This window comes from Actinoplanes sp. NPDC049598 (genome assembly GCF_040675435.1).
Lineage (GTDB): Bacteria > Actinomycetota > Actinomycetes > Mycobacteriales > Micromonosporaceae > Actinoplanes.
Map to the genome: position 1 here is coordinate 1 of NZ_JBFAOX010000038.1, position 55,255 is coordinate 55,255.

General features: G+C 71.8%; 53 protein-coding genes. 22 read left to right on the forward strand and 31 right to left on the reverse strand.

Features of this window, described 5'->3' with window-relative positions; translation table 11 throughout:
- The first annotated feature begins 265 nt into the window (after window positions 1-265).
- Window positions 266-673, forward strand: coding sequence for a helix-turn-helix domain-containing protein (locus tag AB0J66_RS45560; RefSeq protein WP_364674517.1), 408 nt, complete (start codon window positions 266-268; stop codon window positions 671-673).
- Between the two features lie 201 nt (window positions 674-874).
- Here AB0J66_RS45560 and AB0J66_RS45565 read toward each other — a convergent pair whose 3' ends face one another.
- Window positions 875-1,030: a hypothetical protein gene (locus tag AB0J66_RS45565; RefSeq protein ID WP_364674520.1), complete on the reverse strand. Its 156-nt coding sequence runs from the start codon at window positions 1,028-1,030 to the stop codon at window positions 875-877.
- 207 nt (window positions 1,031-1,237) lie between these two features.
- Here AB0J66_RS45565 and AB0J66_RS45570 point away from each other — a divergent pair, with 207 nt between their 5' ends.
- Window positions 1,238-2,506: a histidine kinase gene (locus AB0J66_RS45570; protein ID WP_364674523.1), complete on the forward strand. Its 1,269-nt coding sequence runs from the start codon at window positions 1,238-1,240 to the stop codon at window positions 2,504-2,506.
- Window positions 2,503-3,165: a response regulator transcription factor gene (locus tag AB0J66_RS45575; RefSeq protein ID WP_364674526.1), complete on the forward strand. Its 663-nt coding sequence runs from the start codon at window positions 2,503-2,505 to the stop codon at window positions 3,163-3,165. Before AB0J66_RS45570 ends, AB0J66_RS45575 begins: the two co-directional genes overlap by 4 nt.
- Window position 3,166: 1 nt before the next feature.
- Here AB0J66_RS45575 and AB0J66_RS45580 read toward each other — a convergent pair whose 3' ends face one another.
- Entirely contained in the window at window positions 3,167-3,784 is a 618-nt protein-coding gene (locus AB0J66_RS45580; protein ID WP_364674529.1) for a hypothetical protein, read from the reverse strand.
- Window positions 3,785-3,899: 115 nt separating this feature from the next.
- On the opposite strand from AB0J66_RS45580, the gene AB0J66_RS45585 reads away from it, so the two are divergent.
- On the forward strand, window positions 3,900-4,307 hold the full coding sequence (locus AB0J66_RS45585; RefSeq protein ID WP_364674531.1) for an alpha/beta hydrolase: 408 nt from the start codon (window positions 3,900-3,902) through the stop codon (window positions 4,305-4,307).
- Window positions 4,308-4,471: 164 nt separating this feature from the next.
- Here the strand turns inward: AB0J66_RS45585 and AB0J66_RS45590 are convergent, their stop codons facing one another.
- From AB0J66_RS45590 to AB0J66_RS45615, 6 genes are all read right to left on the reverse strand, one after another.
- A complete protein-coding gene (locus tag AB0J66_RS45590) occupies window positions 4,472-5,368 on the reverse strand; it encodes a hypothetical protein (RefSeq protein WP_364674534.1) in 897 nt (298 codons plus the stop codon).
- A gap of 93 nt (window positions 5,369-5,461) precedes the next feature.
- Window positions 5,462-5,863, reverse strand: coding sequence for a hypothetical protein (locus AB0J66_RS45595; protein WP_364674536.1), 402 nt, complete (start codon window positions 5,861-5,863; stop codon window positions 5,462-5,464).
- Window positions 5,864-5,868: 5 nt separating this feature from the next.
- Window positions 5,869-6,999 carry a hypothetical protein gene (locus AB0J66_RS45600; protein ID WP_364674539.1) on the reverse strand — a complete coding sequence of 377 codons (1,131 nt, stop codon included), beginning with the start codon at window positions 6,997-6,999 and terminating at the stop codon, window positions 5,869-5,871.
- Window positions 6,996-9,440, reverse strand: coding sequence for a hypothetical protein (locus AB0J66_RS45605; protein WP_364674542.1), 2,445 nt, complete (start codon window positions 9,438-9,440; stop codon window positions 6,996-6,998). The genes AB0J66_RS45600 and AB0J66_RS45605 overlap by 4 nt, the downstream gene beginning before the upstream one ends.
- Complete coding sequence (locus tag AB0J66_RS45610) at window positions 9,437-10,423, reverse strand: hypothetical protein (RefSeq protein WP_364674545.1); 987 nt, start codon at window positions 10,421-10,423, stop codon at window positions 9,437-9,439. The genes AB0J66_RS45605 and AB0J66_RS45610 overlap by 4 nt, the downstream gene beginning before the upstream one ends.
- A 19-nt stretch (window positions 10,424-10,442) precedes the next feature.
- Window positions 10,443-12,161: a hypothetical protein gene (locus AB0J66_RS45615; protein ID WP_364674548.1), complete on the reverse strand. Its 1,719-nt coding sequence runs from the start codon at window positions 12,159-12,161 to the stop codon at window positions 10,443-10,445.
- A 257-nt stretch (window positions 12,162-12,418) separates the two neighbouring features.
- Between AB0J66_RS45615 and AB0J66_RS45620 the strand changes: the two genes are divergently transcribed.
- Window positions 12,419-14,155, forward strand: coding sequence for a hypothetical protein (locus tag AB0J66_RS45620; protein ID WP_364674551.1), 1,737 nt, complete (start codon window positions 12,419-12,421; stop codon window positions 14,153-14,155).
- 142 nt (window positions 14,156-14,297) lie between these two features.
- Here the strand turns inward: AB0J66_RS45620 and AB0J66_RS45625 are convergent, their stop codons facing one another.
- The 3 genes from AB0J66_RS45625 to AB0J66_RS45635 are packed head-to-tail and all read right to left on the reverse strand — an operon-like array spanning window position 14,298 to window position 16,119.
- Window positions 14,298-15,101 carry a nitroreductase family protein gene (locus AB0J66_RS45625; protein ID WP_364674554.1) on the reverse strand — a complete coding sequence of 268 codons (804 nt, stop codon included), beginning with the start codon at window positions 15,099-15,101 and terminating at the stop codon, window positions 14,298-14,300.
- Window positions 15,101-15,430: a hypothetical protein gene (locus tag AB0J66_RS45630; protein WP_364674557.1), complete on the reverse strand. Its 330-nt coding sequence runs from the start codon at window positions 15,428-15,430 to the stop codon at window positions 15,101-15,103. The genes AB0J66_RS45625 and AB0J66_RS45630 overlap by 1 nt, the downstream gene beginning before the upstream one ends.
- Window positions 15,427-16,119: a class I SAM-dependent methyltransferase gene (locus AB0J66_RS45635; protein WP_364674560.1), complete on the reverse strand. Its 693-nt coding sequence runs from the start codon at window positions 16,117-16,119 to the stop codon at window positions 15,427-15,429. The genes AB0J66_RS45630 and AB0J66_RS45635 overlap by 4 nt, the downstream gene beginning before the upstream one ends.
- Before the next feature lie 110 nt (window positions 16,120-16,229).
- Here AB0J66_RS45635 and AB0J66_RS45640 point away from each other — a divergent pair, with 110 nt between their 5' ends.
- The 3 genes from AB0J66_RS45640 to AB0J66_RS45650 all read left to right on the forward strand — a co-directional run bounded on the left by AB0J66_RS45640 (window position 16,230) and on the right by AB0J66_RS45650 (window position 19,093).
- Window positions 16,230-17,354, forward strand: coding sequence for a hypothetical protein (locus AB0J66_RS45640; RefSeq protein WP_364674563.1), 1,125 nt, complete (start codon window positions 16,230-16,232; stop codon window positions 17,352-17,354).
- On the forward strand, window positions 17,351-18,262 hold the full coding sequence (locus AB0J66_RS45645) for an ABC transporter ATP-binding protein (protein WP_364674566.1): 912 nt from the start codon (window positions 17,351-17,353) through the stop codon (window positions 18,260-18,262). Before AB0J66_RS45640 ends, AB0J66_RS45645 begins: the two co-directional genes overlap by 4 nt.
- A 150-nt stretch (window positions 18,263-18,412) precedes the next feature.
- Window positions 18,413-19,093, forward strand: coding sequence for an ABC transporter permease subunit (locus AB0J66_RS45650; RefSeq protein WP_364674569.1), 681 nt, complete (start codon window positions 18,413-18,415; stop codon window positions 19,091-19,093).
- 4 nt (window positions 19,094-19,097) lie between these two features.
- Here the strand turns inward: AB0J66_RS45650 and AB0J66_RS45655 are convergent, their stop codons facing one another.
- From AB0J66_RS45655 to AB0J66_RS45665, 3 genes are all read right to left on the reverse strand, one after another.
- Complete coding sequence (locus tag AB0J66_RS45655; RefSeq protein WP_364674571.1) at window positions 19,098-19,868, reverse strand: alpha/beta fold hydrolase; 771 nt, start codon at window positions 19,866-19,868, stop codon at window positions 19,098-19,100.
- Between the two features lie 70 nt (window positions 19,869-19,938).
- Window positions 19,939-21,063, reverse strand: coding sequence for an SMI1/KNR4 family protein (locus AB0J66_RS45660; RefSeq protein WP_364674573.1), 1,125 nt, complete (start codon window positions 21,061-21,063; stop codon window positions 19,939-19,941).
- A 138-nt stretch (window positions 21,064-21,201) separates the two neighbouring features.
- Window positions 21,202-21,414: a hypothetical protein gene (locus tag AB0J66_RS45665; RefSeq protein ID WP_364674576.1), complete on the reverse strand. Its 213-nt coding sequence runs from the start codon at window positions 21,412-21,414 to the stop codon at window positions 21,202-21,204.
- Between the two features lie 48 nt (window positions 21,415-21,462).
- Between AB0J66_RS45665 and AB0J66_RS45670 the strand changes: the two genes are divergently transcribed.
- On the forward strand, window positions 21,463-22,161 hold the full coding sequence (locus AB0J66_RS45670; RefSeq protein ID WP_364674578.1) for a restriction endonuclease: 699 nt from the start codon (window positions 21,463-21,465) through the stop codon (window positions 22,159-22,161).
- A gap of 15 nt (window positions 22,162-22,176) precedes the next feature.
- On the opposite strand, the gene AB0J66_RS45675 is transcribed toward AB0J66_RS45670, so the two are convergent.
- The 6 genes from AB0J66_RS45675 to AB0J66_RS45700 all read right to left on the reverse strand — a co-directional run bounded on the left by AB0J66_RS45675 (window position 22,177) and on the right by AB0J66_RS45700 (window position 30,106).
- A complete protein-coding gene (locus AB0J66_RS45675; RefSeq protein WP_364674581.1) occupies window positions 22,177-24,216 on the reverse strand; it encodes a transglutaminase-like domain-containing protein in 2,040 nt (679 codons plus the stop codon).
- Window positions 24,213-25,208, reverse strand: a complete 996-nt coding sequence (locus AB0J66_RS45680) for a DUF58 domain-containing protein (protein WP_364674584.1) — start codon at window positions 25,206-25,208, stop codon at window positions 24,213-24,215. Before AB0J66_RS45680 ends, AB0J66_RS45675 begins: the two co-directional genes overlap by 4 nt.
- Before the next feature lies 1 nt (window position 25,209).
- Window positions 25,210-26,157, reverse strand: coding sequence for a MoxR family ATPase (locus AB0J66_RS45685; protein WP_364674587.1), 948 nt, complete (start codon window positions 26,155-26,157; stop codon window positions 25,210-25,212).
- A complete protein-coding gene (locus AB0J66_RS45690) occupies window positions 26,154-28,112 on the reverse strand; it encodes a fibronectin type III domain-containing protein (protein WP_364674590.1) in 1,959 nt (652 codons plus the stop codon). Before AB0J66_RS45690 ends, AB0J66_RS45685 begins: the two co-directional genes overlap by 4 nt.
- Window positions 28,113-28,181: 69 nt before the next feature.
- On the reverse strand, window positions 28,182-29,438 hold the full coding sequence (locus tag AB0J66_RS45695; protein WP_364674591.1) for a HAMP domain-containing sensor histidine kinase: 1,257 nt from the start codon (window positions 29,436-29,438) through the stop codon (window positions 28,182-28,184).
- Entirely contained in the window at window positions 29,435-30,106 is a 672-nt protein-coding gene (locus AB0J66_RS45700; RefSeq protein ID WP_364674593.1) for a response regulator transcription factor, read from the reverse strand. Before AB0J66_RS45700 ends, AB0J66_RS45695 begins: the two co-directional genes overlap by 4 nt.
- A 99-nt stretch (window positions 30,107-30,205) precedes the next feature.
- Between AB0J66_RS45700 and AB0J66_RS45705 the strand changes: the two genes are divergently transcribed.
- The 3 genes from AB0J66_RS45705 to AB0J66_RS45715 are packed head-to-tail and all read left to right on the forward strand — an operon-like array spanning window position 30,206 to window position 31,801.
- Window positions 30,206-30,925, forward strand: a complete 720-nt coding sequence (locus AB0J66_RS45705) for a BTAD domain-containing putative transcriptional regulator (RefSeq protein WP_364674596.1) — start codon at window positions 30,206-30,208, stop codon at window positions 30,923-30,925.
- 2 nt (window positions 30,926-30,927) lie between these two features.
- On the forward strand, window positions 30,928-31,224 hold the full coding sequence (locus tag AB0J66_RS45710) for a LuxR C-terminal-related transcriptional regulator (RefSeq protein ID WP_364674599.1): 297 nt from the start codon (window positions 30,928-30,930) through the stop codon (window positions 31,222-31,224).
- A complete protein-coding gene (locus tag AB0J66_RS45715) occupies window positions 31,157-31,801 on the forward strand; it encodes a response regulator transcription factor (RefSeq protein ID WP_364674602.1) in 645 nt (214 codons plus the stop codon). Before AB0J66_RS45710 ends, AB0J66_RS45715 begins: the two co-directional genes overlap by 68 nt.
- A gap of 11 nt (window positions 31,802-31,812) precedes the next feature.
- On the opposite strand, the gene AB0J66_RS45720 is transcribed toward AB0J66_RS45715, so the two are convergent.
- From AB0J66_RS45720 to AB0J66_RS45730, 3 genes are read right to left on the reverse strand one after another with little or no spacing between them, the layout of a single operon-like run.
- Entirely contained in the window at window positions 31,813-32,058 is a 246-nt protein-coding gene (locus tag AB0J66_RS45720; protein ID WP_364674603.1) for a hypothetical protein, read from the reverse strand.
- Window positions 32,059-32,060: 2 nt separating this feature from the next.
- Window positions 32,061-35,741 (reverse strand): hypothetical protein, encoded by a 3,681-nt coding sequence (locus AB0J66_RS45725; protein ID WP_364674606.1) that lies wholly within the window; start codon window positions 35,739-35,741, stop codon window positions 32,061-32,063.
- Window positions 35,738-36,733, reverse strand: a complete 996-nt coding sequence (locus AB0J66_RS45730; RefSeq protein ID WP_364674607.1) for a hypothetical protein — start codon at window positions 36,731-36,733, stop codon at window positions 35,738-35,740. Before AB0J66_RS45730 ends, AB0J66_RS45725 begins: the two co-directional genes overlap by 4 nt.
- 204 nt (window positions 36,734-36,937) lie before the next feature.
- On the opposite strand from AB0J66_RS45730, the gene AB0J66_RS45735 reads away from it, so the two are divergent.
- Window positions 36,938-39,463 (forward strand): glycoside hydrolase family 16 protein, encoded by a 2,526-nt coding sequence (locus AB0J66_RS45735; RefSeq protein WP_364674610.1) that lies wholly within the window; start codon window positions 36,938-36,940, stop codon window positions 39,461-39,463.
- Between the two features lie 34 nt (window positions 39,464-39,497).
- Here AB0J66_RS45735 and AB0J66_RS45740 read toward each other — a convergent pair whose 3' ends face one another.
- The 3 genes from AB0J66_RS45740 to AB0J66_RS45750 all read right to left on the reverse strand — a co-directional run bounded on the left by AB0J66_RS45740 (window position 39,498) and on the right by AB0J66_RS45750 (window position 41,703).
- Window positions 39,498-40,319, reverse strand: a complete 822-nt coding sequence (locus tag AB0J66_RS45740; protein WP_364674612.1) for an alpha/beta fold hydrolase — start codon at window positions 40,317-40,319, stop codon at window positions 39,498-39,500.
- Complete coding sequence (locus AB0J66_RS45745) at window positions 40,316-40,882, reverse strand: DJ-1/PfpI family protein (RefSeq protein ID WP_364674615.1); 567 nt, start codon at window positions 40,880-40,882, stop codon at window positions 40,316-40,318. Before AB0J66_RS45745 ends, AB0J66_RS45740 begins: the two co-directional genes overlap by 4 nt.
- 89 nt (window positions 40,883-40,971) lie before the next feature.
- Entirely contained in the window at window positions 40,972-41,703 is a 732-nt protein-coding gene (locus tag AB0J66_RS45750; RefSeq protein WP_364674618.1) for a GntR family transcriptional regulator, read from the reverse strand.
- Window positions 41,704-41,994: 291 nt separating this feature from the next.
- Here AB0J66_RS45750 and AB0J66_RS45755 point away from each other — a divergent pair, with 291 nt between their 5' ends.
- From AB0J66_RS45755 to AB0J66_RS45785, 7 genes are read left to right on the forward strand one after another with little or no spacing between them, the layout of a single operon-like run.
- Window positions 41,995-43,419, forward strand: a complete 1,425-nt coding sequence (locus AB0J66_RS45755) for an extracellular solute-binding protein (protein ID WP_364674620.1) — start codon at window positions 41,995-41,997, stop codon at window positions 43,417-43,419.
- Window positions 43,416-44,366, forward strand: coding sequence for a sugar ABC transporter permease (locus AB0J66_RS45760; protein WP_364674623.1), 951 nt, complete (start codon window positions 43,416-43,418; stop codon window positions 44,364-44,366). The genes AB0J66_RS45755 and AB0J66_RS45760 overlap by 4 nt, the downstream gene beginning before the upstream one ends.
- Window positions 44,366-45,277 carry a carbohydrate ABC transporter permease gene (locus tag AB0J66_RS45765; RefSeq protein ID WP_364674626.1) on the forward strand — a complete coding sequence of 304 codons (912 nt, stop codon included), beginning with the start codon at window positions 44,366-44,368 and terminating at the stop codon, window positions 45,275-45,277. The genes AB0J66_RS45760 and AB0J66_RS45765 overlap by 1 nt, the downstream gene beginning before the upstream one ends.
- Complete coding sequence (locus AB0J66_RS45770; RefSeq protein WP_364674628.1) at window positions 45,277-46,344, forward strand: ATP-binding cassette domain-containing protein; 1,068 nt, start codon at window positions 45,277-45,279, stop codon at window positions 46,342-46,344. Before AB0J66_RS45765 ends, AB0J66_RS45770 begins: the two co-directional genes overlap by 1 nt.
- Window positions 46,344-47,420, forward strand: a complete 1,077-nt coding sequence (locus tag AB0J66_RS45775) for an ABC transporter ATP-binding protein (protein WP_364674631.1) — start codon at window positions 46,344-46,346, stop codon at window positions 47,418-47,420. Before AB0J66_RS45770 ends, AB0J66_RS45775 begins: the two co-directional genes overlap by 1 nt.
- Window positions 47,421-47,425: 5 nt before the next feature.
- Window positions 47,426-48,886: an NAD-dependent succinate-semialdehyde dehydrogenase gene (locus tag AB0J66_RS45780; RefSeq protein ID WP_364674634.1), complete on the forward strand. Its 1,461-nt coding sequence runs from the start codon at window positions 47,426-47,428 to the stop codon at window positions 48,884-48,886.
- A gap of 35 nt (window positions 48,887-48,921) precedes the next feature.
- Complete coding sequence (locus AB0J66_RS45785) at window positions 48,922-50,211, forward strand: iron-containing alcohol dehydrogenase (RefSeq protein WP_364674636.1); 1,290 nt, start codon at window positions 48,922-48,924, stop codon at window positions 50,209-50,211.
- 58 nt (window positions 50,212-50,269) lie between these two features.
- Here the strand turns inward: AB0J66_RS45785 and AB0J66_RS45790 are convergent, their stop codons facing one another.
- From AB0J66_RS45790 to AB0J66_RS45800, 3 genes are all read right to left on the reverse strand, one after another.
- Window positions 50,270-50,842: a hypothetical protein gene (locus AB0J66_RS45790; protein ID WP_364674637.1), complete on the reverse strand. Its 573-nt coding sequence runs from the start codon at window positions 50,840-50,842 to the stop codon at window positions 50,270-50,272.
- Between the two features lie 11 nt (window positions 50,843-50,853).
- Complete coding sequence (locus AB0J66_RS45795) at window positions 50,854-52,002, reverse strand: zinc-dependent alcohol dehydrogenase (protein ID WP_364674640.1); 1,149 nt, start codon at window positions 52,000-52,002, stop codon at window positions 50,854-50,856.
- 74 nt (window positions 52,003-52,076) lie between these two features.
- Window positions 52,077-52,640 carry a TetR/AcrR family transcriptional regulator gene (locus AB0J66_RS45800; protein WP_364674642.1) on the reverse strand — a complete coding sequence of 188 codons (564 nt, stop codon included), beginning with the start codon at window positions 52,638-52,640 and terminating at the stop codon, window positions 52,077-52,079.
- Between the two features lie 74 nt (window positions 52,641-52,714).
- Between AB0J66_RS45800 and AB0J66_RS45805 the strand changes: the two genes are divergently transcribed.
- Entirely contained in the window at window positions 52,715-53,191 is a 477-nt protein-coding gene (locus AB0J66_RS45805) for an FBP domain-containing protein (protein ID WP_364674644.1), read from the forward strand.
- 90 nt (window positions 53,192-53,281) lie between these two features.
- On the opposite strand, the gene AB0J66_RS45810 is transcribed toward AB0J66_RS45805, so the two are convergent.
- Window positions 53,282-53,821, reverse strand: coding sequence for a hypothetical protein (locus AB0J66_RS45810; RefSeq protein ID WP_364674647.1), 540 nt, complete (start codon window positions 53,819-53,821; stop codon window positions 53,282-53,284).
- A gap of 182 nt (window positions 53,822-54,003) precedes the next feature.
- Between AB0J66_RS45810 and AB0J66_RS45815 the strand changes: the two genes are divergently transcribed.
- On the forward strand, window positions 54,004-54,834 hold the full coding sequence (locus AB0J66_RS45815) for a helix-turn-helix transcriptional regulator (protein ID WP_364674650.1): 831 nt from the start codon (window positions 54,004-54,006) through the stop codon (window positions 54,832-54,834).
- Here AB0J66_RS45815 and AB0J66_RS45820 read toward each other — a convergent pair whose 3' ends face one another.
- Complete coding sequence (locus tag AB0J66_RS45820) at window positions 54,835-55,041, reverse strand: DUF397 domain-containing protein (RefSeq protein WP_364674652.1); 207 nt, start codon at window positions 55,039-55,041, stop codon at window positions 54,835-54,837.
- Window positions 55,042-55,255: the final 214 nt, after the last annotated feature.

Below are 55,255 nucleotides of genomic sequence, written 5' to 3' on the forward strand. Positions count from 1 at the left end.
ACTCATAACGTTCGATGTCATCACTCACGGTGCCCATCCCGCCAGGTCTTCAGCCTGGCGTGTCGGGCCGGAAACACCTCTCGTGGCACAGTCCCGCACGATCCGGGCCACGCCGTTGTCTGAGCTGACGTGCAACGTCGAGTAGTCGGGGGACATGGTGAAACTCCGATCAGGTATCCGCAAGGCGGGTAGGTTTGCCTCGCATACCTAGATTCGCCGAGCGCCCATGAGGCGACAAGAACGCACTTTGGGAGAACCAGGGATCATGAGTGATACCTTCCGGTTCGAGACCGACGTCGACGGGCAGACCATTTTCCGCGTCGACTGTCCCAGCCGGCCGATCCTCGATCAGATCGCCGACAAGTGGTCGATGATGGTGCTCGCCGTCCTGGAGCGGCCGACCCGGTTCAACGAGATCAAGCGCCGCCTCGATGGCGTCACTCAGCGCGTCCTCACGCAGACGCTGCGCCGCTTGGAGCGCAACGGGATGATCGTGCGAAAGGTGTTGCCGACCTCGCCGGTCGGGGTGCAGTACTCCCTGACGTCGATGGGGGAGTCGTTGCGCGAGCCCTTCATGCGCTTGTACTCGTGGACGGTTCAGCACAGCGGGCAGATCCAGCGAAGCCAGGCAGGCGTTCGACGAACGGTCGCAGACGGCTTGACCATGTGGTGAGGACAGGGCGTCCACTGACTCCGAAGGGGGAGTCAGATGCTAAGAGCCTTGTCAGTCATGCCTGTTCCCAGCCCGGGCGGGCCCGGCGCCGGGGGACTGAGTTACCCGGGCCTGCTGGCCGGTAGTTTGTCGCCGAAGCCGCTGCCGCACAGCATCCAGGACCGGTACGACGTGATCGGCTGCGACCCGCGCGCCACGACGTCACCGGCGCGGCCGAGCAGAGCTGACCGTACGCGCGCGGTTCAGCGCCGCGGGAGTGGCGCCGACCTGGGCCATACCGACCATCAGGGCCGCGGTGATGACGGCCATCCCGCCGGCGGTGTTCGAAGGTCGGGGTTCGGGCGCCTGCTCGGCCATGGTGGGCTCCTCACAACGGAACGTCGGACGGCATAAGAACCGTGCCGTTCACCGCCCGGTCGGGGCATCTGGCGCGGGCATGAACTTGGGCTTGCGACCTGCGACGGAGGCGATGGCGTCGCGGGGATGAATCTCGTCGCCGGAGCCGCTGCGGGCGGGTCGCTGAGGCATCGGCGTCGGTAGCATCGGCGCGGGAGGGGTGAGGCAATGGATGAACCCCGCTCAGCCGAGCGGAGACGTTTCGTCGACGACTGGGTCCGGCGGCTGGACGCGGTCGGTCTGAGCACACCGTTCCGGCGCGACTGTGCGTTCGCGGCTCTCGTGGCGGCCCTGTCCGCGGCCCTGCTCCTGCTTCCCGGCGACGCCGACCTGACCTTCTCCCGTACGGAACATTCGGACATCCCCGTTCTGATCCTGTTGGTGGCGCAGGCCGCCGTCCTGTGCCTGCGCCGGATACGGCCGATCTGGTGCATCTCCGCGGTCCTCGTCCTACAGGTCGCCCTGGCCTCGGTGGCGCTGCCGGGGGAGGGGCTGCGGGGAGTGGCGTTGATGATCGCCGTCTACAGCTGCGGCACGGTGCTCTCCGCGAGCCGCGCGTACCTCGTGGCCGGGCTCGCGGCGGTCACGGAGATCGGCAGCTTCGTGGTCCTGAGCGCTGTCCCGGCCGCCGACGGCGACGTCCCGGGCTTCTCCGGCGAGTTCTTCGTGGCGCTGCTGCTTTACGGCACAGCGGCTCTGCTGGGCCGCAGCGCCATGCTGCGCCGGCGCTACGCCGAGGTCGTCGAGCTGCGCGCGGCCGAGACCGCGGAAAACTTGCGCGTACGCGCCGACGCCGCCCTGGCCGACGAACGCACCCGGATGGCGCGCGAGTTGCACGATGTCGCCGCCCATCACCTGACGGCCCTCATCGTTCAGGCCACCGTCGTGGAACGGATGCTCGACCGGGACCCCGACGCCGCCCGCCGGGCCGCTGCCGCCATCCGGACGGAGGGCAGGAGCGCGCTGGGCAATCTGCGGTCGGTGGTGGGCACCCTGCGAGAGACCGGGGCGGCCGAACTCGAGGGCGCGGCCGTACCGGGGCTGCAAGGGATCAGCGAACTGGTGGCCAACCACGCGGACCCCCGGAACCGCCCGACCTTGACCGTGTCGGGAGAAGCCGGTGACCTGCCGGCGGCGGCGCAGCTGACTCTTTACCGCGTGGCGCAGGAGGCACTCTCCAACGCCCGCGACCACGCCCCGGGGGCCAAGGTCACAGTCAAAATCGACTACCGTACGGAGGCCGGCGTGCTCGAGGTTCGCAACGGCCCGGCGACCGCGGCGCCGGCCGGCTCCGAGCGTGACCATCGCGGATTCGGCCTGATCGGCATGCGGGAGCGGGCCGGCCTGATCGGCGCCACCCTGGCCGCGGGCCCGACTCCGGACGGCGGCTGGTCGGTCAAACTCACCGTTCCCCGCAGAGGCGGCCAACTCTCATGATCACGGTGCTCCTGGTCGACGACCAGCCGTTGCTGCGGGCCGGATTCCGCTCGCTGATCGAGCTCGCCGAGGACATCCAGATCGTCGGCGAGGCCTCCAACGGCCCCGACGCGGTGAAGCTCGCGCGGCAGCTCCACCCGGACGTCGTGTGCATGGACGTCCGCATGCCCGGCGGCAATGGCCTGGACGCGACCCGGGTCATCGTCAGCGAGATCGACCCACCGCCCGCGGTCCTGGTCCTGACGACTTTCGAGCTCGACGAGTACGTGTTCGGCGCGCTCGAGGCCGGCGCGAGCGGATTCCTGCTCAAGGACACCGACATGGACGAGCTCATCAACGGGATCCGCCGTCTGGCCGCCGGCGACGGCCTGGTCGACCAGACGGTCACCCGCCGCGTGATCGCCGAGTTCGCCCGCCGGCGCCCGCTGACGCCCACCCCTCAGCCGGGTCACCCGTTGACCGCCCGCGAGGCCGAGATCGTACGGCTGCTCGCCGAGGGCCTGTCCAACGCGGAGATCGCGGCCGAACTCGTCGTCGAGGTCAGCACCGTGAAAAGCCACCTCAGCCGGGCCATGGCCAAAATCGGCGCCCGCGACCGCGTCCAGACCGTCATCTGGGCCTACCGCCACGGCGTCGCCCCGCTGGACAACTCGGCCTGAGTCAGGTGCCCAGGCCGTCCAGCAGCCAGTGGTACCGCAGCCGCAAGCTGCGTTCGACAGCTCCCAGGACGGCGGCGGCGCCGAGCGCGACGTTGAGCCCCAGCGGCAGGTCGATCGGCGATTCGAAGCGGCCGAAGCGCTCGACGATCGGCGGGACCCCCAGGATCGGCTCCAGCATCTGCAGCAGGTTGAGTCCGCCGCCGACGATCAGCGCCGCCACCGACCCGGCGGCGATCCAGCGGCTCAGGGACCGGTGCTCGCGGTCGAAGCGCAGCCGGCGGCCGATCGCCGACTGCGGATCGGGGGTCAACTGGTATTCCTCGCCGCCGGTGGTCACGAAGTGGGCGCGTTTGAGGCCGATGCCGGACATCGCGACCTGGATCGTGCCGCCGTCGACGGGGATGGCGGCGGGCATCCGCGAACGGGCCTGGTGCCGCCCGTCGACGTACAGGTGCACCATCCCGAAGTCGCCCGCCTCCTTGCCGTTGACGCGTACGTCCACGGCATAGACGGTCCCGCCCAGCCGGAGCCAGAAGAGCTTGCGCCCGGTGAACAGCTGCCACCAGCGGAATCTCTGCAGCGGCCGGCCGTCGCCGGGCCGGACACGGGAGCGGAACATGGCCATCCTCCGGGCTCGAACGGCGACTGGGATGCCCATCAGAAACCGTGTGGCGGCCACACAGTCAAGGCCGGTTCTTGACTGTGTGGCGGCAACACAGTGTTGAGTGAGTTCCATGCCTCAACACCTCTCGATCCCACGCGGGACGATCGAGCTGGCCGCCGACCTGTACCGGCCCGACGGGCTCGACGGCACCGAGCCGCAGCGCGCGGTGGTCCTCTCGACGCCGGGCAGCAGCGTGAAGGAGCAGATCGGCGCGAACTACGCGGCCCGCCTGGCCGGCCGCGGCATCACGGCGCTGGTCTTCGATCCCGCCCACCAGGGCGAGAGCGGCGGCGAGCCGCGGGACCTCGAGGACCCGTACCGGCGCAGCGAAGACATCTCCTATGCGATCGACGCGCTCAGCGTGCTCCCCGGCATCGACCCGCACCGCATCGGCGTCCTGGGCATCTGCGCGGGAGGCCGGGACAACCGGCACCGGCTTCGACACCTCCGCCGAACGGCTGTGGGCGCTGGCGCCTGATCCGGTCGATCGGACGGTGATCCCGGGCGCCCGCCACTACGAGATGTACGACGTGCCGGAATATGTCGACGCCGCCGTCGACCGGCTCGCCGCCTTCTACACGAAATATCTCTGACCTGGTGAACGCCGTGGGGCCTGTGCGGCCCCACGGCTCGGGCCGGACGTCAGGACTGGGCGCGCCAGCTGGTCGGGATGCCCGGTACGCCGATTGCGTGCCGCTGCTTGCCGGCCGCGTCGACGACGTAGATCTGCGGGTCGGTCTCCACCGGGTAGCTCTCGCCGGTGTCCGGGTCGGTCCGTTGCTGGATCTGGCTTTCGCTGTAGGCCAGCCACTTGCCGTCCGGCGACCAGACGACGCTGCCCTCGGCCACCTCCGGTGTGTCGGTGATGCGCTTCTTCGCGCCCGTCGCGGCGTCGACCAGCCACAGGTCGTCGCCGGACGAGACCGCCAGCTTGCCGTTCCTCGGGTTCCAGTCCACGTCGTGGGCGGTCGGCAGGTCGCTCACCGGGCGGCTGGCCGAACCGTCCGCCTTCCACACCTGCACGCCGGGCCCGGCCGGGTTCGCGGTGGCGATCCGCTTGCCCTGCGGCGCCCACGAGAACGCCAGATTGCTGCCGTAGTCGGCGCCGGTGATCGGCGTGAGGTGCCCGCCGAGGTCGGTCTGATAGATCTCACCGCAGGTCTCGAACCCGATGCCGGCCCCATCCGGTGACCATCGGGGGTGTCCGGGACCGCACGGGGCCTGGGCGACCCGCCGGGCTCCGGTGCCGTCCGCGGCGGCCGCGTAGACGGACGCGAAGAAATCGTCCGGGCCCTGGGTGACGAACGCGATCCGCTGGCCGTCCGGCGAGTAGTCGGGCGACGACCCCCAACTGACGGTCAGGTTGAGGCTGGTGAGGGCGGTGCCGTCGGGCCGAACGCTTTGCACCTCACCGTTGCCGTGCGGCGAGTCCTCCGTCCGGATGAAGAGGATACGACCTTGGGGCTGGGACGCGGGTGCGGCGCTGACAACGGCCGGCGTGGCGGCGAGGAATGCCGTGACCGCCCCCGCGACGATCATGCTTCGATTCCTTTGCATACGCGAGATGCTGACATTCCACAGCGGACGCGCGCTACCCCGCCCGGTCGGCGCCGTCGAGCGGATCGCCGTTTTCTACACGAGATACCTCCGATCCGAGTTGTCGTGCTGGAACCGCACCGAGTTGATCGCGACCGATCCGCCGCGGCTCAGGACCGCCGACTGGGGGGCGGCCTGCCGGGCCCAGCTGACCTCCATCTTCGCGTCCGTGCCGTCCCGGTGCCCGCGGACCGTGACGGTGCCGTCGCCGACCTTGGCCTTGACGGAGCGTTTGTTGTGCAGCCGCACCGAGTGGGTCTCCCCGCTGCGTAGCCGCACTTCGAGAACTCCCGTCATGATGGGGCGGTTCCAGTAGTACGTGACGCCCACCACCACGACCACGCACACCACCGCGACCAGCACCACCACCCAGATCAGGGTTGAGGTGGGGGTGGTGGACTGCGCGGCCCCGGCGGCCGTCGCGTAGGCGGAAGTCAACCGAATCACCGTGACCCTTGTTGTGCGGGGATGGGGAACGACGTGGTGGTGCCGGCCTGGCTGAAGGACAGGGCCGGGCCGTCGGCGCCGACGATGACGCTGACCTGGTAGACCCCGGCCGGTGGTACGGGTGACAAGGGAACCGTGACGTCGCGGGTGATGCCGTCATCCGCGGTCAGCCGAACCACCGCCTCGCTCTGGCCCGTGGTCAGTTCGACTTCGACCGCCTCACCGTGACCGGCGCCGAAGGCGAGCGTGTGCGGTGCGGCCAGCGGCGGCCAGCGGTCGCTGACCGTGTCGAACTCGGTGCGGTGGGCCGACAGGCTGATCCCGGTACGCAGCCGGTCCTCGACGGTGACGGCGCCGGCGGCGACGGCGGCCGCGCCGAGGGCCGCCGCCGCGCCCGGATCCGCCAGCCTGACCAGGTGGACCGGCTTGCTGCTGTGATAGCCGACCGCACCGAGCACTTGCGGTGGCAGGTCCGTGTCGCCGGCGATGAGCAACCTGATCGGTTCGTTCTGCACGCCGTGCTCGCGCATGATGCGTTTCATCGCGGCGCCGATGACGCCGGCCCGGTCGGGGGCGCCGGCGGCGGTGGTGATGGGCGTGGACGCGCCGGGGCGGACCTGGTTGGCCGAGCAGTGCAGCAACGTGACTGTCGCGCCCTCGTCGTCGATGTCGCAGACGAACGTCGGCGCCGCCTTCGGTGCCTGGTCGAGGGCCCCGGTGAGGTAGGCGTAGGCGACGGCCGCGACCGGTGTGCTCACGACCCGGGTGACCGCCAGCCCGGCGCGCGTGCTGCTGTCGTGCACGTACCGGACGGTGGCGGCGTCGTCGGCGAAGCGGGGCGGCAGCGCGACCACGACGGCGCCGGCCGAGCCGAGTTGGGGGCTGTGGCGGCGCAGCAGGCCGAGGTAGACCGCCAGCGCGTCGGGGACGGCCGGTTGGGCCCGGGTGAGCAGGTCACCGGTGGTGAGGACCGAGTCGGCCGGATCGGGCACGTCGGTGAGGCCGAGCCGCGCCGACGAGCCCCGGTAGGTCATCGCCGCGGAACCGGCCACTTCGGCCGGCTCGGCGGCCGGCCATTGGCTGACCAGCGCGGTTCCGGGCCGTAGATGCAGACCGGCCGTGCTCATCCGCGCTCCCGGCTGCGGTCCCGGTACTCCGGGGCGGTCCCGAAACCGAAGAAGCGCAGAAGTGCCGCCCACAGCCCTTTCGGTGGGCTGGACGGGCCGGTGGGCAGGCCGAGCAGCTCCTCGATACCGGCGAGGGCCTGACGGCGGCGGATCAGCCTGGTGATCTCGGCGTCGAGCGCTTCGGCGTCGGTGGCCACATCCTCGCGCAGAGCGGCGTTGAGCCGGGGCCGCAGATCTTCTCCGAGCAGCGGATGGATGATCTGAAGCCCCTGATAGGTGGCGACCCAATCGTCGGTGTCGCGGTCACGGTGGCCGGCCGCCTCGGCGAGTTCGCGGAGCTGCTGGGTGCTGGCGGTCGCCGACCAGCGGTTGACCGCGATACGCAGGGGTCGTGGGTCGGTGTTCAACCGGTTCGCCTGCGCCAGCACACCGGCGAAGTCGGCGGGTGCGGCTGAGGTCCGTGACATCCGCTCGGCCGCGCGCAGCAGAACGGTGCTGTGCAGATGCGGATCGGCGGCCAGCAGTTGCTCGCGGAGCTCCTCGGCGCCTGGCCGCTCCAGCAGCAGCGGACGTTCAGCAGCGATGTGCGCGGCGTCGTCGAGGGCGGCCCGGGCGTCGATGCCGCCGGTGCGGCTGATCCGGTCGAGCAGCACCACGGCGTCCTCCGTGGCTTCAGCTGAGATCAGCATGAGCCGCAGATGCTTACGGAACGTGGCGCGAACGCCGGCCGACGAGCCGGACAACAGCGCGGCGAGTTGTTCGGCGTAACCGGCGTCGCCGGCCCAGCTGGACTCGGACCGTAGGCCGGGCGGCAGCGACTGTCCCGACACCGTGAGGACGAAATCGCAGGTGGCACGGTCGGTTCCGTTGTCGGCGGCGGCGGATTCCACCGCTGCGGTGAAGGGCTTGTTCAGCCCCTCCGACTCGGCCGCGTGGACGAGCTCGGGAAGCAGGACGTTCAGCGCCTGGCCCAGCGCGAAACGGGCGGTGGCCAGCTTGAACGCCAGCATCAGCCACCGCTGGTCGACCAGCCCGGGCAGCGGGTGCCGTTTGCCGTCGAGGGCGCTGCGGATCAGCGAGATCCAGGGCAGCGCCCGGCCCGCGGTGGAGAACCAGGCGACGGCGGCGTCCGGGGCCCGGTGCACCAAGCGCAGCGCGCCGGGTTCGTGCTCCGGCTGCAACAGCCAGTCCCGGGTCGCGGTAGCGGGCAGACCGTCGGTCACCACGCCGGCGAGGACGGTGGTGACCGGTGCGGTCACCCCCACCCGGTTCAGCACCGGAACGAGCAAGGTGTCGGCCCCGGCCACGGCTGCTGGGCCCCGGACCATCGCGGCCAGCCATGCCGGGTCCGGCTCGCCTTGGGCGAGGGCGGCGGCCAGGACGTCGACGGCGTCGCCGGCGGCGTCCGGCAGCCAGTTCGCTGCGGCCAGCTCGAGCCCGGGAGCCCCGCAGTCGCGGATCAGGTAACGCAGGTAGGCCAGCTGCATCGGCTCGGACGTCCGCCCGGCGAGCGGGTGGGCGGCCACCAGGCTCCGCACGAGCTCAGGTTGGGGGTGCCGCCCGTGCAGCAGTGCCGTGCCGATCTCGGTGAGCTGATCCATGGCGGCCAGCCGGGCGGTCGCCTCCCGCGCGGTCTGAGCTCCGGGTTCGGCCGGCATCTCCGCCACCCGGTCGAGGTGATCGAGCACGTCCGTCAGGCGGAACCGGTGCACCATCCGTTCGAGCGTGTCGCGGTATTCCGCGGCCGGTGAACCGTCGGCGAGCTCCGGCGGCCGGGAGAACGACACCTGAGCGCTGCGCCCGACCGGCTTACCGACGGTGATGTTGAACGGCCCGTTCTTGGCCTGCACGGTCCCGGTGGCCAGGCTGAGGGTGGCCCGGGTGGCGGCCGGCAGCAGCGCCGCGACCGCATCGAGCAGGGCGCACACCTCCTCGGGGGTGGCCGGCCCGGACGCGTCGGTGGCGCTGATGCGTACCTGGTTCTGCAGCACGAGCCCGGCGACGGCCCCGGCCCACCGCCGGGTCGCCTCGTCCTGAAGTTGCTCGGCGGCCGAATGGCGCTGCGGTGACGGTCCGCTCGGGATGCCGGCCCGGTCCTGCGCGTGGCGGCGCCACTGTGCACGCGCGTAGGCCGCCAGCTCGGCGTAGCTCAGCGGGCTCGGGGAGGAGACCTGCAGGTACAGCACGGCGTAGATGGGGCGCGTACGCGCGTCGCTGGTGTCCGTCCAATCCCACCAGCTCACGTGGTACGTGTCACCGGTTGTCCCGATCACCGCCCACGGCAGTTGGCCGCTCTGCGCGTTGGTCTGCGGCGTGCCCGGGTTTCGCCGTTGCACGCCGACGGCGGCGGCGTCCGGATCGTTGGACTCGAGGACGCGGTACTCGTCGACGTTGCCGGCGTCCTTGCTCCACCATCCCCAGACCTGCAGCCGGGCCGTCATCGCTCACCGGCCTGCAGCACCAGGTACAGGTCCAGCAGCGTCTCCCAGACCTCCATCGGCTGATACCGGACGATCGTCTCCCGGCCGTCCTGCGCCTTCACGTTGACGACGTTGTCCCAGTCGAAGCCCCGGTCGGGGTCGTAGTACAGGCCGATCGAGGAGACGGTGTGATAGGTGATCCGGCTGAAGCGGGCCTCGAGTTCGCGGGGGATCCCGGCGTCACTGGAGTTGACGCTCATCTTGCACAGGTGGTGGAAGAAGTCGCGGGACTTCTCGCCGGCGGGGACCACCGGGGTCTCCCGGTCCGCCGCGGACAGCAGGTCCAGGTTGTTCGCGAGGTTGAAGACCTCGGCGTGGTCGAGCTTGCTGATGCACACCGACAGCGCCTGCGGGAGCTTCTGTCCCCGGCCGGGGCCGACCTCCCGGTCGAGGGCCTTGAGCAGCCGGAACACATGCCGGTAGGTGGAGATCGGCTCCTTGCCGTCCTGCCGGACCTCCCTCTGGGTCTCCTTCATCATGCGGGTCGGGTCGATCAGCAGGATGATGCCCGCGGCCTGCTTGACCGCCTCCAGCGTCTCGGCGTTGGCCTGGTCGTCGACCTTGACGGTCGAGCCGCCCGGGATGTCGCAGATGACGAGATCGAAGGACTCCTCCGCGCCGTCGCGGATTTTCGGGGCGCCGAGACCCCAGAGGCTGCGTTCCTGTGTCGCGGGCCGGGTGCCGATGATCGTCCAGGTCTCCTCGGCCACGCTGCCGGTGGCGTCCGGGAACGCGTCGATCTCGGCGTTGTCCAGCAGCGCGTCGGCGTACACCGCGTCGCGGCCGGGAATGACCCGCCAGTCGCCGTAGGTGGCGGGGTTGGGGTGACCGCGCAGCAGGCCCTGCAGGAACGTGGTCTTACCGCCGCCGGCGGGTCCGACCAGCACGATGGCGGGCGCATCGTCCGGGTAACCGTCGTCCGTGGGGATGTAAGGATCGGTCACGCTGTGTATCTCCTCGAGTTCACGACGGCAGGGGTTCCGACAAGGCCAGACGCAGCCGTTGCCGGTTTCCCCGGGGGTTGAGCAGCTCGGCGATCAGTTCGGGGTAGCTCTCGACGGACATGACCGGCAGCCGGCCGGTGAGCATCGGCCACGCCTCGTCGGACCATTCCCGCCCGGCCCGGCCGAAGCTGCTGTCCGGTCCCACCGCGGGACCGGACAGCACGGGGACCACCGTGAGACCGTCGGGCAGGGTGGAGACCACGGCCGGGAGACGAAGCCGGGCCGGGCACGCGGCCAGGTACATCCGCTGCACCGGGGGGTGCGGGGGCCGGCCGGCCAGTACGAGCAGAACCTTGCGGGCCGCCCGCCGCCACGACATGTCCGCGACGACGTCGAGGGCGTCCTCCAGCGGGGCGGCCAGATCGTTGTGGGCCGGCTCGGCCGCCATGTCGATCAGCGCGTCCAGGGCCAGATCCGGATCGCCCAGCGGTGCCGTGCGCATCTCGACGATCCCGTCGCGGGGGTCGTGGTCGCCGTAACCGACGACACCGACGCGAAGCGCACCGTGCGCGAGGCCGGTCATCTCGGTGATCAGCCGTTGCGCGGTCGCCAGGCGGGCGCTGACCGTGCCGGCCGCGATGCGCGACTCACCGAGCTCGATGGTGATGACGACGTCGACGGGTGTTCCGGGACCCACCTGACACAGCGTCTCGAGGTCGCCGACCAGGTCGGCCCAGGCCGGTGGGTGGGGCGCCGCCCCGGAGTGCAGCAGTTCGACCCGGCCCGGCTCCTCCTGGCGCACCGTGAGTACGCCGCGCTCGCCGGCCGCCAGTTTCAGGACGGCCGTGGAGACGGCGGCGGCCGGATCCGTCAGGTCGGCGCCGGCCCGGATCAGCGGAACGACCACGGCGTCACCCTGGCCGGAGCCGTACACGGCGATCTGCGCTTCGCGGGGCCGGGACGCGTCGACGACCTCGGGCGGGAGCACCGTCTGCCGCTGAGGGGCCGCGACACCGGTTCGCGCGTCGACCCGGCACACCACGACGTCGTAGCCTTCCGGCCGGGGCACTGTCGCCATCACCGCATGGGCGAAGCGGGTCAAGCGGGTGCGGTCCCCGGCCGCCGGGACGGTCGCCGCGGGGTGAAGCTTGCTGACCGCCAGGTGCTGCGCGTCGGTGAGCAGCTGCCATTGCGGTGGGGCACCCACCACGACCAGTGGCGCGTCAGCCAGCGGGGCGATGGTGTCGATGGCCGCGGTGACGGTGCGCACCCACTCGGCCCGCCGGACCGGGGCGTCACCGACTCCGCCGGCGAGCTGGAACAGCTGCTTCTGCCGGTAGCCGGGCAGCTGGCGGCACACTTCGCTCCACGGGGCCTGCCAGCGCGGATCGAGCTCGCCGGAGCTACGGTCGGCCGCCCACAGGGTCAGACCGTCGACGCGGAACTCCAGGAGCATCATGCGCGTGTGGGCCTCGGTGTCGCGCAGCAGCGCCGCCACATCGCTGATCGCGACCGTCGGGGGTTCCCGGGTGTCGACGGTCGCCGCGACATCGGTGGTCCCGGTCCCCCGGGCGAGTTCCGCCAACCGGAGGTACGCGTTCCCGTCGTCAGCTCCGAGCGCGGTGGCCGCCACCGCGGCCGCCCGCAGATCGTGCCGGCGCTGCGCGGTGCTCAACTCGGCCGCGAACCGGGCTGCCGCATCGGCGCCGGCCGGGCCGAGCCGCAGACGGGATTGCAACTGCCACCCGCACACCGGGCAGAGTTGCGGCCCCGCGAGCGGGCCCGGGGGCGGCACGGCGCACACCGGACAGACACGCTGTCGAACCATGTATGACCTTCTCCATGCCTGCCGGGCCGCCGGCTGTTCGCAACGTCGAAGCAATCTTGAAGAACGGCTGAGCAAAAACACCCTCAACCGTTGGGTCAAGAGTTAAAGAGGAATACCCGATGGGCGCGAGAGACCACCATGACCGAAATTGACCGCGTGAGGGTGCGATGAGTTCGAAAGTGAATCTGCTCTGCGGTGAAAGGCCGAACGATCCGGCGACGCTGTACCGGCTCGATCTGGCTTTCGACGGCAGCGGCCAGGCGTACGTCTATCGGGGAATTGAACCCGGCGCCTCCGGGCGCAGAGTGACCGTGCGGGTCTGGCGGCCGAACCGCAGCCGTCCTTTTGACGAGCAGAAACAGTCGTGGAAGCGGGGCGCGGCGCTGTTGCGCCGGCTCAAGGGCGTACCGGGGATCTGCCTGCCGGTCGCCGACTTCGACGGCTTCGCACCCTGGTCGCCGGGCACGCGGCCGAGCGGGAACAAGGTCCCGATCCAGGTGCTCGAGTGGGTCGAGGGCGAGAACCTGAAAGACCGCCTCGAGCCGGGCTCACATCTGGCCGCTGAGCAGGGCGAGCTCGACGCTCCGCGGGTGCTGCACGAGCTGGCCCGGATCCTCGGCGAGTTGCACCGGCGCGGCCCCATCGTTCACCAGGACGTGTCCCTGTCGAACGTCATCATCACCCCGGCGGGTGACCCCGTACTGATTGATTTCACCAGCGCCCGCGACGACGGCGACCTGACGCACTACGCCGGCACGTTCGGCGGCTCCGCCCCGGAACTCTTCGAACGGATCAACGGTGGCGATCCGGCCTCATGGCAGCATCCCGAGCCGAGCACGGCAGCGGACATCTTCGGTTTCGGCGCTATCGCCTATTACCTGCTGACCGGGGTGACCTGGCGGACCGGCGTGGTCGAGTCGCTACCGACCTCCGGCCTGCCGGACGCGCTGCGCGACCACCTCATGCTCGTGCTGGCCGGGGACGCCAGCCGGCGGGCGCCGGTCGACGGCCTGGACGAGTGGATCGACCGGCTCGCCGACCTGGTGGTCACCACCGGGCACCGTACGCCCAGGGTTCGCTGGACACCTCCGGTGATTCCCGGTCCGCGGGCGGCGGCGGACAACACCGAGGCGGTCCGCGAGTACGACACGCCCAAGGACCCGTGGGCTGCTGCTGCCCCCTACACCGATCCGCTGTCAACGCTGCCGCCCGAGTTCTTCCAGGACGGGCACGCGCCAGTCGTGGCGCTGCCGGAGGTCGGCGCGGCCGCGGAGTTCGTCGCGGTGGCCGACCTGCTGAGCGCGCCGGCTGTGGTTTCCGCCGGGGTGGGCGTGCGCATCGCGCCGCCGGGCACGGGCCCGGTCGTGCTCGTGCCCGGTTTCGTCCCCGGTCTCGAGGAGCGCACCGACCGTTGGGTGAACAACGAAGGACGGGCGCCGGTTGTCACCCCGCCGCTCGATCCGACCCGGCAGATGCCCCGGCCCCCGACACCGGACACAACCGACGACGCCCTCAGCGGACCGGCCGACGACGATCCCGGACCCGAGCTGCCCCCCACCGTCGTGCGGCCGGCCGTCCGCCACCGGCTCACCCTCTGGCAGCGTGTCCGGATCGGCGGCGACTACATCATCGTCCTCGCCGTGGCAGCTGTCGGTGCGTGGCTCATCTGGCTGATCGGCAGCGGCAACCTGACCAACGTCAACGCTGCCGGCAGCATCCTGTTCTTCGCCATCGGTGCTGCCGTGGCCGACCTGCTGGGACAGGCCGTGGGGGCAGTGGGGTTCTCGGCGGCCACCCGATCGGATCGGCGAATGCTGTTCTGGCGGGCCCTTCACGCACCGGCCGCAGCCGTTCTGGTCGGGGCGGTGTTCACCTACACCTGGCTACTCGCGACTGGAGCGTAACCGCCGAGCTCCGCATTCCGTCCGGGCCGGACGGCGCGATATCGCTGCGGCGTCCAAAATGGTGCCTCGAGCGTTCCATTCTGGATTTCCGGTCGATTCTTCATCGCGTCGGCGGCCCGTTTCCGCACCGTTGCCGGAGCGCTTATCCGGCGTTGCCTTCGTCCCAGCCTTCCTGTGGCGTGGCGCAGGTGCCGCGGAAGACGTACTGCGACGGCAGGCGGCGTTGGTCGCTGGTCCAGTCGATGGGTGGGCGGCGCTGCTCCGGCGGCAGGTAGCCGAGCCGGTAGACGGCCATCAGCTCCAGGTCGTCCGGGACCTTGAGCAGGTGGACGATCTCGTCCCAGCGGCCGGGGACCTCCATCGGGAAGGAGATGAACTGGATGCCCATGCCCAGCTCGACCGTGGCCAGCCACAGGTTCTCCATGGCCGCGCCCATGCTGAACACCGAGTAGAACGAGGACAGCTCGCCGGGGCGGTACTCGGAGCGGTCGAGCATCACGCCGAGCAGCAGCGGGGAGCCGGCGACGAGTTTGCGGTTCTCCTCGCCCAGGCTCTGGGGCACCCGCATGGCGTTCATGAGTTTCTGCCCGCGGCTGGTGAAGACCTGGCTGGTGAACGGGCGCAGCGGGGCGGGCAGCCGGTCGAACAGCATCCCGTCGCGGCGGCGTTCCATCTCGGCCTTGCTGAAGCGGAAGTACGGCTTGTAGCGCTCGAAGAACGTGCCGTTGGACATCGCCTCGGTCATGCTCTCGCCGCTGATCCGGGCGATGGTCTCGATCGTCTCGCGTTCCTCCACGATCACGAATCGCCACGGCTGGCTGTTCAACTGCGACGGGGCCCGGCCCGCGAGCTCCATCAGGAGCCGCTGGTGCTCCTCGGAGACCGGGTCGGGCAGGAACGCGCCGTTGGTGGTCCGGCGACGGCGCACCACATCGAGAAACTCCATCAGTGACTCCTCCAGGCGGAAACGAGAGCGGCCGCGTACGCCGGCGCCGCCGACCCGGCCAGCGCGGCGTGCCGGCGGATGCCTCCACCGGCGTACGGCAGGGCGGTCAAGGGGCCGAGCGCCGGCAGCAGGGCGAGACCGGCGGGCCGGCGTTCGTACGCGCTCGCGGCGACCGCGAGCACGGTGAGCGACGCCGTGGCGGTGAACAAGGCGTGATGGACCCAGCGGATACGTCCGTTGTCGACCAGACCCGTGGCCACGGCCGCGCCGAAGGCGGCGTTGATTGCATAGCTCGTCGCGGCGGCGGTGACCAGGCCCCGGGTTTTCAAAGGTCACTTCCGCGGGTGAGCAGCAGGCGCTGCGGGAACATCGGCGTGACCTGCCACCCCGGCGGTACGGCGGCCAGCAGCTCGGCGCGCCGGTAGCTGCGGCGGATGGAGAGCAGCCCGTCCTGGTGGACGAAGGAGCGGCGGGCGAACGGCAGGGTGGCGGCCGCGTACAGGCCGTAGCCGGCCCGTCCCCGGGCGAGATCGTTGTGGATCACCAGCCGACGGGACAGCGCCAGGCTGTCGGTCAGCAGCGCGGAGAGCTCCTCGGCGTCCAGGTGGTGCAGGAGATGGTTGGAGATCACCAGGTCGTACCGGTCGCCGCGGGCGACCAGGTCCGCGCTCGACGCCTGTTCGAAGTGGACCCCGGCGTCCGGGAGCCGGCGCACATGACGGAGGGCGCGTTCGTCCGGGTCGATGGCGGTCGCTTGGAGCAGCAGCCGGTCGCGGGCCGCCCAGCCCGCCAGGGCGCGGGCGATGTCGCCACCGCCGAAGCCGATGTCCAGCAGCGTCGTCGGCCGGCGGGCATCGAGACGCGGCCGGATCCGTTGCCGGTAGAGGCGCCGCCAGCCCGAGACGAGCCGGTTGACGGCGGTGAACTGCCGGTAGGTGCGTTCGAGCCGGTCGAGGTCGCAGCCCGGGTCGTCCATCAGCTCCCGTGACTCGGTGTCCCGCAGGGCGAACCCGCTCATAGTGGTGTTCTCCGATCTCACATCCCGAAGAGATTCTTACCCGTTCAAGGGCCGGTGACGCTTACTACTGATCGCAGCGTCGCGGCTACCCGGGGTACCGTTGCTGGCCTATGTTCACCGGCCGGACCGTCGTCAGCGCGCAGGGGAGGCGCCGGTGGTCCGTCGTGCTCGCCGTCGCGCTGGTGCTGGCGGCGATTCCGCTGGTCATCAATGTCTGGCCCGTGCGGGCCACCGGCGAGGACCCCGCGTCGCTCCGCGCCCGCATCGTTGCCTCCGGGGCGCAGCACTTCCAGGGATACGTGCAGAGCGCCGGCCTGCTCGGCCTGCCCGCCCTGCCGAACCTGAGCCAGGTGACTGCCCTGCTCAGCGGCACCACCGAGATGCGTGCCTGGTACGCCGGGCCGGATCGCTGGCGGCTGGACGTGCTGGGCCCGGGCACCGAACAGGATCTCTACCAGACCGCGGACGGGCAGGTCCGCTGGGATTACGGCGACAGCCAGCTCACCCGGATCGTCGGCGACCAGCCGCTGCGTCTTCCCCGGGCGGCCGACCTGACCCCGCCCGAGCTGGTCCGCCGGGTGCTGCGGCTCGCGGCCGGGGACCGGGTCGAACCGCTGGCCGCCAAGCGGGTGGCCGGGGTCGACGCGGCCGGGTTGCGGCTGGTGCCGGTGCAACCCGACACGACGGTCGCGCACGTCGACATCTGGGCCGACCCCCGTACGGGCGTACCGCTGCAGGCCGAGGTGACCGCGAAGCTGGGCACTCGCCCGGTGTTCGTCACCCGCTTCCTGGAGGTCGAGTTCCGGACGCCCGACGCGAGCGTCCTGACGCCCCCGGCCGAGCGGCCCGGCATCGGGTTCACCGTCACCGAGGCCCCCGACATCCTCAGCAGGATCCAGGACCGGCAGCCGGCGGCGATGCCCGAACAGCTGGCCGGGATGCCGCGCCGTGACACCGTGCCGGGGCTCACCGCGGTCGGTGCGTACGGGGCTGGGCTGAGCGCCTTCGTCGTGGTGGCGCTGCCGAGCCGGTTTGGGTCCCAGGCATTCGGGCAGATGGCGGCGTACGGCCGTACCGTGACCGTCCCGGACGGGACCGCGGCCCTGATCGCCACCGGGTTGCTCAACGCTCTCGTGGTACGCACCGCGAGTGGGCACTGCCTGGTGGCCGGCATGGTCGGCGCCGTGCTGTTGCAGCGGGCGGCCACCGATCTGGCACGAGAGGCGAGCTGTTGATCCGGACGCGGGACCTGACCAAGCGGTACGGGCGTACGGTCGCCGTCAATGGTGTTGATCTTGACGTTCGCGAGGGTGACCGGTACGGGCTGCTCGGCCCGAACGGGTCCGGCAAGACGACTCTGGTCCGGATGCTGCTCGGGCTGGTCTTCGCCACCCGCGGCGAGATCGAGGTGCTGGGCCGGCCGGTGCCGCGGCGCGTCCAGGAGGTGCTGCCGTCGATCGGCGCGCTCGTCGAGGGGCCCGGCGCCTACCCGCACCTGCCCGGGCGCACCAATCTGGAGTTGTTCGACGCGGCCGGGAAAGGCCCCGGCCGGCGTGGGCGCCGGCGCCGCGTCGACGAGGCCCTGGAACGCGTCGGGCTGGCCGGCATCGACCGCCGGCCGGTCCGCGCGTACTCCCTCGGCATGAAGCAGCGGCTCGGGCTGGCCGGCGCGCTGCTGCGCCGGCCGCGCCTGCTGATCCTGGACGAGCCGACCAACGGGCTCGACCCCCGCGGCATCCGCGAGGTCCGCGACCTGCTCACCGAGCTGAACGCGGAGGGGACGACGGTGTTGCTCTCCAGCCATCTGCTGGCCGAGATCGACGCCTTCTGCACCCGGGTCGGCGTGATGGACCGGGGTCGGCTGGCGGTGCAGGACGAGCTCGTACGGATGCACGAGCCCACCGGCCGGATCCGGATCAGCACGCCCACCCCGGACCGGGCCGTGGCGCTGCTCGACGGCCGGGTCGAGCGCCGCGACGGCGAGACCCTGATCGTCCGCGGAACCGACCCCGGCGCGCTCAACGCCGAACTGGTCACGGCCGGCGTCACGGTCGCCGCCGTCGCCGCGGAACGGCGCACCCTGGAGCAGGTGGTGCTCGAGGCGACCACCGGCAGCGCCGACCGGGTCGAGGGGGACCGATGATCCGCGTCGAGCTGGCCAAGCTGTTCCGGCGACCCCGGACGTACGTGATCGCCGCCCTGCTCTGCGCCCTGCCCCTGATCGTCGCGGTGTTCCTGGCCACCACCGAGATCCCCCCCGCCGCCCGGGCAGGGCGGCGCGTTCCTGTCCGCCGTGCTGAGCAACGGCGCCCTCTACCCGGCCGCCGCGATGGCGCTCGTGCTGCCGGTGTTCCTGCCGGTGTCGGTGGCCGTCCTGGCCGGTGACGCGGTGGCCGGCGAGGCGGCCGCGGGCACCCTGCGCTACCTGCTGATCCGGCCGGTGAGCCGCACCCGCCTGCTCGTCGCCAAGCTGGTCTCGCTGGTCGTCTTCGTGCTGTTCGCCATCGGCGCGGTGCTGGTCACCTCGTTCATCACCGGGCTGACGCTGTTCGGCGGGCAGACCAGCTCGGCCGGGATCGCGCTGCCGCCCGACGTGACGTCGCTGTCCGGGGTCACCATCAGCCCGGCCGGGCTGGCCCTGCGGCTGCTCGCCACCGTGGCGTACATCGTCGTGTCGATGCTGGGTGTCGCGGCCATCGCGCTGTTCCTGTCGACGGTGACCGACTCGGCCCTCGGCGCGGCCATGGGCGCGCTGGCCGTGCTGGTCACCAGCCAGGTCCTGGTCACCCTGGACGCGGCCGCGGCGGTCCGGCCCTACCTGCCGACCCGCTACTGGCTGGCCTGGGTCGACTTCTTCCGCGATCCCGTGCTGTGGCGCGACATCGAACGCGGCGCCGGCATCCAGCTCGTCTACCTGGTCATCCTGCTCGGCGCGGCGTGGGCCAACTTCGTCACCAAGGACGTGGCGGCCTGACCTGTCAACCCGGGCAGCTGGTGGGTGGGGCCGGCGGCTGCGCGCCCAGCGCGTCGATCACCAGGGCGGAAACCCGCGGGTCGGTGGGCAGATCGCCGTGCGCCACGCGCGCTGCGGGGCAGATGCTCTGCAGCGGTACGTTCGTAGCGCCGTCCAGTAGCGCCGAGTCGGGCGGCTGCACGGTCTCGTCGTTCTCGGTCCAGATCGACAGCCACGGCAGGCCGTCCGGCAGCGGCTTGTCGATCTCCCGCAACAGTTTGCTGCCCGGGGCCAGCTGACGACAGGCCGCCGGGCAGGCGTCCGGAGCGAGCGCGGCCCCCTCCCCGGCGATCTGCGCGCCGTGCAAGGGCGAGCCCAGCGTCACGATGCGGCGGGCGACCTCGGCGCCGTCGTACCGGTCCACCCAGAGTCGGGTCACCACCCCGCCCGCCGAATAGCCGACGACGTCGACCGAGCCGCCGGCCTCCCGAAGGGCCTGCCGCACCGCGTCGTCGAGGGTGGCGGCCTGGTCGTTGAGGTCTCCGGTGCCTTCTCCGGGCAGGGTCACGACCTGGGCCGTACGGCCGGCATCCCCGAGACGGCCCGCGAGGACGCTCAGCGCGGCCCGGCTGCCCCCGTAGCCGGGCACGAGCAACACAGTGCCCGGCCGGCTCTGATCCGGACGAGCGCCGTCGTCGCCGTCGCCGCGGAACAGGCGCGCACCGATCACCACCAGCGCCACGACGACCAGGACGCCGGCGAGACCGGCGAGCAGCAACCGACGTCGCGGGGACATCATTGAACTATGCGCGCTCCGCCGGTCGAGCGCGTCCGTTCGGGCCGGTTCGTCACCGCGTCGGCGGGCCTCATCGCCTACCCAGCAGCGCCGCTCTGTCGCCAAGCCGGCGGATGAGCCAATCCGGCCGGTCGCTTTCCGGCGGCAGGGCTCGCGCCAGCAGCTCCACCACCGCCGGGTCCGGATTGTCGACCGCGGAAGCCACCGCCGAAGCGTCGACCGTCGCGCCGCGGCGGAGCAGCTCCTCGGCCAGCCCGAGGTCCACGGCGTGCGCCCCGACCCGCAGAGTGTTGCCCACGGGCACCTGCCGATCCAGCAGCCACGTCGCGACGGCGAGCCCCCGGCCCGCGAGAGCGACGTCGATGGGGGTCAGACCAGCGCGGACGGGCTCCGCCGGGTCGCACCCGCGGGCCACCAGCTCTTGCAGCAGGGCGAGGTCGTCGGCCGCGGCGGCACGATCCAGCGCGAGGCGCCGTAGCCGGCGCTGCCCGGCGATGGTCCCGGCCCGCAGCGCGCCCCGCCAATCGAGCACCGCTTCCCGCACAAGCCCGCGCAGCTTGACCGCGGCCGCCCGCGCCCGTGGGTCGCCGCTTGCGCTCAGCTCCTCGACGGCCCCGCGCAGCTCCGAGTCGTCCTCGTGGGTCTCCCACGGGTCTTTCTCCAGCATCAGTTGATCGAACAGCGCGGGAAGGTCGTCGGCGATCAGCGCGGCCCGGTCACCCTCGGTCAGCTCCCACCCGGCCGGCAGCCCTTGCTGCCAGCACGCCACCGCTCCGTGGTCCGGCCCGTCGGCGGTACCCACGTAGACGCGGTCGAGATACTCGAAGCCGCCGATCGGCAGATAGGACAGCCGGGCCCCGTCGATCAGCTCCCGCTCGTGCCCGATCCAGCCCCACAGGTCCTGGTAGCCGTCGCTGTCCGGGTAGAACAACTCCCGCAGCGACACCAGGACCTCTTCGCCCCCGAGATCGGCCCGCAGGTCGTAGTGGAGGCTGCCGCCGAAAGAGGTACGCCACAGCTCGACCAGCGGCGCGGGCAGCGGCCCGGCACAGTGTTCGGCGACCGCGGCGAGAGCCTCGTCGGTGACGGGCGGCTGCGCGTCCAGAATGAGCCGCCCCGCGTAGACCACGACACCGCCCTCAGCGGCGGCCCGTTTCTCGTCGCCGGACAGAGCCGCAGTTGGATCATGGGTCACGGTTGCATCGTAGGCGGCCCGGGCGGCCCCTGCCGCAGCTCGCCGAGCAGGCCGACGAGGTCGCGGATGTGCTCGGGACGGGTACGTGCCGGCCCGCACGGCCAGACCGCGCCACCGATCGTGACCAGCTCAAGTTGCTCAGCCTCCGTCGCGGTGGCGGGCCAGCGAGTAGGCGACCGCGCCGGCGAGCAGGCCCGCTACCGCGCCGAGCAGCGCGGTGCCGACGGCCGAGTCGATCGCCTCGTAGTCGCTCGCGGACCAGCCCCAGAGCCAGCCGGCCCCGGCCCCCGCGACCAGGCCGGTGAACGGCCAGGCCGCCGGCCGCCAGCGTGGGTTTCTCGGATGACACATGGCGCGGCTACCGTCTCCACCAAGATTTGGTCCGGTCCGGGGAGGGCGATGTTCGTCCGGAAACTGTTGCGGATCCTGCTGAGCGTGGTGAGCGCATTCTGCGCGCTCGTGAGCGTCTATGCCACCGTCACCGCCTTGCAGGGTGACGACAGCGCGCCCGCCGCCGCGGTCTTCTTCGGGATAGTGGCGGTCGCCGCGTTCGCCTTGCGCAGGCCCGTGTCCTGGCTCGCGGACCGGGCCGCCGGCGTGATCACACCGCCGCTGCGGAGGGCTGTGGCCGCGATTCCCCGGCCGCGCTTTCCCGCGGGCCGGCAGCCCCCGGGCATCCTTCTCGCCATCATCGGGACCACGAGGGCGGACGACCTCGGTCTGTTCCCCGCTGTCTACGGGGCGGACGATCCGCCACCGCAGTGGACGGCTGAGGAAGAGGCAGCCGAGCGGCACATGCGAGCCCACGGCTTCCCGGACGCCCAGCTGACCGACCGGCGGCGAGACGACGGCGTCGACATCGTCGCCAAGACGGCCGTCGCCCGGGTCACGACGCAGGAGAAGCCGGTCAGCGTGCCGATGGTGCGACGGCTGCGCGACACCCTCCCGGACTTGGCTTCCCACCTCTTCTACTCGACTACGGGCTACACGAAGATCACGGTGGCCACCGCCGACAAGATCGGCGTCAGCCTGTTCCTCATCACCCGGCACGGCACGGTCGAACCGCTCAACGCCGGCGCCCAGCGAATCAGCACCTGACGAGCCGCATCCTCACTACCTCGCCGTCGGCATCGGCCGAAGCCCCCGGAGCGTGGTCGCGGCCCGCAGCCGGGCCCGGCGCCCCCGGCGGGCCAGGCCGAGCCGGACGCCCCGGACGGCCGACCACGCCGTGTCGTGATCGTCGCCGCCGGCTTCGTGGCCGGACCATACGGCCCGGTCCACCACCTCGCCGAGGCGGCGCAGGTCGGGCGCCACGTCAGGGACGGCCGCCGAAAGGTCCCGCAGAGTCATGGCCGGGGTGACGGCGACGCCGTACGCCCGGATCCGGTCCCGGACCTCACGGTCGGCGCCGGCCAGTCCCGGCCGGCCGCCTCGACGGCGTCGCCACCAGGCCCGCCCGGCCCAGAGGGCCGGCACGGTCACCAGCCACAGCAGCAGCAGCCCCGGGACCGCGAGTAGCAGCGCCCATGGCCGGTGCCGGGGCGAGGGAGATGCCGCCGTCGCCGTCGGCGCCGGTGCGGCCGGCGGGTGGGCGGCCGCCGCCCGCGCCTGTTCCGCGGCGGCCGCGGCCCCGGTCGGCCGCACCCCGGCGGCCGAGGCCTGCCCGGTCGGGTCCAGCGGCACCCATCCCGCGCCCGGCACGGCCACCTCGGGCCAGGCCAACGCGTCGCCGTTGTGGACGGTGCGGCCGCCGTCGGTGTCCGCTCTCGACGGTGTGCGGAAGCCGACGGCCAGCCGCGCCGGGATGCCGGCCAGCCGGGCGAGGGCGACGTAGGCGGCGGCGAACTGCTCGCTGGTGCCCCGTCGGGTGGTGCGCAGGAACTCGGTGAGCTGGGGCCAGCCGTGCCCGGCGGGCAGGCCGGTACCGACCGCCAGCCGGTAGTTGGCGCGGAACCAGCCCTCCAGCGCGAGGGCGGCCCGGAACGACGGCGGCCGGCGGCCGGTCGCGTCGGCGGCCAGCTCGGCCAGCCCGGCGGGCACGCCGGGCATCGGGTCGAGGCCACCCGGCGCTCGGTCGTCCACCCCGGCCCGGAGCAAGGCGTCGCCGTCGATCTGGGGCTCCCACCAGCGCAGCGTGTAGTCGACCGGGCCCGTCAGCAGCAGTGAACCGGCCCGGGGGGCCACCAGGGGTGAGGCGCCCTCGACCGCGGCCGGCCAGGTTTGGCTGGGCAGCCATGGCCCGGGCGCGCCGAGGACCGCCGCCGCCCGTTCGACCACCGGCACCCCGGCGCCGGGGTTCAGCCGGGCGCCGAGGCGGCGCAGGTCGTCGCCGGGCGTCCAGTTGACGCCGTCGAAGCGGTCCAGGACGGCCAACGGCCATCGGTCCGGCAGGGCCGCCGCGCGCAGGCGAAAGACCGGCCGGCCGGGGTCGGCCAGGCGGCCGGCCAACTCGTCGAGCGGGTTGATCAGCGGCGCCGGAGCAGACGGGGGAGCGGCCTCGGCGCGCACCGAGACGCGCGGCGGAGCGGCGGGCAGCACCGCGCCGGCCAGCACCGCCGCGCCCGCCGCCGAGGCGGCGATCGGGACGAGCACTACGGCGCGGGCCGAGGCGACCAGCACCCCGGCGAGTCCGGCCCAGACGATCGCGACCGCCACCGCCGGGCGGGCCGTCAGGGCGAGGTGCGCCTGCGCGAAGACGAGCAGGGCCAGGCCGGGCAGCAGCGCCGGTAGCGGGGCGGTGAGCCGGTACAGCAGCTCCAAGCCGATCACGGCGGCCGCCACCACCAGCAGCGGGACGAAGATGAGAAGCTCCGGTTCCGGGCGGGCCGGCCACGTCGTCTCCAGGGTCCGCCACCAGGACGCGGTGACCCCGTCGACGAGCCCGTGCCAGGTGGCGCCGGTGGGCAACCCGGCCGCGGTGGTCGGCCCCAGCACCGTCGCGCCGATCGCCAGCACCCCGGCCGGCGCGGTCAGCAATGGACGCCAGTCGGCCAGACCGGGGCTGCCTCGCCCGCACAGCAGCGCGACCGCGAGCACCGCCAGCGCGGGCGCCCCGACCGGCAGGAGCAGAGCGCCCAGGCCGAACACCGGGGCGAACAGCAGGCCACCGAGCACCGCGGTCAGCACGACCGCCGAAGCGCGGACGAATCTCACCGGTGGCCCTCGTTCCACCGCCGCAGAGCCTGTTCGGCGCCGACACCGCCGCCGAGCGCGACCACGACGACGTCGGAGAACGGCGGACCCAGTCGAGCCGGGGCGGTCGCCCCGCCGGTGATCAGCACCAGCCGGCCACCGGTGGCGCCGGCGGCCAGGGTCCGCTCGTCGTCCTGGCGCAGCTCCACCAGCGCTTCGAGGGGATGCTCGGGCACCTCGTGACCGCCCGCGGTGAACAGCCGGGTCCGCACGCCGGCGGCCGCCGCCGAGCCCAGCAGCGAGGCCGCCACGTCGACGGCCTCCTCGAAGTCGTCCGGGGCGAGGGCGCCGGCCCGGGTGTCGAGCAGCACGGTCAGCGCGGCCCGCCGCGGATCGGCCAGCTCGCGCACCATCAGCCGGCCGGTGTGCGCGGTCGCCTTCCAGTGCAGATGCCGCACCTCGTCGCCGGGCGCGTACTCGCGCACGCCCCGCGGCTCGGCGGAGCCCGGCCACAAGTCGTCCGCGGCCGGGCCGGGCGCCGCTGAGCGGGAGGGCCCGCCGCCGGGCCGGGCCGGGCGTTGCCGGGGGTAAACGGTCAGCGTGGTGAATCCGCCCGCGCGGTGCCATCCGCGAGCCAGGCCGAGCGGGTCCTCACGGCCGGCCTCGAGCGGGCCGACCGTGAACCGGCCGCGGACATCGGTGGGAAGCCGGTACTCGGTGGTGTCGACCACCACCACACGGCCGGCGATCCGGTCCCGGAACAGCAACGGCCCGCGCGGATCCCGTACAGAAAGGGAAGCCGACGCCGGGCCACCTCGCTCCACCCGGCCGGGGTTGATGGTGCGCGTCGCCTCGATCCGCGGATCGCGCCGCGCCACCAGCAGGGCGGCAGCGACACTGCCGAAGCCGGTCGCACCCAGCACGGTCAGCAGGGGATAGCGGAGCCACCAGCCGGAAACGAGCAGGGCCGCGGCCGTGATCAGCACCGCGACGCCGCGCCGGGTCGGGCGCACTTCAGCGGCCGGCGTCCGTCAACGGCACCGGGACCGACGCGAGAATGTCCGTGACGATGCGACCGGCGTCGTGCCCGGACAACTCCGCCTCGGGGGTCCGGACCAACCGATGGGCGAGGACGGGCACGGCCACGTCCTTGACGTCGTCCGGCGTGACGAAGTCGCGGCCGCTCATCGCGGCGATCGACCGGGCCGCGCGCACCAGGGCGATGCTGCCGCGGACGCTCGCGCCGAAGCGTACGGCCGGATCGGCGCGGGTGGCGGCGGCCAGCCGGACGGCGTACTCGGCGATGGCGTCGTCGACCCGCAGCGTTCGAACCCGCGCGATCGCGTCGCGCAGGACGCCGGCGTCGACCACCGGCCGCAGATCCTCGGGCCCTTCGCCGGCGCCGTCGGCCAGGACGATCCGTACCTCGTCGGCAGTCGCCGGATAACCCACCGACAGCCGCATGAGGAACCGGTCGAGCTGCGCCTCGGGCAGCCGGAACGTGCCCTCCAGCTCGATCGGGTTCTGCGTCGCCACGACCAGGAAGGGCCGGGGCACCTCGTACGTCTCGGCGTCCACGGTGACCCGCCGCTCGGCCATCACCTCGAGCAGCGCGGACTGGGTCTTCGGTGTGCCGCGGTTGATCTCGTCGGCGACCACCACGTTGGCGAAGACGGCGCCCGGGTGAAAGGTGAACCGGTCGCTGCCGGGCCGGAAGACGCTGACCCCGGTGATGTCGCCGGGCAGCAGGTCGGGGGTGAACTGGATGCGGTGCCAGGAGCCGCCGATGCTGTGGGCCAGGCAGCGCGCCAGGGAGGTCTTGCCGAGACCGGGAACGTCCTCGACGAGCACATGCCCCTCGGCGAGCAGAGCGGCCACCGCGAGCCGGACCAGCTCGGGCTTGCCGCGGATGATCCGTTCGACGTTCTCGATGATGCGGGTGGCGATCAACCGGGCCGTCATGGTCCCCTCTCCGGCCACCGGAAACGGTTGGACTCGACGCCGGTCCCACCGATCTCGACCCAGACCAGCTGACCGACGGCGTTGATCGGGAACCGGTCGTCCACGAGCAGATGGCCCTGGTCATCGGTGGTCAGCCGGGCGCCGCTGTTGAACTTGCCCCACCCGGACGTGTACGGAGTGATCTTGACGCTGGTCCTCGGCGGGAATCCGAACAACTCGATCAGGATGTACCCGCAGCGGGGCGGGACGCAGTCGTCGTCATGGGTCGCGTCGGGGCCGCGCCCGACGGTGACCCAGGTGGCCGGCATGGTGGCCTCGACCGCGGCCGCGTCGCTCCGGCCGTTCTGGTTCTTTGCGAAGAGCTTTATGCCGTACGGGGTGACGCGCGCGAGGCCGGTGATGACGGCTTCCCGGGCGTCGCCGCCGACCTCGAGCGAGCCCCGGTCACCGGTGGCCGCCTCCCAGGTCACCTCGTAGGCGGTGACCGGGGCGCCGTTCGGTGGGGCCGCGCCCCAACTGAGGATCAGCTCGGCGCCGCGGGCGACGGTGGACAGGCCGGGCGGGACGCCGGGTCGCTCGGCCGGTGGCGGTGGCGGCCCCTCGGGCAGGGTGGTGCCGGGCGCGCTGCTGTCGACGGGTGGCCCGGGGTCGACCGGCCCGGGCGGCTGCCGGACCGCCGGCGGTGGCAGGGTGGCCGGGGCCGACTGCCTGACCGGCGGCGCAGTCGTGGCTGGGACGCCGGTGGCCGTCGTGGGCGCGGTGCCCGCTTCCGTCCCGGGTGCTGTGCCCGCCTGCGTCTCGGGTACCGTGCCCGCTTCTGTTCCGGCCGCCGCCGTCGTTGACCTGGTTCCGGGTGCCGTGGCCGCCGTCTTCGCCGGCCCGGCCGCCGGGGACGACCGGGCCGGGGTCACCGCTGCGGCGCCACCCTGGTCGTCGACCACCGAGACGTGCCGCCCGTCGCCGCTCTGCACGTAGACCCGCCCGTCCTGGCCTTGGCGCAGCACCGGATCGCCGGTCGCGGCCGGCAACGTCGTCACCCGCCGGGGGCGGCCCTGCGGATCGTAGGTGTGGATCCGGCGGTGACCGAGCTCCAGCAGCACGATCGACGACCGGCCGGCCACCGGCGCCGCCCACCGGCCCGGCGGCAGAGCGACCTGGCCGGCCAGCCCGTCCGCGTCGAGCAGGAGCAGCTCGCCCCGGGCCACGACGGCGATCCGGCCACCGACCGGGCCGGGCGCGACCAGGGCCCCGGGCGGCAGGTCGACGCCGGTGGCCGTCGTCCGGCCCGGTCCGTCGAGGGCCAGCCGGGTCATGGTGTCGCCGCTGAAGTCTAGGAACACCGCGGTGTCACCGAGCACGCTCAGCCCGCCCGCATGACCGGCCGGGAGCTGCACCGGACAGGTGACCCGGTCGGCGCCGGGCGCAAGGTGGCAGAGCAGTCCCTCGGCCCCGCGGTACAGCCAGAGCGTGCCGTCCGGAGTCACCACCGGCGCTCCGAGCGGGCCGCCGGCCTCGATGACCGTCTCGGCCGGGCCCAGCCGTACCACCTGGCCGGTCTCGCGATAGACCGCGTACGGACCGGCGGCGGCATCGACGGTGACGGGGCGCTCCGGCGCCGGCGAGGGCGTCGTGCCGGTCAGGGCCAGGCTCGACTTGTCGAGCTCGCGGATGTCGTCCGGGCCGATGACGTACGAGCTGCGCTCACCCTCGACGACCTCGGTGCCGGGCTCGACGTCCTCCAGGGTGACCTGGGCGTCGATCGTGCGGCTCATGCCGTCGACGTGGAAGACCCGGTCGTCCCAGGGGTCGGCGAACCACCGGCCGACGTGGGCGAACCGCAGGCCGGGCGTGCCCGGACTCGCCCCGGCGACGGCTGCCGCGCCCGCCACCAGGCAGATCACGCCCAGCACGACCAACGGCAGGCGGGTCCGGCGGCGCCGGCTCGACCTGCTCACCCGAGAAGCATAGACAGGCTTGTACATGAACGATCCACGATGGATACATTCTTCATCCATCGTTTTTCATCAATCGCCGCCGGGCAGGCTCAGCTCGAAGATCGCGCCGCCCTCGTCGGCGTTGTAGACCCGCAGCGTGCCGCCGTGCGCCTCGGCCACCCAGCGCACGATCGACAGGCCCAGCCCGCTGGAGCCGCCGGTGCTGGTGAAGCGGTCGACGATCCCCTCGGCCAGCGCCGGCTCCACGCCCGGGCCGTGGTCGGCCACGATCACCCGGCCGCCGGCCACCGTGATGTGGACGACCGCGGCCTGCCCGGGCACCCGGCCGTGGCGCAGCGCGTTGTCCAGCAGATTGCCGATCGCCCGCCGGACCAGGGCGGCGTCGGCCGTCACCCGGCTCGGGGCGCAGGCGAGGGTGACCTGGGCCGCGCCGGCCGGGGTCTCGTCCACCACGACGCCGACCAGCTGGTCGAGCCAGATCGGTTCCGGCTCGAGAGTCTGCACCCCGGCGGCCAGCCGCGCCCGGATCAGCACCCCGTCGACGATCGTGCCCATCCGCTGGGCCAGGTCGACCGCCCGCGGCAACAGCTCGGCCTGGTGGCCGGGATTGAGCAGGGCCGTCTCGGCCAGCGCCCGCAGCGCGGCCACCGGCGTGCGCAGGTCGTGCGCGGCGTCGGCGAGCAGCACCTCCTGCCGGTCCAGGGTCGCAGTGACCGGCCGCAGCAGGCGGCGGGAGAGCAGCCGGGCGGCCACCCCGGCACCGGCCAGCAGCAGCACGCAGCCGCCGGTCAGGACCCCGATCATCCGGCGGTGCGCGGCTCGCGCCGCCGAGGCGTCGGACACCGCCACCACGGCGCCGACGACCTGCCCGTCGGCCTGCCGGAACGGCTCCGCCGCGAAGCGGAGGCGCCGGCCGTCCGGAGCGGTGGCCCATCCCGAGATCAGCCGGCCGGAAACGGTGGCCCGCTCGGCCAGGCCGGTGAACAGCGTGAGGCCGGCCGGTGCGCACTCCCGGCGGCTGACATGCCCGGTGAACCGCGCCGCCGAGCCGGGCAGCACGGCGAACTGCGGGCAGGAGTCGTTCAGCGGGTCGCGCAGCACGGCGGCGGTGGTGACCGTGCCGTCGTAGCGGACCAGGCGGGAGACGGTGGTGGTCACCCGCCGTAGGTCGCCGTCGAGTTCGGCCTGCCGGCGGGCCGAGTCGGAACGGGCGAGCAGGATGCCGGGCCCGAGCAGGCCGATCGCCACGGCCACGACGGACCACAGGGTGAACCAGCGGGGGAGCGAGCGCAGCCGGCCCGTCGCGGTCGATCCGGCGGCGCTCACGCCGGGTCCGCGCCGGCGAAGCGGTAGCCGCGCCCGCGGACGGTGTGCACCAGCTCGGGCTCGCCGAGTTTGGCCCGCAGCCGCCGGACGACCACGTCGACCACGTTCGACATCGGATCGGTGCTGGCGTCCCAGCAGTGCTCGATCAGCTCGGTGCGGCTCACCGCCTGCCCGGGCCGGCTCATCAGGTGCTCGAGCACGGCGAGCTCCTTGCCGGTGAGGCCGAGCAGCACCCCGCCCCGGCGGGCCTGCCGGCGCGGGCAGTTCACCTCCAGGTCGCCGAAGCGCAGCACGGCCGGGCGGGCGGTCGCGCCCCGGCGGGCCAGATTCCGTACGCGGGCGGTCAGCTCGGCCACGGCGAACGGCTTGACCAGGTAGTCGTCGCCGCCGTGCTCGAACCCGGCGACCACATCGGCGACCCTGTCCCGGGCCGTCAGGAACAGTACCGGCACGGCCCAGCCCGTCCGCCGCCGGGCCCGCACGTACTCGGCCGCGTCGCCGTCCGGCAGCATCCGGTCGAGGACCACGCAGTCCGTCCCGACCTCGGCCAGGACCGCGTCCGCCGCGGCGATGTCGGCCGCTTGGCGCACCTCGGCGCCGCCGCGGGCCAGCTCGGCCGTCACGGCCAGCCGGAGGTTGTCGTCGTCCTCGACCACCAGCACGCGCACGCCGGCTCCTTCCGCCGAGTCTGTCACCGGATCCTCATGTTGCTCGATGGATCGTAGGGGCGGCGGCCTTCGCCGGGAGGGCCGGACGGGGGTTTGGCCATGTTGTTCCATGTGCTCGGGCCGATCGAGGTGCACGCCACGGGGGCGCACCTCGCGGTGCCCGGCAAGCCGGCGGTCGTGCTGACCACGTTGCTGCTGCACCGCAACGCGTGGGTCAGCCTGGACGAGCTGGCCGAGCAGGTGTGGCCGCACGGACGGGCGCCGCTGTCCGCGGTGGCCAACCTGCGGACGTACGTCTGGCGGGTGCGCCGGCTGCTGCCCGAGCCGGGCCGCCTCGACCGGCTCGGCGACACGTACCGGCTGCGTGCCCAGCCGGACGAGGTCGACGCCGGCCGGGCCGCTCGCGTTCTCGCCGAGGCGTCCCGGACCGCGGACCCCGCGCAAGCGCTGTCGATGGTGGACGAGGCGCTCGGCTGGTGGCGCGGACGGGCGTACCCGGGCCTGGACACTCCGCTCGCCCTGACCCTGGCCGAGCAGCTCGACGAGCTGCGGCTCGACCTGCGCGAGCTCCGCGCCGCACGGCTGCTGGCGCTGGGCCGCGGGGCCGAGGCGACGGCCGAGCTGCGGGTGGTGCTCACCGCGGCGCCGCTGCGCGAACGGGCCTGGGCCGGGCTGATGCACACCCTCTCGGCCACCGGCCGCCGATCCGAGGCGCTGATGGCCTACCGCCGGGCGGCCGAGCTCCTCGCCGCCGAGCTGGACGTGCCACCCGGGCCGGAACTGCTCGCGGCCCGCCGCCTCGTGCTGGCCCCGGCCTGATGATGACCCTCCTCGACGAACGCGAGCGGCACCTGCTCGCCCTGCTCGCGGCCGGTCTCACCGACGAGTCGGCGGCCGCCCGCCTCGACGTCTCGGTCCGCACGGTGCGGCGGACCATGGCCTCGATCATGCTGCGTCTCGGCGCGCGAAGCCGGTTCCAGGCCGGGATGATCGCGGCCCGGCTCGGCGTGCCCGCACCGGCTAATGTGTGCATCTGTGCGGGTGCTTGTCATGGAGGACGACGACAACCTGCGCCTGGCCCTGGATGTGGCGTTGCGGGGGGCGGGCTTCGCGGTTGACGCCGTGGCCGACCTGCCCGAGGCCGACGAGGCGCTGGCCGTGCACAGCTACGACTGCGCGGTGGTCGACCGCATGCTGCCCTCCGGCGACGCCCTGCCCTACGTCGCGGCCCGGCGCCGGGCGGGCTGGCGCGTGCCCGTGCTCTTCCTGACCGGCCGCACCGTCCCCGCCGACCGCGTCGCCGGCCTCGCCTGGGGCGACGACTACCTGGGCAAGCCCTTCGCGGTGCCCGAGCTGCTCGCCCGCGTCGCCAACCTCGGCCGCCGTGGCGCCCCGCCGCCCCCGGCCCCGCCGGTGAGCCACGCCGGCATCGAGGTCGACCCGGACCGCTGGGAGGCCCGCCGCGACGGCCGCCCGCTGGCGCTGACCGCCAAGGAGTTCACCCTGCTTCAGCGCCTGACCGCCGCCCGGGGCGACCCCGTCCCGCGCCCGGAGCTGATCGCCGCCGCCTGGGACGAGATCGTGCCGCCGGCCTCCAATGTGCTCGACGTCCTGGTCGCCCAGCTGCGCCGCAAACTGGGCGACCCCCCGATCCTGCACACCGTCCGCGGCGTCGGCTATCACCTGGGCCCCTGAGTCCGTTCCGGTCATCGGCCGCGGTTCCTGGCCTCACGGGCGACAGCGAAATCGCGTGGCTGCAGACTCGCCCGGAAGGGGACTCGGCCGACGTCGAGGATGACGACCTGGAGGACGTCTCCCGGGCCGGGGACCGCCGCCTGCGCGATCTTCAGCCGATCGATGAAGCCGGGACGACCGTCCCGTGTCACCACGTCCAGTCCCCACGGGGGAACGGCGGTCACGGTCACCTCGACCTCGTCATGATCCTTCAGCACGGTTACCTCGGCTCCCAGACCCTTGACTGGGTCAGCTGGTTGAAGCGGGCGATGCGGTTGATCGGGATCACCCATTCGTACCGCGCCGATCCGCCGGGTCCCTGCCAGTCATAGCGAAACTTGGTGTTGGCGAACTCTGTCTCGAACTCTTTACGCATCACATAGCGGATCATGCCGTTGGCGAAGTCGCCACGCCCTTGGTACTCGGCCGCCACGGACCTTTCCCCGAAATAGACGGACTGGTCGCCGCCCTGGTGCGACGCGGGATTCGGCCCGAAGCCCACTTCGAAGTCCTTGTCCGCGGTCTTCGGCGTGCGGTAGATCGTGACACCACAGTCCTGGGCGAGCACCGACCGGCCGCCGGCCCGCAGGCGATTGCCGCCGCGGCAGGCCTTGGCCTGTTCGGCGAGGTCGAGCAGGTCGTCGATCTGCTCTCGCGCCTTGAGGATCTCGTCGATGAACCGAATCAGCTTGGGCAACAACCGGCCGATCTTGGCGGCGACCGTGGCGATCTTGGTCCACGGAATGAAGTTCAGCAGACTCCACATGCAGGCCCACAGGTCGCCGTGCAGCAGGCATGCCTCGAGGTCGGTCACCCCGACCAGATCGAGCAGCAGCCCTTCGCCCTCGCGGGCGATGAAGTCCATGATGTCGCCGCTGGCGACCCCGATCAGCCGCTGGTATTCGGCCCGCTGCTCCGGGGTGAGGTAGGGAACCAGTTCCTCGATGTCGGGGATCTCGGGATCGTTGTTCGCCGGATTGGCGATGAACTGGATCTGCTCGTGCCGCGTGGCGATCTCGGCGCGGTAGGCCGCGTTCTGGGCGTCGATGGCGTGCTGCAATGCCTGCTCGGCGGCCTGGGCGGCGCTGTCGGCGGATCTCTGTGCGGCTTCGGCTGCTTTCTGCGCGTCAACCGCGGAGGCCTCCGCCGCCGTCGCCGCGTTCCTTGCCGCGGCGGCATCCGTCTCGGCCGCCCTCGCCGCCGAGGCGGCACGGGTGGCGTCCGAGCGCGCGTCCGCGGCGGAGCGCCCGGCGACGGCCGCGTCATCGGCCGCGGTGTTGGCCGCCGCACGTGCGCCCCGCGCGTCGGCCTTCGCCTGGGCATCGGCCTGCGCCGCACCGGCAGCGGCCGCGCGCGCTCCGGCGGCTTCCGCGGCGGCCTCGGCGGCCGATTTCTTGGCTTCGGCCGCCCAGCCGGCGGCGTCGGCGGCCGACCGTGCCGCGGCAGCGGCGGCCTCGAAGGCCTTCTTCGTCTCCTCGTTGGCGGCCCGGGCCGCGGCGGCCGCACGCTCGGCGGCGGCCACCGCCTCGTTCGCGCGCTGTTGGGCCGCGGCGGCCTGTTCGGCGCCTATCACGCGGGCCTGTTCAGCGACCCTGGTGACGAAGTTGGCGTCGATGTCGGCGCCGGTGAACGGGCTGACCATGGCCAGTGCCGTGTTGAGGGGCTCGGCGATTCCCGCCGAGGAAGCACGTGCCGCGGCGGCCGCCGTCACTGCGATGTCCGCCTGTGCGGATGCGGCCACCGCCTCGGTCGTGGCCGCTTCGGCTTCCTGCTGCGTACGCTGTGCGGCCCATAAGGCTTGAACGGACTCATCCTGAGCCTGTTCGGCCAGCCTGGCTGCGGCCCGGGCCGCCTCGGCGGCGGTGGCCTGTTGTGCGGTGGCGGCGGCGGCGCGGGCGTCGGCCTCCATGCGTGCCTGGTGGGTGGCCTTGGCTTCAGCTTCCGCCCGGCCGGCGGCGGCGTCGGCGCGAGTGGCCGCGGCTCGAGCCTCTTGCGCGGCCGCGTCGGCCCGGTCGGCGGCCCGGACGGCCTCGGTCGCCGCGGCGCGGGCGTTGGCGGCGGCACCGGTGGCCGTGTTCGCCTCCGTTCGGGCGGATCGGGCCGCGGCCCGGGCCGTTTCCGCGTCACGGGCGGCCTGATCGGCCTGACGCTGCGCCTCCTGTTTCGCTTCGCCGCTCGCGTCGGCGGCCGCCTTCGCATAGGCCTGCGCTCGAGCCACCGCTCCCTGCGACTCCAGTTCCGCGCGGAAGGCAGCGTCCCGCGCGTGGCGGGCGGCACCTTCCTTGTCCCAGGCGGTTCGCTCCGCCGAGGCCGCGGCGGTCGACGCCTGACGCGCTCGTTGAAGGGCATCGGCGGCGACACCGGCCTGGGCCTGGGCGTGGCGCCGGGCGGTCGCCGCGGTGGCGGCCTGGGCCTCGGCCCGGGTGCGCTGTTGCGCCGCGGTCTGACGCTCACGCTCGGCGACCTGCCGGGCGTCACGTGCCTTGACCGCCTCAGCCTCCGCGGTCTGCCGGTGCTGGCGGGTCCGCTCGGCGGCCGCCCACGCCCGGGCCTCGGCCGCCTGGGCCTGTTCGCGGGCCTTCTTGGCGCGGGCGGCGGCGGTCTTGGCCGCGGTGGCCTGCGTCTGGGCGGCGGCGGCCAGCTTGGCCGCGGCGGCGGCGTGCTCGTCGGCGTGTGCGCGCCACTTCGCGGCCTGCTGCCGGTGCGCCTCGGCCTGCTCGGCGGCGGTCTGGGCGTTGTGGGTGGCGATGGTGGCGTCGACCGCGTGACCGGCGGTGGTGGCCGCGCCGACGGCCGCGACGGCGGCCTGGTGCATGCCCTGGACGATGCGGGACCATTCGGCGCCGTAGTCGAGGCCGGTCTCGATCAGGATGTCGGCCTCGGTGACGGCGGTCAGGGAGGCGATCCGGGCTCGCTCGGCCGCCTGCTGGGCGGCGGTGAGCTGGGCCGTGGTCTCGTTCTTGGCCGCGGTGAGCTGGGTGCTCTTCTCGGCGGCGGTGCCGCCGCCGGCGAGGATCCGCTGGGCCGAGCGGGCGGCGTTGGCCGAGCCGGCCATCGCGTTGGCGGCGCGCTGCAGCTCGTGGACGGCGTTGCCGTGCGCGACGAGCATCCGGCGCCGCGCCTCGGACGCCCGGGCGGCCCGTTGGGCCAGGTCCGTGAGGTCCTCGGCGGCCTTGTTGCGGGCCTCCAGATCGGCCAGGTACTGCTCGCGGGCCGCCGCGTCGGCGGTGGCCGCCGTGAGGTAGCCACCGTTGAAGAAGGCGGCGACCGCGGCGTCGTTGCCGGCCAGCGCGGCCGCGGCCGCCCGTTTCATCTCCGAGCCGTCGGCGGCCGTGGCCACCAGCGCGGTCAGCCGGTCGCGCAGCAGCCGCTTGCGCTCGTTCTCCGCGGTGACGGCCTGCTGGTCGCGGGTGCGGGCGATGTCCGCGCCGTAGGCCAGGAAGGCCGCCCGGTCGGCGTCGGTGCCGCGCAGCACCCGGGCGACCTCGGTGTTGAAGTAGCCGCCGGCCGGGCCGGTGCCGGCCATGGCCTGGATGGTCGCGGTGTTGCGCCGGGCGGTCTCGTCGTTGCGGTCGGAGATCTGCTGGGTGAGGACGCCGTGGGCCTCGTACAGGAAGTGCTCGATCGCGCCGGGCTGGTCCGACGCGAGAGCGGCGGCCGCGGCGTCGCGGATCTCCGGCTCCTCGTCCAGCTCGGCGATCTCGGCGACCAGATCGCGCAGGAACGGGTCCTCCGGGAAGTCGACGCCGGTCCGGCCGTCCCACTGCCCGGTCTCGAGCGGGGGCACCGGGATCGGAGTGGCGGTCGCGGCGGGGTCGACGGGCGCGTACGCGTCGGCCGGGCCGGCCGGCGCGACGAGCAGGCCGGTCGTCAGCAGAAGGGCGGCGAGCAGGCGTCTCATGCCGCGCCGCCGGTCATCCGCAGCTCACCGGCGAGCGCGTCGGCGAACAGCCCGGACCAGTACGCGACCTGTTCGGCGGCCTGCTCCTGTTCGGCCGCCCACGACGCGGCGGTGGTGCCCGAGCTGCCGACCACGGCCTGCCAGTTGAGCCCGGTGGCGCCGTTGGCCGCCGCGACGACTTGCTGCCAGTTCGCCGCCTGGGCCCGGGCGACCTGTTCCGCGTCGGCCCACAGCACCCGCGGCGTCCCGGTGCGGGTGGCGACATCGGCCCAGGCCCGCGCGGCCGTGGCGCGGGCCTGCTCGGCCGCCTCACCGGCCGTGGCCAGGGCCGCCTGTTCGGCTGCCTGGGCGTCGGCGACGAGCCGCTCGATGCCGGCCCGCCACCGTGCGTCCTCGTCGCTGACGCGCATGCGGAACGCCGCGACGTCGAGCTCGGCCGCGTTGGCCCATCCGTATGCGAAGAACTCCACCAGGTCGGCGTCGGTGGCCGCGGGGCGCAGCGTGTACGTGGCGGCCGCCCGCACCTGTTCACCCGGGTCGTTGTCGCGCAGCAGCGCGACGTAGTCCCGGTCGAACTGCTCCAGGGCCGCGGCCTGCGCCCCGGTGGCCTCGCGGGCCTGCCGGTCACGGGCCTTGGCCGCCTCATATCCGGTGCGGGCGAAGGACTCCCGCGCGGCGGCGTTCTTGCCGAGCGCGTACGCAGCGGCGGCGTGCACCTCCGGCGCGAACTCGACGGTGTGGGTGGCCAGGACCCGCTGGCAGAAATCCGTGTTGCGCGAGTCGTTCAGCGCGGCCCGGGACTTGGCGAAGTTGTAACCGCTGTCCCAGAAACGGATCAGGGCCGCGTCCACATCGGAGCTAACCAGGGCGCCCCAGGCCGCGGCCCGCACCGACGACCGGGAGTCGAACGAGGCGACCGCCCGGGCGCGCGACCAGCTCGCGGAGTGCTGTTCGGCCGCCACCGCCCGCGGTGCGACCAGGGTCGTACACAAGGCGATCAGGGTGATGACAATCGGAATTCGCGCTCTCGCGTGCATCGGGACTCCCCATGGGCGACGGGCTGGCCGGGCCAGCTAAACATCGACACCGGTGCGCGCGGCGGAATTGGCCGGAAGCGGCCACCGACCCCCTTGAAGGAATGGACCGGAAATGTATCGGCGCCGCTATAACCGTTCTCGCCGACTCCGGGAGGAATGATGAGATCGTCGAGAAAGAGACGGGCGTTCGCCGCCGCCGTCGCCCTGTTGACCGCACTGTCATTGGCCGAGCCGGCCACCGCCACCGCCGCGGCTCCGTTGAGAAGAGCCGCCACGCTGGAGTCCTCGCTGGAGGCCCGGGTCAGCGCCGCCGCCGTGGTCGGCGTGGTCGCGCCGGACAGCTGGCTCGTGCTCGGCGAGCGTGACTTCGTCTTCGAGATCTGGAAGAAGGCCGACGACCCGTCCGAGGTGCGCGGCGCCGCCGAGCTGGCGCTGAGCAACTGCACCAGCACCTCGTACGTGCCCTGCACGGTCTACATCGAGTCGGGCATCCGCGCCGCGAAGGACCGCGACGTGGCCAACCAGGTGCGCGACTCGGCGGCGGCCCGCGAGGCCCGTGAGCTGCGGCAGCGGGCGCTGGTAGCGCTAGCGATCGAGGTGACGCCGGAGCTGTTGCTGCTCCCGGACCGGGATTTCGTTTTCGCGATCTACCGGCAGAACACCGGCGAGCGGGTACGGGCGGCCGCGCTGGCGGCGTTCGAAGGCACCGCGCAGGAGCAGCGCGACTTCATCACCACCGGTCTCCTGCAGGCCCGTGAGCAGGACCGGATCGCCGAGATCGAGGCGGACCAGGAGGCCACCGAGGCCGAGCAACGGGCCATGATCGAGCGGGGCGCGCGCGTCCAGGCGGGTCTGCTGGTGGGGGTCGTGCCGACCGAGGTGCAGTTGCAGGTCACCGACGAGAACTTCGTACGCTGGGTGTGGAACACGGCCAAGGAGAGCTCGGAGATCTACTGGGCGGCGATGGCCGCGCTGCGCAGCACCGACCCGGCCGTCTGGAACGCGTTCATCCACACCGGCATCGTGGAGGCGGACCGCCTCGACCGGGAAGCCGAGAAGCGGGCGCGGGCCGCGAAGAGCCGCAGCGACGTCAGCGCGGTCGAGGCCGCGGCCGAGGCGGCGGGGCGGTTCAACCTGGCCCGCGCCGCGCACGCGGCGCTCGCCGGATCGGACGGCGACGTCGAATACTTCCTGCACACCGGGCAGCTTCTGGTCTCCGACAACGAGTGCGCCAACCCGGCCCTGGCGGCCGACGGGCAAGGGTGGGGCCGGCTGAGCAACAGCCTGACCACGACCCGGCAGGCGACCACCGACCACGCCACCGCTCGGTGGGAGCTCGCGGTCACCGGCAACACCGGCGTCTCGGCCGGCATCTTCATGCCCGAGCAGCAGGTGATCGCCGGCAAGCCTTGGGACTTCGGCGCCGACGTGCGCACCCCCGGCGATCCGGCGCAGGCCCGTATCCAGACCGACTGGTACGCCGCCGACGGCGGTTACCTCGGCCGGCTCAACGGCGGATACCTGCCGGTGGGCGGGACGACGGCGTACACCCGGATCTCCGGGCGGTTCACCGCCCCGGCCGGCGCCGTCCGGGCCAAGGTGCTGGTCCAGGCGACGGATCTGGCGGTGGGTGCCGGGTTCCGTACCACCATGGCCACCTACAAGATGAACCCCGACCCGGACGTGACGGCGACCGCGGTGGCCGGCAACGGCACCGGCGTCCTCAACTGGTGGACGCGACGAACCGACATCATCGGCTGGAACGTGGGACGCGACGGCACCGACACCCGGGGCAGCGGTCCATGGGCCCAGGAGACCCGGGCGGACCTCCGGACGTGGCAGTTCAATTTGCTCACGAACGAGACCCCGTACAGCCTGATCCTGATCCCGAAGACCGCCGCCGGCCCGCTGTCGCCGGTGATCGTCATGGTGCGGCCGAGCACCAACCCGGCGCCCACCGACAGCCCCGGGTCGAGCAACGGCGTCGAGGCGGCCGTCCTGAACGGCTGGGGCACGCCGCTGGCCCAGTACAGCGACGAGTTCGACTACACCGGGCGGCCGGACACGGTCAAGTGGGGCGTCGCCGGTGAATGCTGGGACAACCCGCACGCCGACGGCGGGCAGCGCTGCGCCAGCGCCACCAAGGTCGAGGCCGGCCGGCTGGTGATGAGCGGAGGGGTCAACGGCACGACCGGCTGGCTGCAGAACAACTGGAAAACCCGGTACGGCCGGTGGGAGGCGCGAGTGCGGTCCCGCAACACTTCGGCGAGCAACGGCCGTACGTACCATCCGCTGTTGATCGTCTGGCCGGACGGCGACAAATGGCCGGAGGAAGGGGAGTACGACTTCCTGGAGAACGACGAGCCGGGCGCCGCCTGCGCGGTGGCGTTCATGCACTACCCGGTCACCTCGGGCGGCACCCAGCAGGAACGCAAGCAGGAGAGCGGCTGCGGCTCGCCGCTGAGCGAATGGCACAACGTCGCCTTCGAGTGGACGCCGAATTACGTCCGCGGCCTGATCGACGGCAAGGAGTGGTTCCGTTACGCCGGTAACGCGGGCGGCAACCGCCGGGCCATGCAGTCGATGGCCTCCGGGCACCTGACGATGCAGCTCGACAACTTCGACGGCACGAACATGACGCCGGCGACCTACGAGGCGGAGTGGGTCCGGGTCTACCCGCTCTGACCGGGCCAGGTGCGCAGGGTCGCGTCCAGGTCGTCTAGGTGCAAGTACGACCGGGGAGGAAGCACGACAGGAGCTGCTGGAACTCGTGCGGGTGCTCGATCGCCGGTACGTGACCGCATCGCGCGAGCACGTGCAGACGGACATCGGCGAGGTGTTCGAGCAGGGGCAGGGCGGCCGTCCCGAGCGGCGTCACGCGGTCCTGGGCGCCGTGCACGAGCAGCACGGGCGCGCGGACGGCGGCCAACGCCGGCCCCGGGAGGGTGAGGTCCTCGACCCACCGTTCTCTGGGCGGGGGGAACAACGACGCGAATGCGGCCTCCCCCGCTCGCATCGCAGTTGCCCGGGCGTCAACGGCCGATTCGGTCACGAGCGCTTGATCGTGGACGAGGCGGCTCAGCATGTCTCGTGCTCCGAGTGGGCCGGCGGGAGCGCCCCAGATCGCGTTGAGCTCGGCGGACAACGGCGCCTCGGGGGCACCCATCGTCGCGACCGCCACGACGTGGGTGACCTGCCGGGGGCGCGCCGCCGCCAGCGCCAGCGCCACGGCGCCGCCCATGGAGTGGCCCACCACGGCGTAATGCTCGGCACCGAGCGCGTCCATCAGGCCCGCGGCCTGCATGGTCCACAGCCGAAGCCCACCCCGGGAGCCCACCGGGACGGGCGTACGGCCGAAACCGGCCTGGTCAGGGGCCACCACGTGCCGGGACGGGCCGAGCGCCCGCGCTGTTGCCGCCCAAGCTCCGAACCCGGTCGTGCCGGGCCCGGAACCGTGCAGCATCAGCACCGTGGGTCCGTTGCCGCCCTCCAGGACGTTGACCGGGGAACCGCCGACGACGACAGTCCGAAGTGCCGTCACCGGGCGGAGTCGACGGACTTCGCGAAGAGCTCCATCATGGCCCGGCCGAACTGCGGCATGTCGGGCCACCCGCGGCAGGAGACGAGGTTGCCGTCCACGACGTCGGGAGCGTCGATGACCGTTGCGCCCGCGTTCTCCATGTCACCGGTGATGGGCGGGAAGCACGCCGTCTTTCGGCCCTTGAGAAGTCCGTACACCGCCGGCACCTGCGCGCCGTGGCACACCAGCGCGATGGGGAGGTTGCGCGCGAAGAAGTGCTCAGTGATGCGCCGGACGTCGGCGTCGACACGGATCCACTCGGGAGCGCGTCCGCCGGGGATGATGAGGGCGTCGTAGCGGTCGACGTCGACCTCGGCCCAGGGCACGTCGACCGGCAGCTTCCGGCCGTTCTTCTCCACGTAGGCGTCGGAGTTGGGGTCGAACTCGTGGATGACCAGCTGTACGTCACGCCTCGTCCGGGACGAGACGTCGACATCCCAGCCGCCCTCCTGCACGCGGTAGTAGGGATACATGGTGTCGAGCTCCTCGGCGGCGTCGCCGGTCAGGAGCAGCGCTCGGGGCACCTGCTTCTCCTCGCATCTGAGGGGTGGGTGAGGCGGATCCGATCCGATCCGATCCGGTTGAGTCAGCATTCCCCGACCCAGCGCGACCGTCAAGCCTCAGCAGCGTCGGCGATCTCGTCGAACAATCGCTGGAAACGCTCGCCGGACCGCAGGATGTGCCGGCGCATCGCGTAGGCGGCGGCGTCCGGGTCACGTGCGGCGATCGCGTCCACGACCTGCTCGTGCTCGGCCATGGCCAGGTGGGTGACCTGGGTGTCGCGGTGAAGCCGGAAGAGGTGCACGTGGCTGTGAAGGCGGGCGAGCGCTTCTCGGATGACCTGGTTTCCCGCGCTCAGGGCGACGAGATCGTGAAAAGCGGCGTCGCGCAGCCCGAAGGCGCCGTAGGCCATCGGCCCGGTGCTTCCCTCCAGCTCCGCCATCTCCTTCAGCATCCGCTGCAGTCCGGCGACCTGCTCCAGAGAGGCCCGTTCGGCGGACCGGCGCGCCGCGGCCGGCTCGAGGAGCAGGCGCACTTCGAGCATGTCCTCGAAGCGGTGACGGGTGATCTGGGGAGGGATGCGGTAGCCGGCATGAGGTACCCGCACGACCAGCCCTTCGGCCTCCATGCGGTTCAGGGCGTCCCGGATCGGCGTCTGGGAGACCCCCAGCTCGCGCGCGAGGACGTCGATCGTGACGCGGGAGCCGGGTTCGATCCGGAGCGACATCAGCTGCCCGAGCAGCGTGTCGTAAACCTCGTCGGCCAGCCGCCCGCGAGATCTTCCCGGTGACATTCCGCCCGTCGTGGTCTGGCTGCCCCGCGCGATCATCGCTTCGTCGTCCATCGTGACGTGAGGTCCTTTCTTGCGTCAGCGCGAGCCTGTTGACATCGGTCACAACGCTGCGACATGCTGACGCTCATCAGATCGTATAGGAAAAGTGGCGGATGATCTTCGTCCTGCATCTCCTTTGATCACTTTCAGCACCCGTCAGCATGCTCGACCTTCCCCTCGGTTCGCCACCGGGCCGTAGGGGAACCGGAGCCCTTCTCGACGGCACACGCCTGGAACCGGGCAGCTGCTCGGCGAAGAACCAGCGAGGTCGCACAAGTCCCCTCCCAGAAAGCAGGCAGAGATATGCGGTATCCGAAGCGAAGAGGACGTCCTGCCCGGAAGGTGCAGCTGGCGGCGGCGGCCATGCTGCTGCTGGCCACCACCGTGGCGGCGTGCGGCGACGGCAAGGACGACGACGCGAAGGCGAGCGCCCCCAAGGCGCCGGCGACCATCCCCGAGCTCACCCAGGATCCGCTGACCCTCAGCTTCATCTGGTTCGAGTGGCCCCCCGCGAAGGCGCTGGAGACGTTCGCGAACAAGGAGTACAAGAAGGTCCGGCCGAACGCCACCATCAAGGTCAACACCGTGCCGAACGCGAACTGGCACGACGCGATGTTCACCCAGTTCGCGGCGCGCAAGACCGACTTCGACATCGCGATCCTGGACTCGCAGCACATCGGCGAGGCCGTGACGAACGGCAACATCCTCGACCTCACCGACTTCGTCAAGAGCAACATCGACGTCGGGGCCTACAACCCGTACCTGCTGGCCGCTTACGGCCAGTTCCCCCAGGCCGAGACCGGCCAGCGCGACGAGAACGCCAGCCTGTACGGTCTTCCGCTGCTCGGCGACACCTGGACGATGATCTACCGCAAGGATCTGATCGGCGACAAGCCGCCGCAGACCTGGGACGAGATGATCTCCACCGCCGAGAAGTGCCAGACGGACCATCCCGGCGTCAGTGGACTGGCTTTCCACCAGGCCAACGGCTCCGACGCGGCGGCCGTCACCTACAACACGGTCAACGGCGTCTACGGCGGCAACCTGTGGGACGCCAAGAACCGCAAGATCGAGGGTGTCCTCAACGACGCGGCCGGCCAGGAGGCGATGAGCGTCCTGGTCGACAGGATGAAGCCGCTGACCGCCAAGGGCTCCGGCAACTGGTTCATCGACGAGGTGAACGCGGCGGTCGCCCAGGGCAAGGCCTGCATCGCATTCAACTGGATCGCCGCGAGCGGCGGCCTGCTCGACCCGAAGCAGTCGACGCTCGGCACGACGCGCGAGCAGATCCTCGGCAAGCTGGGTTTCGCCACCCTGCCCAAGCAGAAGACCGACCTGGTTCCCCTCGGCGGTATGGGGATGCACGTGTCGGCCTACTCGTCCCCGGCGAACCAGGCCGAGGCCCTGAACTTCATGAAGTGGTTCGAGCAGGCCGACATTCAGAAGAAGTGGGCCAAGGCCGGCGGCGTCCCCTCGCGGACGGACGCCATTCAGTCGCCCGAGTTCCTTCAGGCCGGGCCGTTCAACCAGGTGTACGCCGATTCGGTGCCGCGGATGCGGGACATGTGGAACGTGCCCGAGTACGCGCGTCTCGTCGACATCGAGAACACCAACGTGAACGCGGCTCTCAACGGTGCGAAGAAGCCGAAGGACGCGCTCGACAACATCGCCAAGGAGCAGCAGGCCGTGCTCGACTCGAGCGGCCGCAAGGGCGGCGGCGGGCTGTGAGCGACCCCGTCTCCCTGACGACCGACCGCCCCGGGCGGGTGGCAACGCCGAAGCCATCCGCCCGGGGCCGGTCCCACCGGACGAACGACCGCCGGCTCGCCGTGGCCTTCATCGCCCCCGCGCTGCTGCTGTTGCTCGCCATGTCGGTGTTCCCGTTGCTCTGGGCGCTGTACCTGTCCTTCACCGACTACTCGGCCACCCGCGGCGGGACGGCCAACTTCGTGTGGTTCGGGAACTACACCGCCATCCTCACCTCGGCACAGGTCCACCTGAGGGCCCTGACGACGTTGGTCTACGTCATCGGCGCGGTCGGACTTCAGACCGTGCTCGGTTTCTCCATCGCCTACCTGATCTCACGGCGTACGCACGGGCGGGGCCTGCTGACCACACTGTTCCTGGTGCCGATGATGCTGTCGCCGGTCGTGGTCGGGCTGTTCTGGCGCTTCATGCTCGACGCGCAGTTCGGCGTGGTCAACAGCATGCTCGGCTCGCTCGGTCTGGAGCCGGTGGAGTGGCTCACCCGCCAGCGGACGGCATTGATCTCGCTGATCGTGGTCGACACCTGGCAGTGGACGCCGTTCATCATGCTCATCGCCCTGGCCGGCCTGACCGCGGTTCCCAAGTACCTGTACGAGGCCGCGTCCATCGACCGGGCGTCCGAGTGGTTCCGGTTCCGCACCATCACTCTGCCGCTGGTGTGGCCGCTGCTGCTCATCGCCGTTCTGTTCCGGGCCATCGAGGCGTTCCGGCTCTTCGACCTCGTCTACATCCTCACCAACGGAGGCCCCGGAGTCTCGACCGAGACGTTGTCGTTCCACGTCTACAAGGTCGCGTTCCTGGGCTTCAACACCGGAACCGCCTCGGCCTACGGGATCCTCATGGTTCTGGTCGTCATCATCCTCACGCAGCTCTACCTGCGTTACCTGAACAAGCTCAAGGAGGACTGATGGCCGTCTCCGTCAACGAGGCCGTGTCCCCGGGCCCGGTCCAGGATCACGCGCCCCCCACGCGCCGTCTCGCCGGCCGGGGCCGCTCCGTGCTGGAGATCGCGCTGCTGACCCTGCTGGCCGTCGTGATGCTCTTCCCGGTGCTGTGGATGATCGAGACGTCCATCAAGCAGAACCGGGACGTGTACGCCGTACCGGCCAAGTTCTTCGACTTCCAGGTCACCCTGGACCATTACAAGGACGTGTTCGTCGCCTCCGGCGGGGGTCGCTCGGCCCTTTCCGTCTCGTTCCTCAACTCCGTCATGGTCGCCGGAGTCTCCACGGTGTTGGCCACCGTGCTCGGGGTGCCGGCGGCCTGGGCCTACTCGCGCTTCACCCTGAAGGCGAAGAAGGACCAACTGTTCTTCATCCTGTCCACCCGTTTCATGCCGCCCGTGGTGGTGGTGATCCCGATCTTCCTCATGTACCGCCAGGTCGGGCTCATCGACACCCCGCTCGGCCTGATCCTCATCTACACCGCTTTCAACGTCCCCTTCACGATCTGGATGATGAAGGGGTTCGTCGACGAGGTGCCCGCGGAGTACGAGGATGCCGCCATGCTCGACGGCTACTCCCGCTTGCAGGCCTTCCGGAAATTCACCCTTCCCCTGCTCGTACCCGGGATCGCCGCGACGGCGGTCTTCGCTCTCATCTTCTCGTGGAACGAGTTCGTGTTCGCGATCTTCCTCACCTCCAGCGACGACGTGCGGACGGCGCCACCGGCCATCGCCGGTCTCATCGGCGGCACCACCGTGGACTGGGGACTCGTCGCGGCCTCGTCCGTGGTGTTCGCCCTGCCGGTCCTCGTCTTCGCCTACCTGGTGCGCAAGCACCTCGTCGCCGGCGTGACGCTCGGGGCGGTGCGACGCTGATGGCCGGCATCGAGGTGACCGCCCTGCACAAGCGCTACCCGGACGGGACGGTCGCGGTGGAACACGTCGACCTGTCGATCGCCGACGGGGAGCTGTTCGTGATGCTCGGCCCTTCCGGCTGCGGCAAGACGACCACGCTGCGGGCCGTAGCCGGCCTGGAGAGGCAGACGACGGGCGACATCCGCATCGGCGAGACACTGTTCAACGACCTGCCGCCGGCCGAGCGTGACATCGCCATGGTGTTCCAGTTCTACGCCCTCTACCCGCATCTGCGGACCCGCGACAATCTGGCGTTCCCGCTGCGGGCCGAGGGACTGCCCAAGCGGGAGGTCCAGGAGCGGGTCGACGAGGCGGCCCGGCTGATGCGGCTCACGCCGCTACTGAATCGGCGGCCGCGCCAGTTGTCCGGCGGGGAGCAGCAGCGCGTCGCGCTCGCTCGCGCCCTGGTGCGACGGCCGCGCGCCTTCCTCATGGACGAGCCGCTGACCAACCTGGACGCCGAGCTGAGGGCGGACATGCGCACGGAGATCAAGCACCTGCAGGGCGAGCTCGGCACGACGATGGTCTACGTCACCCACGACCAGGTCGAGGCGATGTCGCTCGGTCACCGGATCGCCATCCTCAACAAGGGCCGCGTCGAGCAGATCGGTACGCCGCTGGAGGTCTACGACCGGCCGGCCAGCCTGTTCTGCGCCGCCTTCATCGGTTCGCCGCCGATGAACCTCATCGAGGTGGAGGTGGCCGAGGGGAAGCTGCGTGGGCAGGGCGGACTGGCCCTCACGCCACCGCAGGGCCTGCCGCGCGACCGTCGCCTGGTCGCGGGCGTCCGGCCGGAAGCGCTGGAGGTCACCGAACCGGGGGCGGAACGCTCGGTCCCGGCCCGCGTGGCCTCGGCCGAGTGGCTGGGTGACGAGATCATCTACGTCGTGGACCACGGCGGTCAGCACGACGTCCGGGTTCGGATGCCGTCGACAGTCCGTTTCGCCGCTGATGCCAAGGTCGGACTGCGGCACACCGGCCGGACGCCGGCCCTCTACGACGTGACCACGGAAGAACTGGTGGCCTGATGGGAACCGTGGCAGCGCACGGGCTGTACAAGTCCTTCGGGAAGGTCCAGGCCCTGGACGGAGTGACGCTGGACGTGCCGGACGGCTCGTTCTTCGTGGTGCTCGGGCCCTCCGGGGCGGGCAAGACGACGACTCTGCGAGCGATCGCCGGCCTCGAGACGCTGGACGCCGGCTCGGTGCATCTGGACGGGCGGGACGCGACCGGTGACGCCCCGGCCGCCCGCGACCTGGCGATGGTCTTCCAGAGCTACGCTCTCTACCCGCGGCGCACGGCGTACGAGAACATCGCTTCGCCGTTGCGGGCCCGCCGCTCGTCCTCGACCGAGATCGCCGCCGCCGTCGATCGGGTCGCGCGCCTGCTGCACATCGAACGTCTGCTGCAGCGACGTCCCGCCCAGTTGTCGGGCGGGGAGATGCAACGTGTCGCCCTGGCCCGGGCCCTGGTCCGCCGGCCCCGCGCGTTCCTCATGGACGAGCCGCTGACGAACCTCGACCTCAAGCTCCGCGTCGAGATGCGCACCGAGCTCACCCGCATCCACCGCAGCCTCGGAGCAACCTTCGTCTACGTGACCAACGACCAGGTCGAGGCCCTGTCGATGGCCGATCAGGTCGCGGTCCTCAAGGAGGGCAAGGTCCAACAGGCCGGAACGCCGACCGAGGTCTACGACCGCCCGGCCAACCAGTGGGTCGCCAAGTTCGTCGGGAGCCCGCCGATCAGCTTGCTCGCCTGCCACGCCGAGGGGGATCGCCTGGTCGGTGCGCAGGGCTGGACGCTGCCGCGGCCCCGCTGGACCACAGCCGAGGACGATCGTCCGCTGTTGCTCGGCCTGCGCGCGGAAGACCTGTCCGTCGAGCAGCGCGGGACCGCGTCGCTGCCGGGGGAGGTCTACGGGCTCGAGCCACTCGGGGACCGGACGGTGGTCGACGTCCGCGTGGGGACGGAGATCCTCAAGGTCAAGGCAAGACCCACCATCACCGGTACGCCGGGGGAGCGGCTGCACGTCACAGTCGACCTGGACCGGGCGCACCTGTTCGACGCCGGCACCGGGCTGGCGCTGTCCGGGGCCGGGCGGTGATCGCGATGAGCGACCCGATGGACGTCCTGGCTCCTGAGCACCGGCGGCTCCGCATCGGCGGCGCCTGGCGGGAGGCCGCGAGCGGAGCCACGTTCGCCGTCGAGGACCCGGCCACCGGCGAGGCCATCGCCGAGGTGGCGGACGCCGGCGTCGATGACGGGCTCGCCGCCCTGGACGCGGCGAGCGAGGCGATGGCGGAGTGGGCGGCGACCCCGCCGCGGAAACGGTCGGAGTTGCTGACCGCGACGTACCGGGCCCTGACCGGGCGGTCCGAACAGGTCGCCCGGCTGATCACGCTCGAGATGGGCAAGCCGCTGGCCGAGGCCCGGGCCGAGGTGGCCTACGGCGCCGAGTTCTTCCGCTGGTTCGCGGAGGAGGCGGTGCGCGTCGAGGGGCGCTACAGCGTCGCTCCCGCGGGTGGGTATCGCATCCTCACCGTGCCCAAGCCGGCCGGGCCGTGCGTCTTCGTGACGCCCTGGAACTTTCCGCTGGCCATGGGCGCCCGCAAGATAGCTCCGGCGCTGGCCGCGGGCTGCACGACGATCACCAAACCGGCCGCCCAGACGCCACTGACCATGCTGTTGCTGGCCCGCATCATGGAGGAGGCCGGTGTTCCCCCGGGCGTCGTCAACGTGGTGACCACCAAGCGGGCCGGCGAGGTGGTCTCGGCCCTGCTGGCCGACGGCCGGACCCGCAAGCTCTCCTTCACCGGGTCGACCGAGGTCGGGCGGGTGCTGCTGCGGCAGGCCGCGGACAACGTGCTGCGCACCTCGATGGAGCTGGGCGGCAACGCGGCCCTGATCGTCTGCGCCGACGCCGACCTGGACGTCGCGCTCGACGGGGCCATGGTGGCCAAGATGCGCAACATCGGGGAGTCCTGCGTCGCGGCCAACCGGATCTACGTCGAGGAACCGGTGCGGGCGGAGTTCACGGCGCGCTTCGCCGAGCGGATGGGCGCGCTCGCGATCGGCCACGGTCTCGACGACGGCGTGGACGTGGGTGCGTTGATCGACGAAGCCTCGGTCACCCGGATCGACGAGCTCGTCGCCGACGCGGTCACTCGTGGCGCCCGGGTCCTGGTGGGCGGCGAGCGTCCGGACCGGCCAGGTCATTTCTACCCGCCCACGGTCCTCGCCGACGTGCCTGGGGACGCGCGGATGCTGCGGGCGGAGATCTTCGGCCCGGTGGCGCCGATCATCTCGTTCACCTCCGACGACGAGGTGCTGGCGAAGGCCAACGACACCGAGTACGGCCTGGTCGCGTACGTCTTCACCCGGGACCTCCAGCGTGCGCTCCGGTTCACCGAAGGGCTGGACACGGGGATGCTCGGCGTCAACCGCGGGCTGATATCGGACCCCGCGGCCCCGTTCGGGGGCGTGAAGCAGTCAGGGATCGGCAAGGAGGGGTCACACGAGGGCATCGATGAGTACCTCGAGCTCACCTACGCGGCAATCGACCTTCCGTGACCGGCCGTTCTTCTTCCGGCCAGAGAGGTACTGACATGCTTGAGACGGTCCGCGGGCCCCGCCAGCTGATAGTGGGCGAAGGGGTCGCGCAGAACATCCCCCGGCTGGTGGCCGAGAGCGGCTCGCGAGTCCTCGTCGTGACCGACCAGGTCCTTCTGGCCCAACCGGGGGTGGCCGGGATCGTGGCCGCCGTACGGGAAAGGGTCGAGGTCGTCGGGGTCTTCGCCGACGCGACGCCGGACGTGCCCCTCGCCGACGTCGACCGCGCCGTCTCGGCGGCCGCCGAGGTGGACGCCGACGTCATCCTCGCCATCGGCGGCGGCACGGTGATCGACCTGGCCAAGATGGTCGGCGTCATCCGGCGGCACGGCGGGACGCCACGCGACTTTTACGGCGAATCGAAGGTGCCCGGGCCGACGATTCCCCTCGTCGCGGTCCCCACGACGTCCGGCACCGGCTCCGAGCTCACCCCCGTCTCGGTGCTGAGCGACCCGGAGCGCGAGCTCAAGGTGGGGGTCTCCAGCGTCCACATCGTCCCCGACTTCGCCGTCGTCGACCCGGAACTCACCTACAGCTGCCCGGCGACCGTCACCGCCTACTCCGGCATCGACGCGTTCTGTCACGCGGTCGAGAGCTACACCGCCCGGCCTCGGGCCCACGGCCCCCGTGACCCGGTGGAGCAGGTCTTCCTCGGCCGTAACCCGGTCACCGACCACTACGCGCTGCTGGCCGCGGAGCGGATCGCCCGTAGCCTGCGCCGGGCCGTCCGGGACGGCGGCGACAAGGGCGCGCGCGCCGACATGTCCTACGGGTCCATGCTCGCCGGGCTCGCGTTCTCCCACGCCGGCAACGGGGCGCCGCACGCCCTTCAGTACCCGATCGGCGCGGCCACGCACACGCCGCACGGCCTGGGCGTCGGGCTGCTTCTTCCGTACGCGCTGGACGCGGCCCGGGAGGCCATCGGCGACCGGCTGGCCGTCCTCGCCCGGGTGTGCGGGCTCGACGTGACCGGCGCCTCGGACGCCGAGGCGGCGGAGGTGTTCCTCACCTGGCTCGACGAATTCCTGGCCGACGTCGGCATCCCGGCCACCCTGGCGGACATCGGCGTGGCCCGCGCCGACCTCCCGCGCTTCGCCGAGATGGCCGGTGGGGTCACCCGCCTGATCCAGAACCATCCGGGCCCGACCGACCCGGCCAGCCTGACCGCGCTTCTGGAAGCGGCGTGGACCGGCACCCGGGCCCGGCCCGTCCCGGCTCCGAGCGGGGACACTGACCGGCCCCTCCCGGCCACTGGGTCTTCACGGTCACCGTCCGCGGTTCCGTGATGCCGTTCGCTGCCCCGGAAGACAGCAGCCCATGGACTGAGCCGGGCCCGGCGGCCGGCTATCGGTTGCGGCGGGTGAGGCGGCGGACCAGGGCGTACGCGAGCCCGGCGCCCGCGATCCACGGCGCGGCGACGATCAGGGGGTCGAGCGGGTGGTGCACCACGTCCGCCCGGTTCTGCCCGAGGCGGGAACGCAGACCGTGACGGGATCGCTCGGCGCGTACGCCGGTCTGGGTGAACGGGTTGTCCGGGTGCCCAGTGGCGAAGGAGCGCAGCACGCTCTCCGCCACGTCGACCCGGTCGGCCGCGAGCAGCAGCAGCCAGTGCGCGGCCCGGCCCTCGCTGTACTTCGCGTACGAGTAGCGGCGGATCGCGCCGGACAGGCCGCGCGGCGGGCAGGACGTGCCGAAGACCGGGGTGACGAACTTGTGCTCGATCGACCTCTCCCGCGGCCACCGCTCCGGTTGCCGTTCTGGGAACTCCCAGTGGGCGCCGCTGAACGTCGGGTCGAAGATCTCCTGCGGCACCGACGGCCGGTCCTTCGGGTCCAGGTCGGCGCCCCAGCCGGGGATGCGGGCGCGCAGTTCGTCGCTGGACTCGGCGAGCTTGGGCTTGTCCGGGGTGTACGCCATGATGAGCTCCCCTACGCGGCGTTCGGGACGATGAGCGGTTTGATGCAGCCGTCGAGTTTCGCCGAGAACATGTGATAGCCCTCGGCGATGTGCTCCAGCGGGATCCGGTGCGTGACGATGTCGCTGGGCTTGAGGTAACCGTTGCGGATGTGCTCGAACAGCCGCGGCCACTGCCGTTTCACCGGGCACTGGTTCATGCGCAGGGTCAGGCCCTTGTTCACGGCGTCACCGAACTTGACGGCGCTGAAGATCGGGCCGTAGGCGCCCATCACCGAGACGGTGCCACCCTTGCGGACCGAATCGATCGCCCAGTTCAACGCGACCGGCGAACCGCCCTGCAACTTCAGTTTCGCGCTCGTCACGTGCTGCAGCAGGTTGCCGTCGGCCTCGGCGCCGACCGCGTCGATCGCCACGTCGGCGCCCAGATGGTCGGTGATCTTCTTCATGTGCACGACGATGTCGTCGTACTCGGTGAAGTTGTACGTCTCGGCGTGCGCGAAGGAGCGCGCCTTGTCCAGCCGGTACTCGAGGTGGTCGATCACGATCACCCGGCCGGCGCCCATCAGCCACGCCGACTTCGCCGCGTAGAGCCCGACCGGCCCGGCCCCGAAGACCACCACCACGTCACCCTCGACGATGCCGCCCAGCTGCGCCCCGAAATACCCGGTGGCCAGGGCATCGGTCAGCAGCACGGCGTCGTCCTCGTCCATCCATTCCGGGATCAGGCTCGGCCCGACGTCGGCGAACGGCACCCGGACGAACTCGGACTGCCCGCCGTCGTAGCCGCCCGCGGTGTGCGAGTAGCCGTAGATGCCGCCCACCGCGGTGGCGTTGGGGTTGACGTTGTGACAGTTGGAGTAGAGGCCCCGGGCACAGAAGAAGCAGGTGCCACAGAAGACGTTGAACGGCACCATCACCCGGTCACCGACCTGGAGCCGCTGCACCGACGACCCCACCTCGTCGACCACCCCGACGAACTCGTGCCCGAACGTCATACCGACCCGGGTGTCCGGCATCATGCCGTGGTAAAGGTGCAGGTCGGACCCGCAGATCGCGGCCCTCGACACCCGGACGATCGCGTCGTTGGGGTGCTCGATCGCCGGCCGCTCCTTCTCCTCGACCCGCACGCGGTACGGACCGCGGTAGACCATCGCTTGCATCAGCGCCTCCAACACCAGCGGTCCTGTACCTGCCGGAGCACTGGCTACCCGAGCCCGCCCTCCGCAAACGACGATCACCCCCACGTACGCAGTGTCGCGTCCAGGGAATCGAGGATCCGGGTCCAGGACGTCTCGCTGTTCGGTGTGCTGTGGTCGAAGCCGCCGCTCTGCTCCAGGCTCACGAATCCGTGGAAGATGCTGCCCAGCAGGCGTACGGCATGGACCTGGTCCTCCTCGCTCAGGTCGTAACCGCGCAGGACGGCCCGCATCATCTCCGAGTGGCGGGGCCCCGCCGTGGCCGCCGCTTCCTCGGGCGTGAGGCGGATCTGGGCGGCGGCATAACGGCCCGGGTGGGCGCGGGCGTAGTCGCGGTAGACGTTGCCCAGGGCGGCCAGGGCGTCGCGCCCCGAACGGCCGGCCAGAGCGGTGGCGGCGTTGTCGGCCATCTCGGCCAGGGCGAGGGCGGCGATCCGGACCTTGAGGTCGTGGGTGTTGCGCACGTGCGAATAGAGGCTGGCCACCTGGACGCCGAAGTGGCGCGCCAGGGCGGACGCTGTCACCTGCTCGAAGCCGATCTCGTCGGCCAGCTCGGCCCCGGTCTGCGCCAGCCGATCCGGTGTCAGTCCTGCTCGCGCCACCCGCGCACCCCCTTCGAAACCTGTGACCATTATTCCGTTGCCTAAAGCCTTTAGGCAACCGTAGCGTGGCCGACATGAAGCCGTTGACCGAGCAGGAGATCCGCGCCGCCTTCGTGAACTGCAGCAAGGGCGAGGCCAAGCGGCTGTACGTGCCCCGTGACCTGGCCACGCAACCGTGGGAGGAGCTCGACTATCTGGGCTGGCGCGACCCGCGCGCCGAGCACCGGGCCTACCTGGCTTTCGGTGACCGGGCCTTCGTCCTGCGAACCCCGAAGGCGGGCGCCGAGCGAATGCGGCGCAGCATGTGCTCGATCTGCACGGTCAGCCCCCTGGCCGGCGTCTCCCTGATGGTCGCGCCCCGGGCCGGCGAGGCGGGCAAGCGCGGCGACTCGGTCGGCAGCTACTTCTGCAACGACTTCGGCTGCTCCCTCTACATCCGCGGCAAGCGCGACCCGGGCCCCGGCGGCCGCCTCCCCGAGACGATCTCCCTCGATGACAAGATCGAGCGCCTGACCACCAACCTCACCGCCTTCCTGGACCGGGTCGTCTAGACGGGACGGGCCTCCCCGCCGACGGGTTGCTCACGTCTGCGGGGAGGCGGTCAGGGTGGTCGGGCGCTCAGCGCCGAGTCTCGTGCTGGGTCAGCAGGCGACGGTGCCCAGGAGACCGATGCTTGTCTCGGTCTCGCCGGCATAGATGTTGCCGCTCGGCATCTTGAACTCGGTCTCCACCCTCACGGAGTACTCATGGTCGGAGTAGCAGTAGATGCCCGGCGAGTACCCGAAGCGGCGTCCGCCGGACGGGCACGCGCTGCCACCGTACGAGCCGCAGGTGTGCGTGGTGGTACCGACAGCATCGTTGTCCCAGTCGTAGACCGTGACCGTCATCTTGAGGCCCTTGCAGGCGAGCAGCGACCCATTGGGCAACTGGCAGTAACTCGAGCCCAGGCCGCGGACGGCGTCCCGGCCCGAGCTGTTGACGAAAGCGTCGATATCGATGCATTGGACAGCCTCGTGCCGGGTCGTTCTGGACGGGGAGGGCTCGCTGTAGACCTCTTCGCAGGCGTGGCCCACGCTGGCGGCTCGGGCCGGCGTGACGGCGATGCCGATGCCGCCGAGCAGGGTGACGAGGACGACGGCGACGCGCAGGAGCCACGCGGGCCGGACTGATGTGATGACCATGCCGGAAGTAGATCCACTGCCCATCCGTCCGGCAATTGTCCGGAACGATGCCGGACTGTCCCGGACGAGGCCGAACAAGCCGGTCGGCTCGTGGGGACGGCAACGACGGGTTGCCTGTTGACAACGCGGTGTTGCGGGTACGTTGGTCACCGTCCACTTGGGTTGGCAAGGCGGAGGTAGGCGTGCCGGTCACAGGCCAACGCGTCGTGCGGCGGGCATTGGGGCGGCGGCTGACGCGGCTGCGTACGGCCTCCGGGATGAGCCGGCGTGATGTGGTGGAGGCGCGGCTCGGCATCTCGGAGCCGACGCTGCACCGGATCGAGACGGGCAAGGTGCCGGTCACCGGGGCCAACGTCCGGGCGCTGTGCTGGCTCTACGGCGCGGATCAGGCCATCACGGACGCGCTGGCCGACCTTGCGCTGGGCACCTCACAGCAGGAGTGGTGGGATGCCAGCCCGGTGATCCCCGAGTGGTTCAAGCTGTACGTCGGGCTGGAGGCGTCCGCGTCGCGGATGTTCGGGTACGACGGCGAGATCGTCCCGGGGGAGCTGCAGACCCCGGAGTACGCGCAAGCCGTCTTCGGGGCCGAGCAGCCGGCCGACGCGGAGATGGCCGAGCGTCACATCAACCTTCGCGTGCAGCGGCAGCGGACGCTGTTCGAGCGCACCCCGCCGATCCGTCTCGTGACGGTGCTCGGCGAGGGCGCCCTGACCCGGCCGGTCGGCGGCGAGCAGGTGATGAAGGGGCAGATCGAGCAGCTGCGGCGGCTGTCCCGGCAGGACACGGTGGACATCCGGGTGCTGCCGTTCGCGGTCGGGGCGCACGCGGCGATGGCCGGCGCCTTCCGGATCCTGGAGTTCGACGACCCCGACGATCCGGACGTGGTCTACCTCGAGTCGCACGTCGGTGCGCTCTACCTCGAGGAGCAGGTCGAGGTGGACGAGTACCGGCGGGTTTTCGACCTCGTCAGCGAGAAATCCGTACCGGTCGGAGAATTCGCCTTTCCGTCGTGATCAGTCGGTCAGGAGCCGGTCGAACTCGCCGCGCTTGGCGCCGAACAGGAACGAGTCCCACTCCTCGGTCGTGAACACCACGGTGCCGGCGTCGCGGGCGTTGCTGTTGCGGACCTCGATCACGCCGTCCTGGCGGCGGGCCTCGACGCAACTGCCGCCGTTACCCGTCGACCTGCTGGAAATGATCCAGCCGGTTTCGCTGCTCATCAGTGCCCCTCAACCTCGAGCCAATTACCGTGCGTGACCGACGGGCCACGGATCCGCCGCCGGTCTGACGTGCAAACTTCGCACTCGCGCTTAGGCGCGACTCTTTCACCACGAAAGTGGCAGCACTCAGAGTAGCCGAAAGCCGCTTTCGATGCATCCTGTCATCGTGAGAGCTGTCCTCGTGAAATCTTGCACGGGCCCTGACCGGCTGTCA

What these genes read in the sequence shown, in the direction of transcription:
- AB0J66_RS45560 (WP_364674517.1), top strand. Translation starts at nt 266, where the DNA reads ATGAGTGATACCTTCCGGTTCGAGACCGACGTCGACGGGCAGACCATT.
- AB0J66_RS45565 (WP_364674520.1), bottom strand. Translation starts at nt 1,030, where the DNA reads ATGGCCGAGCAGGCGCCCGAACCCCGACCTTCGAACACCGCCGGCGGG.
- AB0J66_RS45570 (WP_364674523.1), top strand. Translation starts at nt 1,238, where the DNA reads ATGGATGAACCCCGCTCAGCCGAGCGGAGACGTTTCGTCGACGACTGG.
- AB0J66_RS45575 (WP_364674526.1), top strand. Translation starts at nt 2,503, where the DNA reads ATGATCACGGTGCTCCTGGTCGACGACCAGCCGTTGCTGCGGGCCGGA.
- AB0J66_RS45580 (WP_364674529.1), bottom strand. Translation starts at nt 3,784, where the DNA reads ATGTTCCGCTCCCGTGTCCGGCCCGGCGACGGCCGGCCGCTGCAGAGA.
- AB0J66_RS45585 (WP_364674531.1), top strand. Translation starts at nt 3,900, where the DNA reads ATGCCTCAACACCTCTCGATCCCACGCGGGACGATCGAGCTGGCCGCC.
- AB0J66_RS45590 (WP_364674534.1), bottom strand. Translation starts at nt 5,368, where the DNA reads ATGATCGTCGCGGGGGCGGTCACGGCATTCCTCGCCGCCACGCCGGCC.
- AB0J66_RS45600 (WP_364674539.1), bottom strand. Translation starts at nt 6,999, where the DNA reads ATGAGCACGGCCGGTCTGCATCTACGGCCCGGAACCGCGCTGGTCAGC.
- AB0J66_RS45605 (WP_364674542.1), bottom strand. Translation starts at nt 9,440, where the DNA reads ATGACGGCCCGGCTGCAGGTCTGGGGATGGTGGAGCAAGGACGCCGGC.
- AB0J66_RS45620 (WP_364674551.1), top strand. Translation starts at nt 12,419, where the DNA reads ATGAGTTCGAAAGTGAATCTGCTCTGCGGTGAAAGGCCGAACGATCCG.
- AB0J66_RS45625 (WP_364674554.1), bottom strand. Translation starts at nt 15,101, where the DNA reads ATGGAGTTTCTCGATGTGGTGCGCCGTCGCCGGACCACCAACGGCGCG.
- AB0J66_RS45635 (WP_364674560.1), bottom strand. Translation starts at nt 16,119, where the DNA reads ATGAGCGGGTTCGCCCTGCGGGACACCGAGTCACGGGAGCTGATGGAC.
- AB0J66_RS45640 (WP_364674563.1), top strand. Translation starts at nt 16,230, where the DNA reads ATGTTCACCGGCCGGACCGTCGTCAGCGCGCAGGGGAGGCGCCGGTGG.
- AB0J66_RS45655 (WP_364674571.1), bottom strand. Translation starts at nt 19,868, where the DNA reads ATGTCCCCGCGACGTCGGTTGCTGCTCGCCGGTCTCGCCGGCGTCCTG.
- AB0J66_RS45665 (WP_364674576.1), bottom strand. Translation starts at nt 21,414, where the DNA reads ATGTGTCATCCGAGAAACCCACGCTGGCGGCCGGCGGCCTGGCCGTTC.
- AB0J66_RS45670 (WP_364674578.1), top strand. Translation starts at nt 21,463, where the DNA reads ATGTTCGTCCGGAAACTGTTGCGGATCCTGCTGAGCGTGGTGAGCGCA.
- AB0J66_RS45685 (WP_364674587.1), bottom strand. Translation starts at nt 26,157, where the DNA reads ATGACGGCCCGGTTGATCGCCACCCGCATCATCGAGAACGTCGAACGG.
- AB0J66_RS45705 (WP_364674596.1), top strand. Translation starts at nt 30,206, where the DNA reads ATGTTGTTCCATGTGCTCGGGCCGATCGAGGTGCACGCCACGGGGGCG.
- AB0J66_RS45710 (WP_364674599.1), top strand. Translation starts at nt 30,928, where the DNA reads ATGACCCTCCTCGACGAACGCGAGCGGCACCTGCTCGCCCTGCTCGCG.
- AB0J66_RS45715 (WP_364674602.1), top strand. Translation starts at nt 31,157, where the DNA reads ATGGAGGACGACGACAACCTGCGCCTGGCCCTGGATGTGGCGTTGCGG.
- AB0J66_RS45725 (WP_364674606.1), bottom strand. Translation starts at nt 35,741, where the DNA reads ATGAGACGCCTGCTCGCCGCCCTTCTGCTGACGACCGGCCTGCTCGTC.
- AB0J66_RS45735 (WP_364674610.1), top strand. Translation starts at nt 36,938, where the DNA reads ATGAGATCGTCGAGAAAGAGACGGGCGTTCGCCGCCGCCGTCGCCCTG.
- AB0J66_RS45750 (WP_364674618.1), bottom strand. Translation starts at nt 41,703, where the DNA reads ATGGACGACGAAGCGATGATCGCGCGGGGCAGCCAGACCACGACGGGC.
- AB0J66_RS45755 (WP_364674620.1), top strand. Translation starts at nt 41,995, where the DNA reads ATGCGGTATCCGAAGCGAAGAGGACGTCCTGCCCGGAAGGTGCAGCTG.
- AB0J66_RS45765 (WP_364674626.1), top strand. Translation starts at nt 44,366, where the DNA reads ATGGCCGTCTCCGTCAACGAGGCCGTGTCCCCGGGCCCGGTCCAGGAT.
- AB0J66_RS45770 (WP_364674628.1), top strand. Translation starts at nt 45,277, where the DNA reads ATGGCCGGCATCGAGGTGACCGCCCTGCACAAGCGCTACCCGGACGGG.
- AB0J66_RS45775 (WP_364674631.1), top strand. Translation starts at nt 46,344, where the DNA reads ATGGGAACCGTGGCAGCGCACGGGCTGTACAAGTCCTTCGGGAAGGTC.
- AB0J66_RS45780 (WP_364674634.1), top strand. Translation starts at nt 47,426, where the DNA reads ATGAGCGACCCGATGGACGTCCTGGCTCCTGAGCACCGGCGGCTCCGC.
- AB0J66_RS45785 (WP_364674636.1), top strand. Translation starts at nt 48,922, where the DNA reads ATGCTTGAGACGGTCCGCGGGCCCCGCCAGCTGATAGTGGGCGAAGGG.
- AB0J66_RS45790 (WP_364674637.1), bottom strand. Translation starts at nt 50,842, where the DNA reads ATGGCGTACACCCCGGACAAGCCCAAGCTCGCCGAGTCCAGCGACGAA.
- AB0J66_RS45795 (WP_364674640.1), bottom strand. Translation starts at nt 52,002, where the DNA reads ATGCAAGCGATGGTCTACCGCGGTCCGTACCGCGTGCGGGTCGAGGAG.
- AB0J66_RS45805 (WP_364674644.1), top strand. Translation starts at nt 52,715, where the DNA reads ATGAAGCCGTTGACCGAGCAGGAGATCCGCGCCGCCTTCGTGAACTGC.
- AB0J66_RS45810 (WP_364674647.1), bottom strand. Translation starts at nt 53,821, where the DNA reads ATGGTCATCACATCAGTCCGGCCCGCGTGGCTCCTGCGCGTCGCCGTC.
- AB0J66_RS45820 (WP_364674652.1), bottom strand. Translation starts at nt 55,041, where the DNA reads ATGAGCAGCGAAACCGGCTGGATCATTTCCAGCAGGTCGACGGGTAAC.